General features: G+C 71.6%; 51 protein-coding genes and 3 tRNA genes (2 of these 54 only partly in view). 35 read left to right on the plus strand and 19 right to left on the minus strand.

Annotation, left to right across the window (positions count from 1 at the left end; all coding sequences use genetic code 11):
• From Hbl1158_RS14130 to Hbl1158_RS14150, 5 genes are all read left to right on the plus strand, one after another.
• On the plus strand, positions 1-864 hold the 3' portion of the coding sequence (locus Hbl1158_RS14130; RefSeq protein WP_234297893.1) for an ATP-binding protein. It extends 162 nt beyond the left edge of the window; only the last 864 of its 1026 coding nucleotides appear in the window; the start codon falls outside the window, past its left edge; it ends in the stop codon at positions 862-864.
• A gap of 89 nt (positions 865-953) precedes the next feature.
• Positions 954-1403 carry a cupin domain-containing protein gene (locus tag Hbl1158_RS14135; protein WP_234297894.1) on the plus strand — a complete coding sequence of 150 codons (450 nt, stop codon included), beginning with the start codon at positions 954-956 and terminating at the stop codon, positions 1401-1403.
• 47 nt (positions 1404-1450) lie between these two features.
• Positions 1451-2107 (plus strand): VOC family protein, encoded by a 657-nt coding sequence (locus Hbl1158_RS14140; protein ID WP_234297895.1) that lies wholly within the window; start codon positions 1451-1453, stop codon positions 2105-2107.
• Positions 2108-2276: 169 nt separating this feature from the next.
• The gene (locus Hbl1158_RS14145; RefSeq protein ID WP_234297896.1) at positions 2277-3233 is read left to right on the plus strand and encodes a UbiA family prenyltransferase; all 957 of its coding nucleotides are present in this window, start codon (positions 2277-2279) and stop codon (positions 3231-3233) included.
• 178 nt (positions 3234-3411) lie between these two features.
• Positions 3412-5277 (plus strand): histidine kinase N-terminal 7TM domain-containing protein, encoded by a 1866-nt coding sequence (locus tag Hbl1158_RS14150; RefSeq protein WP_234297897.1) that lies wholly within the window; start codon positions 3412-3414, stop codon positions 5275-5277.
• Positions 5278-5304: 27 nt separating this feature from the next.
• On the opposite strand, the gene Hbl1158_RS14155 is transcribed toward Hbl1158_RS14150, so the two are convergent.
• Entirely contained in the window at positions 5305-5586 is a 282-nt protein-coding gene (locus Hbl1158_RS14155; RefSeq protein ID WP_234297898.1) for a hypothetical protein, read from the minus strand.
• A gap of 179 nt (positions 5587-5765) precedes the next feature.
• Between Hbl1158_RS14155 and Hbl1158_RS14160 the strand changes: the two genes are divergently transcribed.
• A complete protein-coding gene (locus tag Hbl1158_RS14160; RefSeq protein ID WP_234297899.1) occupies positions 5766-6182 on the plus strand; it encodes a dual specificity protein phosphatase in 417 nt (138 codons plus the stop codon).
• Positions 6183-6256: 74 nt separating this feature from the next.
• On the opposite strand, the gene Hbl1158_RS14165 is transcribed toward Hbl1158_RS14160, so the two are convergent.
• Positions 6257-6328 (minus strand) — tRNA-Thr (locus Hbl1158_RS14165).
• 107 nt (positions 6329-6435) lie between these two features.
• Positions 6436-7098 carry a hypothetical protein gene (locus Hbl1158_RS14170; RefSeq protein WP_234297900.1) on the minus strand — a complete coding sequence of 221 codons (663 nt, stop codon included), beginning with the start codon at positions 7096-7098 and terminating at the stop codon, positions 6436-6438.
• A gap of 61 nt (positions 7099-7159) precedes the next feature.
• Between Hbl1158_RS14170 and Hbl1158_RS14175 the strand changes: the two genes are divergently transcribed.
• Together Hbl1158_RS14175 and Hbl1158_RS14180 are read left to right on the plus strand one after the other, a co-directional pair.
• Positions 7160-7864 carry an enoyl-CoA hydratase/isomerase family protein gene (locus Hbl1158_RS14175; protein WP_234297901.1) on the plus strand — a complete coding sequence of 235 codons (705 nt, stop codon included), beginning with the start codon at positions 7160-7162 and terminating at the stop codon, positions 7862-7864.
• A 48-nt stretch (positions 7865-7912) separates the two neighbouring features.
• A complete protein-coding gene (locus Hbl1158_RS14180) occupies positions 7913-8506 on the plus strand; it encodes a DUF3105 domain-containing protein (RefSeq protein ID WP_234297902.1) in 594 nt (197 codons plus the stop codon).
• A 29-nt stretch (positions 8507-8535) separates the two neighbouring features.
• Here the strand turns inward: Hbl1158_RS14180 and Hbl1158_RS14185 are convergent, their stop codons facing one another.
• Complete coding sequence (locus Hbl1158_RS14185) at positions 8536-9369, minus strand: NAD+ synthase (protein WP_234297903.1); 834 nt, start codon at positions 9367-9369, stop codon at positions 8536-8538.
• A 202-nt stretch (positions 9370-9571) separates the two neighbouring features.
• Here Hbl1158_RS14185 and Hbl1158_RS14190 point away from each other — a divergent pair.
• Positions 9572-9642 (plus strand) — tRNA-Gly (locus tag Hbl1158_RS14190).
• Positions 9643-9963: 321 nt separating this feature from the next.
• Here the strand turns inward: Hbl1158_RS14190 and Hbl1158_RS14195 are convergent.
• On the minus strand, positions 9964-10719 hold the full coding sequence (locus tag Hbl1158_RS14195) for a hypothetical protein (protein ID WP_234297904.1): 756 nt from the start codon (positions 10717-10719) through the stop codon (positions 9964-9966).
• Between the two features lie 122 nt (positions 10720-10841).
• The gene (locus Hbl1158_RS14200; protein WP_234297905.1) at positions 10842-11495 is read right to left on the minus strand and encodes a non-canonical purine NTP pyrophosphatase; all 654 of its coding nucleotides are present in this window, start codon (positions 11493-11495) and stop codon (positions 10842-10844) included.
• A gap of 143 nt (positions 11496-11638) precedes the next feature.
• On the opposite strand from Hbl1158_RS14200, the gene Hbl1158_RS14205 reads away from it, so the two are divergent.
• On the plus strand, positions 11639-12421 hold the full coding sequence (locus tag Hbl1158_RS14205; RefSeq protein WP_234297906.1) for a hypothetical protein: 783 nt from the start codon (positions 11639-11641) through the stop codon (positions 12419-12421).
• Between the two features lie 69 nt (positions 12422-12490).
• A tRNA-Lys gene (locus Hbl1158_RS14210) sits at positions 12491-12564 on the plus strand.
• A 214-nt stretch (positions 12565-12778) separates the two neighbouring features.
• On the opposite strand, the gene Hbl1158_RS14215 is transcribed toward Hbl1158_RS14210, so the two are convergent.
• Complete coding sequence (locus tag Hbl1158_RS14215; RefSeq protein WP_234297907.1) at positions 12779-14635, minus strand: PAS domain-containing sensor histidine kinase; 1857 nt, start codon at positions 14633-14635, stop codon at positions 12779-12781.
• 160 nt (positions 14636-14795) lie between these two features.
• A complete protein-coding gene (locus Hbl1158_RS14220; protein WP_234297908.1) occupies positions 14796-15254 on the minus strand; it encodes a deoxyuridine 5'-triphosphate nucleotidohydrolase in 459 nt (152 codons plus the stop codon).
• A gap of 229 nt (positions 15255-15483) precedes the next feature.
• Between Hbl1158_RS14220 and Hbl1158_RS14225 the strand changes: the two genes are divergently transcribed.
• The 7 genes from Hbl1158_RS14225 to Hbl1158_RS14255 all read left to right on the plus strand — a co-directional run bounded on the left by Hbl1158_RS14225 (position 15484) and on the right by Hbl1158_RS14255 (position 21277).
• Positions 15484-17469, plus strand: coding sequence for an aconitate hydratase (locus tag Hbl1158_RS14225; RefSeq protein ID WP_234297909.1), 1986 nt, complete (start codon positions 15484-15486; stop codon positions 17467-17469).
• A gap of 486 nt (positions 17470-17955) precedes the next feature.
• A complete protein-coding gene (rimI, locus tag Hbl1158_RS14230; protein WP_234297910.1) occupies positions 17956-18528 on the plus strand; it encodes a ribosomal protein S18-alanine N-acetyltransferase in 573 nt (190 codons plus the stop codon).
• A 71-nt stretch (positions 18529-18599) separates the two neighbouring features.
• Positions 18600-19148: a DUF5810 domain-containing protein gene (locus Hbl1158_RS14235; RefSeq protein WP_234297911.1), complete on the plus strand. Its 549-nt coding sequence runs from the start codon at positions 18600-18602 to the stop codon at positions 19146-19148.
• A gap of 86 nt (positions 19149-19234) precedes the next feature.
• The gene (locus Hbl1158_RS14240) at positions 19235-19738 is read left to right on the plus strand and encodes a DUF5809 family protein (protein ID WP_234297912.1); all 504 of its coding nucleotides are present in this window, start codon (positions 19235-19237) and stop codon (positions 19736-19738) included.
• A 31-nt stretch (positions 19739-19769) separates the two neighbouring features.
• Complete coding sequence (locus Hbl1158_RS14245; RefSeq protein ID WP_234297913.1) at positions 19770-20171, plus strand: hypothetical protein; 402 nt, start codon at positions 19770-19772, stop codon at positions 20169-20171.
• Positions 20172-20290: 119 nt separating this feature from the next.
• Positions 20291-20803: an NUDIX hydrolase gene (locus Hbl1158_RS14250; protein ID WP_234299543.1), complete on the plus strand. Its 513-nt coding sequence runs from the start codon at positions 20291-20293 to the stop codon at positions 20801-20803.
• A gap of 108 nt (positions 20804-20911) precedes the next feature.
• A complete protein-coding gene (locus Hbl1158_RS14255; RefSeq protein WP_234297914.1) occupies positions 20912-21277 on the plus strand; it encodes a rhodanese-like domain-containing protein in 366 nt (121 codons plus the stop codon).
• Between the two features lie 75 nt (positions 21278-21352).
• Here Hbl1158_RS14255 and Hbl1158_RS14260 read toward each other — a convergent pair whose 3' ends face one another.
• The 5 genes from Hbl1158_RS14260 to Hbl1158_RS14280 form a co-directional block, all read right to left on the minus strand.
• Positions 21353-23569, minus strand: a complete 2217-nt coding sequence (locus tag Hbl1158_RS14260) for a CARDB domain-containing protein (protein WP_234297915.1) — start codon at positions 23567-23569, stop codon at positions 21353-21355.
• 237 nt (positions 23570-23806) lie between these two features.
• Complete coding sequence (gene yciH, locus Hbl1158_RS14265) at positions 23807-24100, minus strand: stress response translation initiation inhibitor YciH (RefSeq protein ID WP_234297916.1); 294 nt, start codon at positions 24098-24100, stop codon at positions 23807-23809.
• Positions 24101-24202: 102 nt separating this feature from the next.
• Positions 24203-26572, minus strand: coding sequence for a transglutaminaseTgpA domain-containing protein (locus tag Hbl1158_RS14270; RefSeq protein WP_234297917.1), 2370 nt, complete (start codon positions 26570-26572; stop codon positions 24203-24205).
• Positions 26569-27699, minus strand: coding sequence for a DUF58 domain-containing protein (locus Hbl1158_RS14275; RefSeq protein ID WP_234297918.1), 1131 nt, complete (start codon positions 27697-27699; stop codon positions 26569-26571). Before Hbl1158_RS14275 ends, Hbl1158_RS14270 begins: the two co-directional genes overlap by 4 nt.
• Positions 27700-27701: 2 nt before the next feature.
• A complete protein-coding gene (locus tag Hbl1158_RS14280) occupies positions 27702-28703 on the minus strand; it encodes an AAA family ATPase (protein ID WP_234297919.1) in 1002 nt (333 codons plus the stop codon).
• 342 nt (positions 28704-29045) lie between these two features.
• Between Hbl1158_RS14280 and Hbl1158_RS14285 the strand changes: the two genes are divergently transcribed.
• From Hbl1158_RS14285 to Hbl1158_RS14295, 3 genes are all read left to right on the plus strand, one after another.
• Positions 29046-31292, plus strand: a complete 2247-nt coding sequence (locus Hbl1158_RS14285; protein WP_234297920.1) for a hypothetical protein — start codon at positions 29046-29048, stop codon at positions 31290-31292.
• A gap of 80 nt (positions 31293-31372) precedes the next feature.
• Positions 31373-34171 (plus strand): DNA mismatch repair protein MutS, encoded by a 2799-nt coding sequence (gene mutS / locus Hbl1158_RS14290; RefSeq protein ID WP_234297921.1) that lies wholly within the window; start codon positions 31373-31375, stop codon positions 34169-34171.
• On the plus strand, positions 34168-35997 hold the full coding sequence (locus Hbl1158_RS14295) for an ATP-binding protein (protein WP_234297922.1): 1830 nt from the start codon (positions 34168-34170) through the stop codon (positions 35995-35997). Before mutS ends, Hbl1158_RS14295 begins: the two co-directional genes overlap by 4 nt.
• A 34-nt stretch (positions 35998-36031) precedes the next feature.
• Here the strand turns inward: Hbl1158_RS14295 and Hbl1158_RS14300 are convergent, their stop codons facing one another.
• The gene (locus Hbl1158_RS14300; protein WP_234297923.1) at positions 36032-36298 is read right to left on the minus strand and encodes a hypothetical protein; all 267 of its coding nucleotides are present in this window, start codon (positions 36296-36298) and stop codon (positions 36032-36034) included.
• A 127-nt stretch (positions 36299-36425) separates the two neighbouring features.
• On the opposite strand from Hbl1158_RS14300, the gene Hbl1158_RS14305 reads away from it, so the two are divergent.
• Positions 36426-36671, plus strand: coding sequence for a hypothetical protein (locus Hbl1158_RS14305; protein ID WP_234297924.1), 246 nt, complete (start codon positions 36426-36428; stop codon positions 36669-36671).
• Positions 36672-36710: 39 nt separating this feature from the next.
• Here Hbl1158_RS14305 and serS read toward each other — a convergent pair whose 3' ends face one another.
• Entirely contained in the window at positions 36711-38090 is a 1380-nt protein-coding gene (gene serS, locus Hbl1158_RS14310) for a serine--tRNA ligase (RefSeq protein WP_234297925.1), read from the minus strand.
• 517 nt (positions 38091-38607) lie between these two features.
• Entirely contained in the window at positions 38608-39741 is a 1134-nt protein-coding gene (locus tag Hbl1158_RS14315) for a thiolase family protein (RefSeq protein WP_234297926.1), read from the minus strand.
• 253 nt (positions 39742-39994) lie between these two features.
• On the opposite strand from Hbl1158_RS14315, the gene Hbl1158_RS14320 reads away from it, so the two are divergent.
• The 9 genes from Hbl1158_RS14320 to Hbl1158_RS14360 all read left to right on the plus strand — a co-directional run bounded on the left by Hbl1158_RS14320 (position 39995) and on the right by Hbl1158_RS14360 (position 50588).
• Positions 39995-41371, plus strand: a complete 1377-nt coding sequence (locus Hbl1158_RS14320; protein ID WP_234297927.1) for an ATP-binding protein — start codon at positions 39995-39997, stop codon at positions 41369-41371.
• 651 nt (positions 41372-42022) lie between these two features.
• The gene (locus Hbl1158_RS14325; RefSeq protein ID WP_234297928.1) at positions 42023-42343 is read left to right on the plus strand and encodes a helix-turn-helix domain-containing protein; all 321 of its coding nucleotides are present in this window, start codon (positions 42023-42025) and stop codon (positions 42341-42343) included.
• Entirely contained in the window at positions 42340-42675 is a 336-nt protein-coding gene (locus tag Hbl1158_RS14330; protein ID WP_234297929.1) for a hypothetical protein, read from the plus strand. The genes Hbl1158_RS14325 and Hbl1158_RS14330 overlap by 4 nt, the downstream gene beginning before the upstream one ends.
• Positions 42676-42899: 224 nt before the next feature.
• Positions 42900-43724, plus strand: a complete 825-nt coding sequence (locus Hbl1158_RS14335) for an MBL fold metallo-hydrolase (RefSeq protein WP_234297930.1) — start codon at positions 42900-42902, stop codon at positions 43722-43724.
• 71 nt (positions 43725-43795) lie between these two features.
• A complete protein-coding gene (locus Hbl1158_RS14340) occupies positions 43796-45403 on the plus strand; it encodes a CARDB domain-containing protein (RefSeq protein ID WP_234297931.1) in 1608 nt (535 codons plus the stop codon).
• A gap of 260 nt (positions 45404-45663) precedes the next feature.
• Positions 45664-46317 (plus strand): ABC transporter ATP-binding protein, encoded by a 654-nt coding sequence (locus tag Hbl1158_RS14345; RefSeq protein WP_234299544.1) that lies wholly within the window; start codon positions 45664-45666, stop codon positions 46315-46317.
• Positions 46310-47593 (plus strand): ABC transporter permease, encoded by a 1284-nt coding sequence (locus Hbl1158_RS14350; RefSeq protein ID WP_234297932.1) that lies wholly within the window; start codon positions 46310-46312, stop codon positions 47591-47593. Before Hbl1158_RS14345 ends, Hbl1158_RS14350 begins: the two co-directional genes overlap by 8 nt.
• 128 nt (positions 47594-47721) lie before the next feature.
• Complete coding sequence (locus Hbl1158_RS14355; protein WP_234297933.1) at positions 47722-49125, plus strand: PQQ-dependent sugar dehydrogenase; 1404 nt, start codon at positions 47722-47724, stop codon at positions 49123-49125.
• Entirely contained in the window at positions 49122-50588 is a 1467-nt protein-coding gene (locus tag Hbl1158_RS14360) for an aryl-sulfate sulfotransferase (RefSeq protein ID WP_234297934.1), read from the plus strand. Before Hbl1158_RS14355 ends, Hbl1158_RS14360 begins: the two co-directional genes overlap by 4 nt.
• Before the next feature lie 84 nt (positions 50589-50672).
• Here Hbl1158_RS14360 and Hbl1158_RS14365 read toward each other — a convergent pair whose 3' ends face one another.
• Positions 50673-51494 (minus strand): TrmB family transcriptional regulator, encoded by an 822-nt coding sequence (locus Hbl1158_RS14365; RefSeq protein ID WP_234297935.1) that lies wholly within the window; start codon positions 51492-51494, stop codon positions 50673-50675.
• A gap of 506 nt (positions 51495-52000) precedes the next feature.
• Between Hbl1158_RS14365 and Hbl1158_RS14370 the strand changes: the two genes are divergently transcribed.
• Complete coding sequence (locus Hbl1158_RS14370; protein ID WP_234297936.1) at positions 52001-52249, plus strand: HalOD1 output domain-containing protein; 249 nt, start codon at positions 52001-52003, stop codon at positions 52247-52249.
• Positions 52250-52285: 36 nt separating this feature from the next.
• Here Hbl1158_RS14370 and Hbl1158_RS14375 read toward each other — a convergent pair whose 3' ends face one another.
• Complete coding sequence (locus Hbl1158_RS14375; RefSeq protein WP_234297937.1) at positions 52286-52630, minus strand: hypothetical protein; 345 nt, start codon at positions 52628-52630, stop codon at positions 52286-52288.
• A gap of 188 nt (positions 52631-52818) precedes the next feature.
• Between Hbl1158_RS14375 and Hbl1158_RS14380 the strand changes: the two genes are divergently transcribed.
• Positions 52819-53661, plus strand: coding sequence for an ABC transporter permease (locus Hbl1158_RS14380; protein ID WP_234297938.1), 843 nt, complete (start codon positions 52819-52821; stop codon positions 53659-53661).
• 18 nt (positions 53662-53679) lie between these two features.
• On the opposite strand, the gene Hbl1158_RS14385 is transcribed toward Hbl1158_RS14380, so the two are convergent.
• Complete coding sequence (locus Hbl1158_RS14385) at positions 53680-54699, minus strand: DUF5787 family protein (RefSeq protein WP_234297939.1); 1020 nt, start codon at positions 54697-54699, stop codon at positions 53680-53682.
• A gap of 139 nt (positions 54700-54838) precedes the next feature.
• Between Hbl1158_RS14385 and Hbl1158_RS14390 the strand changes: the two genes are divergently transcribed.
• Together Hbl1158_RS14390 and Hbl1158_RS14395 are read left to right on the plus strand one after the other, a co-directional pair.
• Positions 54839-55606, plus strand: a complete 768-nt coding sequence (locus Hbl1158_RS14390) for a DUF6517 family protein (RefSeq protein ID WP_234297940.1) — start codon at positions 54839-54841, stop codon at positions 55604-55606.
• 68 nt (positions 55607-55674) lie between these two features.
• Positions 55675-56097: the beginning of a threonine synthase gene (locus Hbl1158_RS14395; protein WP_234297941.1), read on the plus strand. Its footprint extends 807 nt past the window's final position; 423 of the gene's 1230 nt are visible here — the first part of the coding sequence; it begins with the start codon at positions 55675-55677; its stop codon lies off the right edge, out of view.

The following is a 56097-nucleotide window of genomic DNA, read 5'->3' on the forward strand; positions in this document are numbered from 1 at the left end:
AACTATCTCGACGTGGGAGAACGGGCGTTCGAGGACCCGTACGCCCGCGAGACCGTCGACGGGCTCCGCGCGCTCCTGGACGGGTCCGAGGAACACCTCGCGATCGAGTACCCGTGTCACTCCCCGACGGAGCAACGCTGGTTCCGACTCGACGCCGCCGGGTTCGCGCTGGACGGCGAGCGATACGCGATGGTCGTCCATCACGACATCACCGTCCAGCGCCTCGCCGAGTTGCGCTCTGCGGCGCGACAGTCGCAGCTCGAAACGCTGCTCGGCGTTCTCACGCACGACATCCGCAACCCGCTGAACGTCATCGAGGGGTACGCCGACCTGGTCGCCGACGAGATCGGCGACACCGCGGAGATCGACACGATCCGACGCGCGGCGGTTCGGATCGCCGAGATCGCCGAGGCGACGCTGGAGTTCACCGAAAGCGGCGCGCTGTCGACGGTGGAGCCGGTCAGGCCGTCCGACCTCGCGCGGGAGGCGTGGGACACCGTGGCGACCCCGGACGCGACCGTGACCGTCCACCGGACGGGGGTCGTCCACGGCGACAGACGACTGCTGTTGCAGTTGCTGGAGAACCTCTTTCGCAACGCCGTCACCCACGCGGGACCCGACTGCGCGGTGACCGTCGGTCCGCTCCCCGACGGCTTCTACGTCGAGGACGACGGGCCGGGCGTTCCGCCGGCGGTCCGCGACCGAGCCGCCGAGGCGGACTTCTCGACGGCCGGAACGGGCGGCCTCGGACTGGCGATCGTCAGGGCGGTCGTCGACGCCCACGGGGGAACGCTGTCGATCACGGACGCCGAGTCCGGCGGGGCGCGCTTCGAGATCACCCACGTCGACGTGGCCCCCGAGTAGCGGACGACCGCCGTCGCGGCACGGCCGGGGCGACGACCGCCGTCGCGGTACTGCCGGGGTTTTTGCTCGTCCGAGACCGAGCCGTCGGCATGGAACCGGTGACGCTCTCGGAGGCGTTCGACTCGTTCGATGAGCCGTGGTCGCCCAGGCTGGCGGCGGAGTTGAACGGGCAGGCGGTGAAGCTCGCGCGCCTCGACGGGTCGTTCGTCTGGCACAGCCACCCCGACGCGGACGAGCTGTTCTGGGTGATCGAGGGGGGACCGCTCGACATCGAGTTCCGCGAGGAGCCGACGGCGACGCTGGAGCCGGGCGAACTGCTCGTCGTCCCCGCGGGCGTCGACCACCGACCGGTCGCCCGCGAGCCGGCGAAGGTGGCGCTGTTCGAGCCGGCCGGCACCGAGAACACCGGCGACGCCGGCGACACCGGCGACGAGCGCACCAGCGACGTGACCGAACTGGCGACGGGCGTGAGTCGCGGCCGCGTCGGCGTCTCCGGCGACGCTGGCGACGATAGCAGCGACCACGATGAACCCCGGTGACACCGATGTCAGCGAGCGGCTAAGTGGCCGGAGCCCGTCGCTCCGATATGGCAACGGACGACCGCGACGACGGCGACGTGCCCCCGGCGGACCGCTCTGACATTCCCGTGACGGCCGAGACGCCCGACAGCGCGCTCTCGGTGACGGGCACCGACCACATCACCCTGATCGGGAGCAACGAGGAGGACACCGTCGAGTTCTACCGCGACGTGCTCGGCATGCCGCTTGTGATGCGCCAGCCGAACCTCGACGCGCCCGAGGTCACCCACCTGTTCTTCGACAGCGGCGACGGCCGCATCATCACGTTCTTCGTCGAGGAGAGCCGCGAGTCGGCCGCGGGGCAGCGTCCCGGCATCGGCGCGGTCCACCACCTCGCGTTCTCCATCGAGGCCGAGGAGTTGCCCGATATCAAGGAGGCGCTCTCGGAGCACGGTCACCGATTCAGCGAGTTCGACCGCGGCGCGTTCCACTCGCTGTACACCCGCGATCACAACGGTCTCACCATCGAGCTGGTCGTCGACAAGTACGAACTGCCCGACGACCGCCGCGGCGAGGTGATGGCGCTGGCGCAGTCGAAGCGCGTCGCCGCCGGCGACGACTACGTCGACGACGAGCACATGGAGGCCGCCATCGACGAACTCGGCCTCGACGTGGTGCGAAACGAGGTGCCCGACGCCGCGACCGGAACCGGCTACACCGAGTAGTCGGCCGACGGTACGCCGGCGTTCATATAGCTCGCGTATCAGAGGCGATTTCTATTCGGGCGTTTTACTCCTCGATTCAGCTAATTGTCGAATAGAATTTTATACCGTGGAGCCGGAACACCGACGACGGTGCGATCGACGCCGATCCGTCGCACGCCGTCGACGACACATGCCACACGAGCAGAACCACACCGCCGAGGGGTACGATCGAAGCGACATCGGTGATCGGGTACGCGAACCAGGGGCCCACGTCGTCGAGCGAGTGACCGACATCGGCGAGCGAGCCGGGAACGCGCTGGTGTACAGTTCCGCGTATCTGGCGGTCGTCGCGATGGCGGAGGTGGCGATCGCGATGACGCTGTTGTCGCTGCCGCCGAGTCCGGCCCCGCTGGTCGTGGGGCTGGTGACGTTCGCGGTGTACACCCACGATCGGGTCGCCGACGCCGACACCGACGCCGTCTCCGACCCCGAGCGTTCGGCGTTCGTCCGCCGGCATCGGAACGCGTTGTACCTGCTGGGATCGGTGTCGTACGGGCTGGCGCTCGCGCTCGCCGTGCTGGGCGGCCCCGTCGCGCTGGCGGCGACGCTGATCCCCGGGGCGTTCTGGCTCGCGTACGCGGCCGACGTGATGCCCGCGTTCGGCTCGCGACTGCGCCGCCTGAAGGAGGTGTTCCTCGTCAACTCCCTGATCGTCGCGCTGGCGTGGGCGACGACGCTGACGGCGCTGCCGGTGGCGTTCACCGACGCCGCCGTGACGCCGACGACGCTTGTCGTGTTCGGATACTTCCTGTTGCGGTCGTTCGTCGACACCGAGATCCCCAACGTGGGCGACGTGGTCGCCGACCGCGCGATCGGGGTGTCGACGCTGCCGACGGTCCTCGGCGTGTCGGCGACCCGGCGGGCGCTGGTCGCGGTCGACCTCTGTACCGTCGGCGTCGTCGCGGCCGCGGTCGCGACGGGGGCGCTGTCGGCGGCTCCCGCGGTCGCCCTCGGCGTCGGCGTGGCGTACTCCGTCGGAGTGATCGCCATGCTCGACCGCGTCGACGCCGACGCGGTCGCGCTGGCGGCCGAGTGCGAGTACCTCGTCGTCGCCGCGGTGCTGTTCGCGCCGGCGTTGGTCGCGTAGTCCCCCGACTGCTCGGGGATCGGTACGGGATCGGTCCGAGGCTGCTCCGAGATCGCCCCGGGATCGCCGAGTGTCGACCGGGGATCGGCCGGAACTGTCCGCCATCGGCCGTCTCCCCCGGGGATTCACACCGGGAATTCGGAGGGTGTAATTTATTACCTCGCTCCCCGGACACCGGATGCACGTGCTCGCGTCGGGGACGCTGGTCGCTGTGATGCTGGTCACGATCGCGGTCGGGACGACGGCCGCGCTGCTCGCGTGGCGCGAGCGACCCGAACAGGGAGCGGTGCCGCTGGCGGCGATGCTGGCCGGACAGGTGTGGTGGTCGGTGTTCTTCGTGTTCGAGATCCGGGCGTCCACGTACGCCGGGAAGGTGTTCTACTCCGACATCCAGTGGGTCGGCGTGGTGGTCATCCCGGTGGCGTGGTTCCTGTTCGCGATGGAGTACACCGGCCGCGACCAGTACGTCCGCCCGCGGTACGTCGCCCTGCTGCTCGCGATTCCGGCCGTGACGGTCGCGCTCGCGTTCACCCAGAACGCACACGACCTGCTGTACCTCGAGACGACGCTCGTCACCGAGGACGGCGTTCGGCTGTTGCGACGGACCGGCGGGCCGTGGTACTGGATCGTCACCGGGTACACGTACCTGCTCGGCCTGCTGGGGTCGATCCCGCTGCTCGGACTGGTGAACAGCGACGCGGTCCCGTTCCGGGGACAGAGCCTCGGCCTGCTCGTCGGGACGGTCGCCCCGTGGGCGAGCAACGCGCTGTTTCTCCTGGGCGTGATGCCCACTCCCGGGCTCGATCCGACGCCGGTGTTCTTCGCGATCTCGGGAGTCGCGTACCTCGGCGCGCTCACCCGCTTTCGCCTGCTCGGGACGAGCCCCTCGCCGAATCACCGCGCGCGACGGCTCGTGTTCGAACGGATGCGCGAGGGCGCAGTCGTCGTCGACCGCCACGGCTACGTCGTCGACATGAACGAGCAGGCCGCGGACGTCCTCGGTGTCGACCCCGACGACGCGCTCGGGCGACCGGCCGACGGGGTGATCCCGCGGTACGACCGACTGCCCGCGGAGGGCCACTCGACGCGACACCTCACGGTCGACGCCGGCACCGCGAGCCGCCAGTACGACGCGACCGTCACCGCGATCGAGGACTTCCACGACCGTCCGCTGGGTCGAGTTATCTCGTTTCACGACGTGAGCGACCACCTCCGCCAGCAGCAACGGCTGGAGGTGTTGAACCGCGTCCTCCGGCACAACATCCGGACGGAGACGAACCTCATCTACGGCCACGCGGACCTCATGTCCGCCGCCGACGACCGCGTGGACGCGGTGAAGGAGGGGGCGCTTCGCATCGAGGAGATCAGCGACAAGGCCCGCGACGTGATCGACATCTTCGAGCGCGGCCGTCGGCAGGGAGAGTCTGTGCCGCTGGAACCGGTGTTGCGGGAGTGCGCCGAGCGCGTCCACGAGCGCTTCCCCGCGGTCGACGCCGAGGTGACCGTCGACGCCGGCGACGCCGCCGTCTCCCCGGTGGTGACGGCCGTCTTCGAGAACCTCGTCGAGAATGCCGCCGAGCACAACACCGCCGACGACCCGCGGGTTCGCGTGCGGGCGACCCGCGTCTCCGTCGACGGGGGACGCGACGACGGCGACCGACCGGAGGGATCGGCTCCGGATCGCTCCCGCGGCGACCCACGCGGCGTCGCCGACGGCGAGAGGGTCCGCGTGCGCGTCGTCGACAACGGCCCCGGAATCGACGACCACGAGCGGGCCGTGCTCGACCGCGGCAACGAGACCGCCCTGGAGCACGGGAGCGGCCTCGGCCTGTGGCTGGTCGTCTGGGGCACCGACATGGCCGGCGGCGAGGTCCGCTTCGAGGACCGCGAGGGGGGCGGCACGGCCGTCACCGTCGAGGTGCCCGTGGTCGACGAGGGCGACGGAGGCGGCGGGGGCGACGGGGCGGACTCGAGCGGTGACGGAGGCGGATCGGTCGACCGGGAGCGTCACGGGGGCGGGGACCGTCGAGACCACGAGGCGTGATCGAACCCCTCCCGCCGGCGTGGCCGACTACTCGCCGGTCACCTGCTCCACGTCGTGTCCCGTGTTGCGTTCGTGTCTATCGATTCCGACGGGGCGATAGAAGATCGACTTACACTCGCGACACCGATACATCGGAACCCGTTCGTCGTTCCGGTACAGCAGGTACAACAGCGCCGCGAACACGCCGAACACCAGCGTCGCGAGGCCCCACAGCCACGAGTTTCCCCGCCTCGCGGCGTCGTCCGTGATCGCGACGGTGATGACCAGCCAACCGAGCGCGACCACGCCGAAGGCCCACGTGAGTTCCACGCTCACCCGAACACAGCCGCCGGGATATGTGTACTGGTCCGGTCAGCGATGAGTGGGGTCGAGTGGTGAAATCGGATTCGACGCGTTGCTCTCGGAGAGTATCTAACCACCGCGGGTAGTAGACGGGCAGAACTTAACCGAATAGTGTCTGTAGCTACCTCTCACCAGGGCGATTTTGGATGGACGAAGTATTCAAAAGTATCTACGTAGGGACAGAATCCGACGCCAACGACGAGTCACTTCTACGGAACCACGGTGTCGACGTCGTCATCTCGTTGACCCACAGCAACCCGGAGACAGGAGACATCGCCCTTGTAGATGTACCAATGGTAGACGGCCCTCAGAACAGTTACCAGGCATTCGCTGAAGCCGTAGAAACGGTCGTGGGACACCGTGAAAACGATCGGTGCGTCCTGGTTCACTGTTCGGCCGGATCCTCTCGAAGCCCGTCAGTCGCCGCAGCGGCGATACCGAGACTGTCGGATACCACGCTCGACGAGGCTTTCGAGCAGATACTCGAACGGAGGCCGGAAACCGATCCACACGACGCACTGGTTCGTCAGGCCGTCAAAATCACTCGTGAGGGAAGTGGTTGAATCAAGAAATTCTTGCTCACCGACTCTGTACCAGGGTGATAACCCGGTGACTGCCGGGCACAACAGAGATAGGAAGCCTAGGCCGGGATTTGAACCCGGGCTCTCGTCCTTACCAAGGACGCGCTTTACCGCTAAGCTACCCAGGCGCGAGTAGGGATAGCCGGGAGTCGTCTTTAGGCGTTACGATTGGACCCCGCCAGCGACACGAGGTATCACGATACGACGCCGGGACGATCGCGGTCGATCCGGCCGTTCAGGTGTCGGCCGACGACGCCACGCGGTCGTCGTCGGCCAGCGAGGCGATCCGGTCGCCGGCGGACTCGGGCAGCGACCCGACGGCGGGCATGCGGTCGTCGTCGCCGGCGAGGTCGGCGGCGTAGGAGAGCAGTTCGGCGGGTGCAGAGCCGCCGACGGCGGCGGTTCCGGCGACGACCGCGAGCTCGAACACGTCCGCCTCCAAGTCGCGATCGAGGGCGGCCGCCTCCGCGGGGTCGGCGTCGCGACGGCGGGTCTGGTCGCGGCCGAAGGCCCGGACCGTCTCGACGGCCTTGTCCGCGGCGGCCGTGCGCGCGAGGAGGTAGAAGCCGCGCGAGACCGACACGTCGGCCGCGAGCACGTCCAGGTCGGCGTCGATGTCGCCCTCCGCGTCGAGGTCGACCTCGGCCCACGGCTCCGTCTGTGCGAGTTCGCGGGTGAGTCGGAGGCCCTCGTAAATGAGTTGGACGCCGGCGGCGTGCTCCTCGATACCCGAGGCGTCGACGCCGGGATCGAGCGCCCGGGCGGACAGGAGGGTGAGCGTCCCGGGGGTCATCCCGGCCTCGGCGAAGCGGTCCGTCAGGGCGGCGCGAAGCGCCGGCGGCTCGACATCGGCGACCGCCCGCTCCGCGGCGGCACGGACCCGCGCGGCGTCGTCCATCGAAGCGAGATACGCCGGGGACACGCAAAGACCTTTGGAAACGGGGGGCCATCCCGTCGGCGTGATCCGAGCCGAACGGGCCGCCGACGGCGACTACCGAATCGTGACGCTGGACCGTCCGGCGGCCCGCAACGCCCTCACGCCGGCCGACCTCGACGCGCTGGCGGCAGCCGTCGCCGAAGCCGACGAGCCGGTCGTGCTCCTCCGAGGTGCCGGATCGGCCTTCTGTGCGGGCGCGGACCTCGACGTGGTGGCCGACCTCGACGACCCGGCGGCGTTCGCCGCACACGGCCAGCGCGTCGCGTCGACCATCGAGTCGGCCGATCCGGTCGTCCTCGCCGGCGTCGACGGCGCGGCTCGCGGCGGCGGCGTGGAACTCGCGCTGGCGTGTGACCTCCGGGTGGCGACGCCGGCGGCGACGTTCGCGGAGACGGGGGTGGCGCTGGGGCTGTTCGGCGCGTGGGGCGGCACCGCCCGGCTCCCCCGGGTCGTCGGCGAGGGCGCGGCGCTGGACATCGCCTGCTCGGCGCGGATCCTCGACGCCGAGACGGCGCTGAATCTGGGGCTCGTCTCCCGGGTGGTCGCCGATCCCGAGACGGTCGCTCGTGAGGTCGCCGACAACGATCACGACGCTGTGGCCGCGGTGAGACGACTCGTCCGAGCGGGGAGTCGCGGCGAGTCGGCCGAGGCGACCGAGCGGGCCGAGCGCGAGGCGTTCGCCCGACTCCACGCCGAGCAGTTCGGCGACGGGGATCGCGGGCGGTAGCTCCCGGCGACCGGAAGGGTTGAATCCTCGCAGTCACGAGGGCATGACATGACGGACGAACACGTCCCCGCGGACCGGACATCGCCCTCGCTCTCCAGACGCCGCGTCCTCGGCGTCGCCGGGGCCGGTGCGGTCGGGGCGCTCGCGGGCTGTCTCGGCGGTGGCGGTGGTGGCGGAGCCGGGTCGCTTCCCGAGAACGGCGACCCGGAGCTGCTGTCCGACGTGGAGTCGTTCCCGTCGGAGGGCGTCGAGCACGTCGAGCGCGGGACCGACATCGAGTACGACACGCGCCCCCCGACCTCGGGCCCCCACTACAGCGGCGTCGTGAACGCCGGCTTCTACGAGGAGCCGCAGGCGATGGGCGACGTGGTCCACACGCTGGAACACGGCGCTGTGGTCGCCTACTACGCCCCCGACGCGCTGACCGAGGAGGCGGAGTCGAGCCTCACGGAGTGGGCGAACACCTACACCGACACCTGGCAGAGCTTCGTCGCGATGCCGTACCCCTACGACGACCCCGAGGCATCCTACGCGCTCACCGCCTGGCGACACCGCCTCCGGATGGACGAGTACGACGAGGACGTCGTCCGGGCGTTCGCCGCCGAGTACATCGGACGCGGGCCGGAGAACGCGGTCCGGTAGCGCCCCGGGCATCGCCCGGGCGTTCGGCGCTACAGCGAGAGGTCCTCGGGCGCGGGGGGCATCGCGCGCTTGTGTTTCGACGACTCGTACAGCTCCTCGACGCGGGCGACGTCCTCGGCGGTCACGTCCAGCGCGCGGACGGTCGCACTCGTCGACAGGGGGCCGTCGATGTGGAGCGCGAGGACGGCATCGAGCGTGTCGTAGTTCAGCCCCAACTCCTCCTCGTCGGTCTGGCCGGTCCACATCTCCGCGGACGGGGTCTTCATCACCAGGTCGTGAGGAACGCCGACGTGGGCGGCGAGCTGGCGCACCTGCTGTTTGTACAGGGTGCCGATCGGATTGCAGTCGACCGCCTGATCACCGTACTTCGTGAAGTAGCCGGTGAGCGCCTCGCTTCGGTTGCCGGTGCCGAGCACGAGTCGGTCGTCGGCGTTCGCCGCGAGGTAGTTGAGCACCGCCCGCACCCGGACGCGGACGTTGCTCTCGGCCATTCGGTCGTCAGCGGCCGCGGGGAGCGCGTCGTAGAACGCCTCGGCGATGGGTTCGATCTCGACCACGTCGTACTCGATGCCGAGGTCCTCGGCGACGCGCTCGGCGTCGCTCATGTTCGCTGCGGTGTTGACCGACCCGGGCATCACCAGTCCGCGCAGGCCGTCCGCGCCGAGCGCGTCGACCGCGAGGTGCGCGACCGTCGTCGAGTCGATCCCGCCCGAGAGGCCGAGCACCGCGCCGGACGCGCCCGCGGCGTCGACCCGGTCGGCGATGAAGTCTGTGACGTGCTCGTGCACCCGGTCGAGTTCCGCCTCCGAGAGCCGGAGGTCGAGGGGCGTCGATTCCTCGTCCAACAGGACGGATTCGCTCATCGATCCCGGATACGGCGTCGCGGGACAAATAGTCCCCCTTCGTCCGTCGGGCGGTGGACGCACGTCCAGTTTCGGCGTCGACGTGTGCGACCGATTGGTTGAAGTGCGGCGATCGAATACGTCGAGGTACACACGAGCGCCGTCGGCGAGCGATCCCGGAGGAATCGCGAGCCTCGGGGCGCGAGTGGGTGAAACGAAGCGAGCGCCGTTGGTCCAGTGGTAGGACATTAGCTTCCCAAGCTAATAGCCCGGGTTCAATTCCCGGACGGCGCATTTCTGCCGAACGAAGTGAGGCGAAATTGCCGACGGGAATTGAAGTAGACCAGTCGCGCGCAGCGAAGCGAGCACGTCTGGGCGTGGTTCAATTCCCGGACGGCGCATTCTTCGAACGGAGTGAGAACCGCGGCCGTTGACCGGCGGAAGCGCCGGGTTCTCGTCCGATCCCCGAGCACCGCGGGCGGCGGTCACCCTCCGGATCGAACCGACACTCGGCCCGGGCGCTCCGGTCGCGACGGGGGCCCGTTCGCGTCGGCGCGGCCCCGCTCGTCGCCGGCGTCGCCGCGGTCACGCGAGCGCCGACGGAGAAAGCGGCAGTCACTCGGCGTCGCGACGGATCCACGCGGCGGGGTCGTCGTCGAGGCGGCCCCGGAGGTCGGCGGTCGCGTCGGCGTCGTACCGGAGGACGCGCCGCCACCAGGGACCCTTCCCGGAATCGCTCGACAGCTCGGTGACCAGTCGGTTCGCCGTCGCGCCGGCGTCGGGGGACGACAGCGGGACCGCGCGGTCGAACAGCCGCGATCCGTCGGGGTCGCCCCGGACGAGCACGGACGCGTCGAACGACTCGCGGCGGACGTGTGCGTTCGAGGCGAACCGCTCCCGGGTCGCCGCGTCGGCCTCGCGGTACTCGTCGCCGCCGAGCACCTCGGCGACGCGGAACTCGCCGATCAGGAAGCAGCCCCACTCCGGAGGGAGCCAATCGACGGGGTCGCCGTCGCTGTCGCCGTCGCCGTCACCGTCGGCGGCGACGGTCAGCGTCGCGTAGAACAACAGCGAGTCGCCGGGGTCGAGTTCGGCGATCGGGCCGGCCTTCACGCCGTGCGGGTCGCCGTAGGTGTGCGACTCCCGGCCGAGGACGCCCGCGAACTCCGGGTCGAGGTGGACCGGCAGGTCCGCGGCCTCGGGTGGGACGAACCGAGTCAGGCCCAGGTCGGCGTAGGTGGGCACCGGCTCGGCGGTCGGCTCGCGCTCGGGGATCGGGACGTAGACGAACGAGCCGTCCGGGTACACAGGCCCGCGGCGACCCGGGAGGTTCGTGTTGGCGGCGACGTTGATGGCGACCGCGCGGGGCATGCGACGGCGTTGCGTCGGCGACGGCTTAGCGTCGGCGACCGTCCCGAGCGAGCCCAACGGCTTCTCACTAGCGTTCGGCGAACCACGCCGAGACCCTCGCTCCGCTCGGGCCTCGTCTACTATCAGTCGCTACGCTCCTGATACCACTCCCCGAACTTCTCCAGCGCCCGCCCGCGGTGGGAGATCGCGTTCTTCTCACCGGGACCCATCTCGGCGAACGTCGAGCCGTCGTACTCGAAGATCGGGTCGTAGCCGAAGCCGCCGTCGCCGCGGGCCTCGACGACCTCGCCGCGGACGACGCCGGCGAACAGCTTCACCGGGAGGGACTCCGTTCCCTCCCCGTCGGCGTCGCTCGCGGGGTCGCTGTCGGCTCCCGCGGCCGCGGCGGCGACGCGGTCACCGCGGTCGACCGGGTCCGGCGAGGCGTCGAACGGCTCGCCGTCGCAGTAGGCGAGGACGCAGCGGAACTCGGCGCGGCGGTCGTCGAGTTCGCGGTGGACGAGCCGCCGGACGGCCTCGACGCCGAGGGTGTCCTCGGCGTACGCGGAGTAGGGGCCGGGGAAGCCGTCGAGGCCGCGGACGAACAGCCCGGCGTCGTCGACGATCACCGGCTCGCCCGCGTGGCGGTACGCCTCCCTGGCACCGCGGGCGGCGATCGGTTCGAGGTCGTGCGCCTGGACCTCCGCGTAGTCGAACTCGAGTTGGGCGACCGCGTCGCCGAGGTACTCCTCGGCCTCGCGGACCTTGCCCGGGTTGGTCGTGACGTACCGAAGCATACCGGCGCTGGGGTCGGCCCCGGCAAAGCCGCGTCGATGTCCGGTTCCGAACGTGCGGGAGGAGACCCAACCGGCGTCAGAGCAGTCGGCGAGAACGGCCACCCCCGGGAGCCTTTTGCTTCGTCGGGTCCGACTCACGCTCGATGAGTGACGAGCGCCCCGACGGCGGCGACCGCGGCGGTCGCGCCGGCGATGACGATCGCGACGATCGCCGCGGTCGCGGGGATCGCAGCGATCGCGGCGGCCGCCGCGGGGATGTCGATCACCGCGACGGCGACTCGGGGCTTCGGCCCGCGGACCGGCGAGCCGAGGTCGGCGAGCCGGTCGTTCGCGGCGACCCGGCGGTCGCCGGCGAACGCGCCGAGCGGGCCGCGCGCTTCGACCCCGACGACGACGAGAGCCTCGCCGAGGCCGCCGAGACCGTCCGTCAGTTCGCCGGCGACGCCGTCGGCGGCGACGACAACGTCGTGATGCTGCGCGGGGCGGCCGCCTGCGCGGCGCTCGTGCGCGGCCACGGTTCGTACAAGGCGGCCGCCGAGGCCGCCGGCGACGGCGTGCAGGTGTCGTTCATCCGGAAGTGGGCGCGGGTGCACGACCTCCCCGAGTCCGTCCGGCGACACGTCGCCCGCGGCGACATCGCCCCGACGGCGGCGAAGCACGTCGCCCGCGTCGCCGGCGACGCGCGCTTCCGGGTGGCGTGGGCGATCCTCGACGCCGATCTCACGGTCCGAGAGGTCCGCCGGATCGCCTCGGCGATCAACGACGGCACCGACCCCGAGATCGCCCTGCGCGAGGAGGGCGTCACCCCCGGCAGACTTCGGGTCGACCTCCCGCCGGCGGTGTACCGACGGCTCAGGGACCGCGCCTCCCTGGAGAACCGCGAGCCCGGCGACGTGATCGCCGACGCGCTCGAGACCTACCGCTGATCGGGGGCGGTCGTCGCGTCGGCGACGCTTCGTAAACGCTTATGCGGGCACGACGGTAAGTCCGGCCCAGGGCTGGTAGCTCAGTTAGGGAGAGCGTCCGGCTTTTAACCGGACGGTCGGGGGTTCGAATCCCTCCCAGCCCGCTCCCGTGTGCCGCACGTGACGAACAAAGTGAGGAGCCGCGGCGCACGGACGGTGTCCGAGGGATCCGAAGTAGACGGCGGCGAGCGAAGCGAGCCGACGGCGTGGTTCGAATCCCTCCCAGCCCGCTGTTCTCACGAGCGAAGCGAGTGTGAACAGCGCTCGCTGGAGGGGTTCGAACTACGGCACGAGTGAGCAAAGCAGGTCGGCGAGTCGCTACCGGAGTTCCCGTTCGAGGAACGTCACGGCGTCGTCGACGGCCGCCCCGTCGTCCGCGGCTCGGGGGAGCAGCAGGCGATAGGTCGTGCCGCCGGCGTCGAGCACCACGGCGTCGCGCTCGCGGGCGACCGCCGTCAGCGACCGGTACGGCACGACGAGTCGCCCCCCGTCGTCGCCGTCGACCACGACGACCGCGGCGGTGTCGGTGAACGCGACGGCGGCGGCCCCCCGCAGGGACGAGCCGCAGGAGCCGCCGACCGGGTCGCCCGCGCGGAGGCGCAGGAGGTGATGCGGCTGTTCGTGCTCGGAGAGCGCGTCCGACACCGGCGGGAAGCCGCGGGCGTCGCCGGCGAGGCGGTCGGCCGTCACCGAGTCGCCGACGGCCGCCGCGACGGTCTCGGTCGTCTCCCGGGTGGAGTCCCGTCGGTCGGCTGACGCGGAGGTGTTCTCGCGGTCCGTCGAGTCGGCCTCGGCGGCGTGCGAATCCGAGGGGTCGACGGAGTTCGCGTCGGGAAGGCCGGTCGGGGGCGAATCGAGCGACGGAGCGGGGTCTGTCCCGGGGTCGGGATCGGGACTCGCGTCGGGGAGTGAACGGTCGGCGGCCGTCGCCTGCTCGGGCCGATCACTCGGGGGGCGCGCGGGGCGGGAGCCGACGCCGTCCGTCGGGGGGAGGATCCCGGTCGACGGGTCCACATCCGCGGGGGTCGAGGCGGGACCCGACCCGTCCGCGATGCTCTCGGCGGTGTGGGCCGGTGCGTCCGGGTCGTCGTGGGACGCGTCCGGGTCGGTGCGGGACCCGTCCGATCCCTCCCGGGACAGAGCCGACTCGTCGCCGCGGCGGAAGCCGAGCGTGAAGACGGTTCCGTCGGGGTCGTTCGCGCGGATGTCGACTTCGCCTCCGTACACCTCCATGAGTCGGTCGACGAAGAACAGGCTCAGCCCCTCGCCGTGTTCGACCTGGGTGTGCTCGCCGTAGCCGAATATCTCGTCGTGGCGGGACGGGTCGATCCCGGGACCGTTGTCGGCGATCGAGAGGACGACCCGATCGTCCTCCTCTCGGGCCGAGAGGTGGAGTCGCGGGTGAGCGGCGTCGTTGTGTTCGATCGCGTTCTCGACGACGGCGTACAGCGCCGACGGCAGCATCTCGTCGGCCAGCACCGGCAGCGGGCCGGACACCTCGTCGGTCACGGAGACGTCGGCGGTCGGGGCGTCGGCGACCGCTTCCTCGAGGGCCGCCGCCAGATCGATCGGCCGAAGCGTGCCGGTGTCGCCCGCGAGGACGCCGCTGAAGCGACGGGTCGTGCGTGCGCGTTCGAGCATGTCGTCGACGCGGTCGGCGGCGGTGTCGAGCGAGTCCAGCAGCGACGCGACGCCCGGACCGTCGACGCGCTCTGCGACCTCGTCGGCGACGCGCTCGACGTGGCCCAACACCACGTTCGCGTCGTTCCGGAGGTTGTGTCTGAGGACGCGATTGAGGATGCGAAGCGACTCCTCGTAGCGTCGGCGACGCGTCATGTCCGAGAACACGAGGGCGTACCCGCGCGTGTCGCCGTCGATCACCAGCGGAGAGGCGCAGCCGTGACCGTAGACGAGGCCCCCGTCTCGGGTCGTGAACTCGAACTCGTCCGCCCAGCGCTCGCCCTCGCGGACCGTCTCCTCGATGTCGGCGTACACCGCCTCGTCGCTGACGAACGTCGCCGGCGTCGATCCGATCAGTTCCTCTCGGTCGTATCCGGTGAACTCCCGCGCCGCGTCGTTGACATCGGTGATGACGAGATCGGTGTCGGTGATGACGGCCGGATCGACCGTCTCCCGAAACGCCTCGCGGTACACGACCGGATCGTTCGTCGACATGTGTTGATACGGCCCGACGCCGAAGTACGTGCCAGTCTTTCACGACATACAAACAGTCTTTCGTCAGACGCCTGTCGGCTGTTGACCGGGAACACCCGGTTCGGGTCGGGAGCGGACAGGCGAGAGACGGGCGGAGACGGAGGAACGTCGCCCTCCGCGGTCAGGACTCGCCGTGGTAGGTGCCGTCGTATCGTCCCTCGTGGTCGGCGGCCGCGATGACGAACTGTGCCACGCGCGCGCCGGGTTCGATCTCGATCGAGTGGCCCACCTGGAGGAGTCCCTCGCCGCGACCCTCGTAGCCGGCGTCCCACACGGCGGTGTTGAGCATGCACGAGTTACGCAGGAGCGTCGACCGCGGGTAGACGAAGCCGACGTGATCGTCGGGGACGGTGATCCGCTCGCCGTACTTCAGGACGTACGCGCCGGGGTCGAGGCGGTACGAACCGTCCTCGGGGGCGACCTCGGCGCGCTCGCCGACCGACTTCTCGTCGCGGCCGATCCGACCGGGCTCGACCTGTTCGTACACCGCGTCGACGGTGAGATCGACGCCGTTGGGCTGGATCTGCTCGTCCGCGACGGGGTCGAGGTGCCGTGCGACGGTCGGGCCGGATTCGAACATACCCGAGGGAGATACAGGCCGACCAAAAAGCACGCCGGTCGCCAACCGTCGAGGACCCGTCCGAGGTGACCGTCTACCGAACCGACCGATCGGAAAACGTTCGGTCGGATTCGCGCCGGTCGGACGAATCGATCACGCAATAATTACCGGACGGAATGGCGGTCTATCACGAACGTCGAGGTCATAACTCGCCGGATTTATATCCGCCGGGCGACGATACGCGGACGATATGGGACAGACGATTACAGAGCAGATTCTCGACGACCACCTCGTCGAGGGTGAGCTGACACCCGGCGAGGAGATCGGAATCGAGATCGACCAGGTCCTCACGCAGGACACGACGGGGACGATGGTGTGGCTGCAGTTCGAGGCGCTTGACCTCGACGAGGTCCAGACGGAACTGGCCGCGCAGTACTGCGACCACCAGACGTACCAGTTCGACTTCAAGAACACCGACGACCACCGCTTCCTGCGTTCGGCCGCGGGCACCTTCGGCGCGTACTTCTCCCGTCCGGGCAACGGCATCTGCCACCAGGTCCACAAGGAGAACTTCGCCGCGCCCGGGAAGACGCTCCTCGGCTCGGACTCCCACACGCCGACCCCCGGCGGGCTCGGCCAGCTTGCGATCGGCGCGGGCGGCCTCGACATCGCCGTCGCGATGGGCGGCGGCCCCTACTACGTCGAGATGCCCGAGGTCGTGAACGTCCAACTCGAGGGCGAGCTTCCCGACTGGGCGACGGCGAAGGACATCGCGCTACACCTGCTGGGCGAGCTGACCGTCAAGGGCGGCGTCGGCAAGGTGCTGGAGTACACCGGTTCCGGCGTCGAGGACCTCACGATCCCCGAGCGGACGACGATCACGAACCTCGGCACGGAGCTCGGTGCCACCTCCTCGATCTTCGGCACCGACGAGAAGACGAAAGACTGGCTGGCGCGCCAGGACCGCGAGGAGGAGTACGTCGACCTCTCGCCCGACGAGGACGCCGAGTACGCCGAGACCATCGAGGTCGACCTCTCGGATCTGGAGCCGCTCATCGCCACGCCGTCGATGCCCGACAACGTCGTGCCCGTCAGCGAGGTGGCCGGCGAGGACGTCGAGCAGGTCATCATCGGCTCCTGTACGAACGGTGCCTACGAGGACATCCTCCCCGGCGCGAAGATGCTGGAGGGCCGCGAGGTCGCCAAGAAGACCGAGATGATCGTCGCGCCCGGCTCCAAGCAGGCCTCCGAGATGCTCGCCCGCGAGGGCTGGACGGCCGAGATGATGGCCGCCGGCGTGAACTTCTCGGAGGCGACGTGCGGTGCCTGCATCGGCATCGGCCACGTGCCCGCCTCCGACTCCGTCTCGCTGCGCACGTTCAACCGCAACTTCGAGGGCCGCTCGGGCATCGAGGACGACTCGGTGTACCTGTGCTCGCCCGAGGTCGCCACGGCGGCGGCCATCGCCGGCGAGATCGTCGACCCGCGTGACCTGGCCGACGAACTCGGCGACCTCGAGGCGCCCGGTCTCGAGATGGGCACGAAGTACGGTCCCGGGATGGGCGAGTCCGACCCGGACATCATCAGCCCCGACGAGGCCGTCGACGACGGGCTCATCAAGGGTCCGAACATCGGCGACGTCCCCCTGAAGGACGGGATCGCCTCCGACATCCGCGGCGAGGCGCTCCTGAAGATGGAGGACAACATCACGACCGACCACATCATCCCGGCGACGGCGGACATCCTCAAGTTCCGCTCGAACATCGAGAAGCTCTCGGAGTTCACGCTCTCGCGCGTCGACGACACGTTCGCCCAGCGCGCGCTGGACGCCGACGGCGGCTTCCTCGTCGCCGGCGAGAACTACGGACAGGGGTCCTCGCGTGAGCACGCGGCCCTGTGCCCGATGTTCCTCGGGATCGAGGGCGTGCTCGCGCAGAGCTTCGCCCGCATCCACAAGGCGAACCTGTTCAACTTCGGCCTCGTCCCGCTCACCATCGACGAGGAGACGTACGAGAACATCGAGCAGGGCGACGACGTTGAGATCGTCGACGACGTGGACGAGGGCGTCCGCAACGGCCAGACCGAGTTCACCGTCCGCGTGAACGACGACTGGGAGGCCACGGCGCACCTCGACGCCTCCGAGCGCGAGCGCAAGATCCTCGCGGCCGGCGGCAAGCTCTCGTGGACGAAACAGCAGCACCAGTCCGGCAGCGGCGCAGCGCCCGCTGACGACTAGAGCGAGGTCGAGCGGAGCGAGACCTCGGTAAAGCGGCGGAGCGGTCTTTTGTGCCGCTCCGCCCATAGGAAGAGCGAGCCGACGAAGTCGGCTCGGTGAAACGGCGTTCACGAGACGCTGCGCGTCTCGTGAGCTCACGAGAGCTTCGCTCTCGTGAACGGCGAGGTGTCCGCGGCCGACCGCAGGGAGGCCGCATGGCCCGAGCCGCCCACCAAGAACCTCTTTTCGCCTCGGGTTTCCTCGCGCTCGCCGGAGGCGAGCGCTGCGGGAACCACTCGGCGAAAACCCGTTCATGTCGTCGGATTCCTCCGGAATCCGACTGCTGACGGGAAATCGAAGAGTTTCCGTAATGCCGAAAGGCCGCTCGCTCGGCCTCCGGCCTCGCTCGCGGTATGATACGTTAACCGCACCGCAACCATCTACTGCTCTCCTGGCGAACGTTCATCCGCCAGTTCACTTATGCGTACAACCTCCAAAGAGCGGGGCGTGACCACCTCGCGCGACTCCGCCGCCGGCGACAGCACGCGCGGCGACGCCCGGATCCGGCCGGTCGAGCGCGCGGACCTTCTGGGGGTGTTCCGCATCGAGAAGGCCGTGTTCGCCCAGCCGTGGCCGTACGCCGCCTTCGAGCGTCTGCTCGACGCGCCGGCGTTCCTCGTCGCCGAGGGCGGCGATCCCGAGGACGCCCCCGACCGCATCGATTCGGGGACGGTCCTCGGGTACGTCGTCGGCGACGTGACGCCGAATCACGGACGCGATATCGGCCACGTCAAGGACATCGCCGTCCGTCCCGACGCCCAGGGGCGCGGGCTCGGCCGGCGACTCCTCCGGACGGCGCTGACGGAGCTGGCGGCCGCCGGCGCGAGCGTCGTGAAGCTGGAGGTGCGCGAGAGCAACCACCGGGCGCAGGAACTGTACGTCGACGAGGGGTTCGAGCCGAGCCGTCGGGTCCCGAGCTACTACGGCGACGGGGAGGCGGCGTTCGTGATGCGACTGGACGTGGGCGCGTGGGTCCGCCGCCGCAACGCCGCCGGCGACGCGGACGACGGCGCACGCTGACATCCTCCTCGCGTCCCGTTGCTCACGGCGGACGGCGGGTGTTTTTGCACGCCGAGCCCCGAGTCGGGCGCATGGGATACGCCTGTCCGGTGTGTGAGACGCCCCAGCGCGACGGCGAGCACCTGGCGAACCACCTCGCGTTCACGGCGATGCTCCACGGCGACGACCACGAGGAGTGGCTGGACGAGCACGTCGACGGCTGGGGCGACCGGACGCCCGCCGACCTCGCGTCGGTCGTCACCGACCACGCGAGCGAGACCGAGTACGACGAGGTGTTCGAGGACACGACGGGGGCGGCCGGGGGGAGCCCCCGAGGCGAGCACGACGGTCACGGCGACCCGGGCCGACCCGACGCTGCCGACGACGCGATGGGCGACGCCGTGGGCGGCGCGGCGGAGGCCGTCGTCGACGAGGCGGTCGAGTCCGTGCTCGCGGAGGCGCAGGAACTCACCGAGGAGATGTACGGGATGGACGACTCGAACGACGAGCACGAGGGCGAGGACACGGCCGGAGACGACGGAACGGCGGACGATGAGGCCACGGCCGGAGGCGACGGAACGACGGACGACGAGGACACGGAGGAGAGCGACGCGACGGCCGGCGAGGCGGACGAGCGGTAGCGGATCGATCGCGGGACGGCCGACGAGGGGCAGATCGGTCGGCGGGAAGGGAACCACTCTTGGCTCGCACGCCCGCAGCGTCGGGTATGGACACCGAAGGGACGCTCGCGCCGGCGACGCCCGCCGAGGCGCGCGAGGAGTACGAGGCGCTCGTGCCCGCCGCGAAAGTCGCCGTCCGCGAGGCGACGCGGGCGATGGAGTTCGACCGCGAGGAGTACGCCGAGCGCGTCACCGGCGAGGTGATCGAGACGGTCAGGGACGCGCTGTTCGCGTCGCTGCTGCGCGTCCACGTCGGGACGCGCGAGGAGTACGAGGCGTGGCTCGACGACCACCCCGAGTACGAGTCGGACATGGCCGGCAGCGACACCGTCGACAACGTCGTCTGGCACCCCGTCGCGTTCGCGCCCGACGGCGAGGGCCCCAAGCCCGTGGTCGCGGCGACGTGGCAGGCCGAGCGCGAGGCCGCGCTCGGAACGCTCCGCCGGCGCGCGTTCGGCCGAGCGTACCGTCCGGTCGTCGACGGCGACCGCGACGCGGCCGACGGCGACCGCGGGGGCGACGCAGACCCCGATTCCGAGCCGGAGCCGTAACCGGTTTTCGCGGGCGGGCCCAACCGCCCCCATGCGATCGGTCACCCGAAAGACGCTCGTGGGCCTCGGCGTCGTAGTCCTCCTCCTGCTCGCGCTCGGGGCCCTCCCGTCGTACCTCGGGTCGGGCGACCCGTACTACCTGGAGGCGACCCCCGCCGACGACGCCGAGGGACCGGCCTACGAGCTGAACGCGACCGAAGACGGCATCGCCGAACAGCGCTTCCAGTACTTCTTCGCGGCCGTCGAGGCCGACGACGGCCGGTCGGAGGGGTACCAACGCGGTGCCTACGGACTGAAAGAGGAGTTCGCCCATTCCCCGTTCGACGAGGTGGCGACGTTCCGGGAGTTCGCGCCCGCCGGGGCCGTCGAGGGGGACGCCGTCTTCGTCCGATACAACGATACCCGCTACCGCGTAACGGTGACGCAACCGTGAGTGACGAGCGATCCGACGGCGACCGCGACGGCGGCGAGCACGAGGCGGCGTGGACGAGCGACGCCCCCGAGTTCGACGACGGGAGGCGACACGACTGGCCCGGCGAGCCGGACTGGCCGGTGGTGGAGACGGCCGTCGAGTACGAGACCGGCTGGGTGACCGCCGGCTACGACCTGGTCGAGCACCCCGACGGCTCGACGAAGCGCTACTACTGGGCGGAGCTGGCGACGGCGGTCGTCGTCCTCGCTCGCGCCGGCGACGACCTCCTGGTGGTCGAGCAGTACCGCCCGACGGTCCGCAACACCCAACTGGAACTCCCCGCGGGCATCGTCGAGGCCGGCGAGTCGTACACCGCCGCGGGCCGCCGCGAACTCCGCGAGGAGACCGGCTTCGACGCCGACTCGCTCTCGCTGCTCGGGGAGGTGCAGTGCACGACCGGCCTGCTGCGTCACACGCGGGGGTTCGTCTTCGCGGAGGGGCTGGAGGCGGTCGGACAGGAGCTGGACGACAACGAGTACCTGGTCCCTCGAACCGTCCCCGTCGACGAGGCCGCCGCCGTGGCGCGCACGCCCCCGACGAACGACGCGACGCTGGAGGGCGTGCTGCTGGCTCGCGAGGAGGGGCTGCTGTAGGGCGGCCGGACGCGAGCGCGTGACGGCGGGGCGCACGTCGGGCACGCCGCGCGTGGTCGCGTCGCCGGCGGCGGAGCGCTTTTCACCGGGCGACGGCACCCCACGTGCATGGACGGCGAGATATCACCCGAGGAGGTCGAGCGACTCCTCGACGAGGGCGCGGACGTCCGCGTCGTCGACATCCGCTCGCCGGGGGCGTACGCGCGCGGCCACATCCCCGGCTCCGAGAACGTCCCGTTCCAGCAACTGCCCGACCGCGTCGCCTCGCTGACGGGCAGCGAGCGCGTCGTGACCGTCTGCCCGCACGGGAAAGCCAGCGTGCAGGCGGCGAACCTCATCGCGTCGTTCGAGGGCACGGCCGACGCGCGCGTCGAGAGCATGGCCGGCGGGCTGGAGGCGTGGACCGGCGACCTCGAGGCCGGCGGCGACGACGCCGAGGCGGAGACCGACGAGGGGCCCCAGTCGCCGTTCTGACCGGGCGGATCAGACCGAGAGAGACCGGACCGACCGAGACCCGATCGACAGAGATCGATCGGAGCCGCGAGCCGCCTACGTCTGCCCGTCCCGGTTCCGACCGAGCGCCGCGAGTACGACCGACAGCGCCAGCGCCGCCAGCGCGCCGCCCGCGCCGAGGCCCGGGAGCGACGTGTCGGTGCCGTTCCGGTCGTCGTCGATCGGGTCGACGGTGGCGCTCGTCGACTGCTCGCCTCCGGTCGTCCGGTCGTCCGCGTCGGTCGTCGTCGCGTCCGCGGTCACGGTTATCGTCACGCGCTCGTCGCCGACGGCGACCGTGTGCTCGCCGGGCCCGTCGAACGAGACCGGGATCCGGACCGTTCGCGTCTCGCCGGGGGCGACCGAGACCGACTCGGTCCCGACGCGCTCGCCGTCCACCCGGACCGCGAGGTCGCCGACCGTGGGCACGGAGTTCCCGGCGACGACGGTCGCCTCGAGGGTCACGGATTCGCCGACGGCGACGGTCGATCGATCGACCGACAGCGACGACACCGCGGGCGGGTCCGGCTCCGACACCCGCACCTCGTAGGTCCGTCCGGGGACGCCCACCCGGTAGGTCCCCGTCGCGTTCGGCGTCCACGACAGGCGGCGAGTCTCGGCGGCGTTCGCGCTCAGGGTGCCGGTCGCGTTCGCGACGGGGGCACCGTCGACCGTGAGCGTGACCCGGTAGTCGCCGGACTCGCCGCCGACGTTCTCCACCTCGACCGGGACGGACACCGTCTCGCCGACGGCGACCGTGGGCGTCGGGCCGACCGTCGCGTTCCGGGAGGAGCCGTTCACCCGAAGCTCCGTCCCCGAGGAGATCCGTATCTGTGCGGCGAGGCGACCGAACGCCGCCTCGTGCTCCTCGGCCGACCACGCCTCGGGCGTCGCCTCCGTGCGGGTGAACCGCCGCGCGTCGTCGGCGACGGCGTCGTCGGCCACGTCAGCGACGACGTCGAGGAGGCGGTCCTCGGAGATCGGCTGGGCGTTCGGGTCCGACGCGTCGGACTCGGCGTTCAGTCGCCGCAGCACGGTTCCGAGCGTCGCGCCGCCGTCGCTGGCCAGCCGGATCCGACGGTCGAGGTCGCCGGCGACGAGCGCGCCCTTGCGGTACTGCGCGTCGGCGGTCCACGTGTCGGGGTCGGCGAGCACGGCGTCGGCGTACGCGTCGCGCTCGCCGCGCGCGAGGGCGTCGGCGAACGTCCGGAAGTCGATCCGGTCCTGGCGGAGCGCGAGCGCCGCGGCGTAGTAGGTGGCCGACCCCTCGATCGTCCAGCGGGTCTCGGGCGTCGTGCGGTACGCCTGTCTGGTGTGGACGTACTCGTGGAGCCACGCGTTTCGAGCCGCGTCGAGGGGTTCGTCGGCTCGCACCCACGCGTCCGCGTCGCCGGTCTGGAGGCCGGCCACGCCCCAGTCGACCCCGGTCGGGGCGGCCACGAGGAACACCGACTCGTCGCGGTCGCCGACGCGCATGGAGTCGGACGCCGACGCGAGCGAGTCGAATACGGCCGCGGGCTCGACGCGCATCGAGTCGGACGCCGCCGCCGGGACGACCAGCCGGAACGTCTGCCCGTGGGCCGTGTGCTCGTGGACCTCGTGCTCGCCGAGGAACGCGATCCGCTCGCCGACCGCGCCGGGACCGTTGACGGTCGGGTCGCGGACCACGCGGGGCTGGGTGTCGCCGTAGTAGCGGAACGACACCGAGACCGTCGGCGTCGAGACGAGCGCCCACGGACCGGTATCGACGAATCGGTACCCACCGTCGTCGCCGACGGAGGCGGCGTCACCGGCGAGGTCCGCGGGCGAGACCGCGCCGGCCCCGCCGCCGCGGTCCTCCCGGGCGAGCCGCGACGACCGGACGGTCTGGTTGGCGGGGAGCCGGTAGCTGATCGTCGGCGACGCGGTGTCGCCGTCCCACTCGTAGGTCCCGTCGCCGGCGGCGGCGAAGCCGTCGGTCTCGACGCCGGTCGCGCGGGCGTCGACCGTCGGCGAGAGCTCGCTCACCCGGTCGGGCACGTCGAACCGAAGGGTGACGTCGACCTCGCCGGGGCGCTCGGGCGTGAGCGACAGCGTCGTCCGCACGTGGATGGTGTCCTCGTCCGCGGCGGTCACGGCGGTCCCGGCGGCCGCGTCGCCGGCGGCGACGTCGGCGGTCGCCGACGCCGGCGACGGCGTCGGCGCGGTCGAGTGAGCGACTGCGGACGCGGGCGCGGCAGAAACGAGCACGAGCACGAGCGCTAATCCGACGACCGCACGGGTCCCCCGAGGCATCTGGTCGGGCTACACCCGGAGCGCGTAAAACCGTTGGCTCCGGCGTCAGCGACGGGCGAGACCCGACCGAGGGCGGGGTGACCGCCGCCGACGGGACGCGGGACGACGACCGGGAACCGACTGGACGGGGACCGACGACGACGGGGGAACCGCCGGTCGACGCCGTGGCTGGCGAGCGGGAAAACGGGAGAACGGACGGCGGTCGTGCTCGACGGCGGTGTCAGGTCGGCCCGGAGGTCACGCGACGTTGAACCCCTTGTCGCGGAGGAAGTCCTCCACGCGACCGCTGTGGTTCCCCTGCAGCTCGATGGACCCGTCCTCGACGGTGCCGCCGCAGGCGAACTTCGACTTCAGGTCGCTGGACAGCGAGTCCATGTCGACGTCCTTGGGGTCGAACCCTTCGATGACCGTTACCTCCTTGCCGTACCTGCGCTCGTCGATGCGGATCGAGATCTCCTGAGACTCCTTGGCGACGTCCTCGCAGACGCAGAGTTCCTCAGGCAGTCCGCACGTCGAGCATACCTCGGACATTTCCGCTCGGGACTACAGGACCGCTATATTAAATCCTGTCGGGTGTTCGAACGGGAAATGCACCACCGCGGGGCGGGGGCCGGCGATCCCGTCCGTTCGAGGTCACGACCCGGCACCGCCGCCGCCGAGGCGACGCAGCACCGGCGCGTGTCGCCGCACCAGGTCGTCGACGGCGTCGACGGCGTCCGCGGCGGCCTCCTCGTCGATCTCGCCGGCGTAGCGCGCCCGCTCGTAGGCGTCGGCGACCTCGCGGGCGGCGTCGCCGAAGCGGTCGCGCGCCAGCGCCGCCGCGAACTGCCGGGGCGTCTCGCCCGCCCGGCGGGGGCGGTGGACGACCGCCGCGAGGAACTCCAGCCGGCGGAACGCCCGCTCGGCGTCGGTCGCGGGGTCGACGCGCGACTGTCGGAGGAGCCAGACGCCCCGCCGGAGACGGCCGACCACGCCGAACCGGCGCGCGCCGGCGACGACTCCCACGAGCGCGGCGAGTCCGACGGCGGCGTCCTCGCCGGTCGGCGTCCAGCCGTCGCCGCCCTCGCCGTCCCCGTCGCCGGCGGCTCCGGCGGTCGCCTCGCCGGTCCCGCCGACGCCGGCTGTGATCCCGCCGCCGATAGTGGCGTTGCCGAACTGGTCCTCGCCGGGGTCGACCGCGGTGAACTCCCGAACGGGGTCGTCGCCGGGAGCGGCCGTTTCGTTGTCGGGCGTCTCCGTGGGCGGCTCGTAGGTGCCGTCCTCGGAGCCGGCGGCGTCGACGTTCTCGGCCCCCTCGTCGCGGGCCTCCTCGACGCGCGACTGCTCTGCGGACTCCCGGGGCGACGCCGGCGTCGGGTCGAACCGGACCCAGCCGTGGTCGGGGAAGTACACCTCGACCCACGCGTGCGAGTCCAGCCCGCGGACGACATACTCGTCCTCCGAGACCTGCTGCCCGCTGGTGTAGCCGGTGACGAACCGGGCGGGGACGCCCTGCGTGCGAAGCATCGCGACCATGGTCGTCGCGTAGTAGACGCAGTAGCCCGCGTCCATCTCGAACAGGAAGCTGTCTGCTGTGTTCCCCTGCGGGTTCGGCACGTCGAGCGAGTACTCCTTCGTCCGTTCGAGGTAGCGCTCGATCGCGACGGCGGCGTCGTAGGGGTTCGACGCGTCCGCCTGGTCGAGCACCTCGGCGGTGCGCTCGCCCACGCGGTCCGGGGTGCTGTCGGGCAGTTGCGTGTACCGCGAGCGAACGTCGCTCGGGTAGTCGGTGCCCGCGCGGCGCAACTCGGCGGCGGAGGCCGTCGGGCGCTCGCTGACCACGGTGTAGGAGTCGTTCTCGAGGAGCGCCGTTCCCGGCCGGAGGCCGTCGTGGTCGGTCACCTGCGCGGTGTCACCGGCCCGGCCGCGCACCTCGACGGGCTTCCAGGCGGCCGGCAGCGCGTCGAGTTGGCTACGGGCGGTCACCCGCTGGACGAGCCGATCGGTCTCGCCGGGCGGACCGCCGAGCGATCCCTCGCCCTCGTAGGGTCGCGTGTCGCCGGTCCTGACCCAGCGTCCGCCGGTGTAGCGGTCGTAGGAGCCGACGCGCCAGTAGTCGGCGTCCTCGGACTCGACGACGAACCGGACCTCCGGCGACAGCCGGATGCTCCCGAGCACGCCCACGGAGTCGGTGTTCGAGACGAGACTCGCCTCGACCGACGGCGAGTCGCCGCCCGGGACCACCGGGTTCGCCGCGCTCCCCGGGAGGACCGTGACGACGGAGGTGAGCACGACCATCGCGGCCACGATCACGGCGAGGGTGTCCCAGTTGGCGAGCACCCCCCGACGCCCGGCGGCCGCGAGCCCGGAGAACCCGACCGCGAGCGTCACGCCGACGGCGGCCGCGAGGCCGACCGCGGGCGACGCGTCGCCGGTCAGCAGGAAGAAGCCGGTCGTCGCGGCCGCGACGGTCGCCGCGGCGGCGTCGCGCCGGCGGACCAGCAGGTACGCCGTCAGGAACGTCGGCACCGGCGCGAGAAACAGCGCCCACGCGCCGACGTTGAGCAGGCGCAGCACCGACAGCCCGGTGAGCAGCGCGAGCAGGTCGCCGGCGACCCGGCCGACCGTGAACAGCGCGCGCGTCGACGGCGGGATCGACAGGAAGTACCCCGCAAGCGCCAGCGCGAAGCCGACGGCGGCGAGCCCGACGGCGGTTCGCTCGCGGAGGAACGCCCCGAGCCACGCGGCGACCCCCGCGACCGCGGCGACCTCCATGACCAGCAGCGTCGCCCCGCCGACCACGTCGACGATGTGGTAGAACACCGCGAGGAACGACGCCGCCGCGAGGGCGACGCCGAGCGCGGCCGGGCGGCGGAGCGCGGCGACGAGCGAGGAATCGGCGTCGTTCCCCGCGGCCGGGCCGTCGGTCGCCTCCCCGTCGGCGGCGGCGGAATCGGAGCGGTCGTCGGTCCCGGTCCGCCCCGACCCCATCCCGCCGAAGCGGTCGCCGACGGGGGTGCTCACGCGACCACCCCGTCGTCGCGGCGGCCGCCGCGGTCGCCCCGGTCGTCCGGACCGTACCCGTCCCTCGCTCGGCCGGTCACGCCGTCGCCGTGGGGGCCGCCTCGAGCGACCGCGTACGTCGCCGGGCGGCCGTCGCGGAACTCCTCGAAGTCGTGGTCGTCGCCGGCGACGGTGATGCGCACGCGGTCGGACTCGCCGTAGACGGTCACGTCGGCGTCCTCGTCGGCGATCCGGCCGGGACCGATCACGGCGAGTCGCTCGAGCAGGCGGACCTGACTGCCGCGCTCGCCGGTGACCGTGAGCGTCCCGTCGGGGAGTCGCACGTCGACGGGGACGCCGTCGGCGACGAGCGCGAGCGCGAGGCTGGCGGTCGCCTCGGCCATGCCGTCGGCCGCGCCGGGGTCGGCGGCCGCGCCCGCCGAGACGGAGACGGCCTCCGTCTCCGCCTCCGCGGTGAACTCCTTGACGATGAGGTCGTCGCGCTTGGCCGTCGACTTCCAGTGCACGTCGCGGAGGGGGTCGCCCCGGTCGTACTCCCGGAGGCGGTCGAACTCGCGGCGCTCCTCGTGGACGCCCGTCTCGTGGAGCGCCCGGAGGTCGCGACGGGCCCACCCGGCGATCGCGTGGACCTCGGGGTACACCAGCAGTTCGTCGGTGCGGGTCGTCGAGAGGTCGACCTCGGCGAGGCCGAGCACGTCGCGGGCGGTCACCTCGGCCGGGCCGAGGCGGTGGCGGCCCCGCTCGGCGTAGCCGAGGTCGTACTCGACGGGCGTCGCGCCGACGACCGTCTCGAAGACCAGCCGGTCGGCGTCGAGTCCGTCGCCGACCCGCTCGCGGACGACGCCCGCGAACGGGCGGTCCATCCCGTCGCCCGCGGCGGTCGGCGGCGCGTCGGGGTCGCGGAACGACAGCGAGACCGCGTGCGTCCGTCCGGCGTGGTCGTCGGGGGGAACGTCGCGGACGGCGACCGGCGGCGCGGCCCGCCTGAGCTGGAGGTACGCGGCCGAGAGCGCGACGATCGCCGGGACGACGACGGCGTTGAGCGATCGCGGACCGAACGCGAGCCCGGAGGCGACGGCGACGACCGCGCAGGCGACGACCGCCTTCCCGCGTCGGGTGAGTCGCATGGCTACTCGACGGTCACCGTGGAGAGGGCGTCCTCGACCACGTCGAGGCCGGACTCGCCGCCGGTCCGGGGCCGGACGCGGTGGGCGAACACCGACCGGACCTCCGTCTGCACGTCGTCGGGGACGACGTAGTCGCGGCCGTCGATGACGGCCCGGGCCTGGGAGGCGCGCACCAGCGCGATGCTGCCGCGGGGGCTCGCGCCCAACTGGGCGTGCTCGCGAGTGTACGTCGCCAGGTCTGTGACGTACGACCGGACGGGCTCGGAGACCTCGACCTCGCCGACGGCGTCGCGGGCGCGGCGCAGTTGGTCGGTGGTCGCGACCGAGTCCAGCGACTCGATGGGGTGGCGGCCCGCTGTGCGGTCGAGCATCTCCGTCTCGTCGGCCGGATCGGGGTAGCCGAGGCGCAGTTTCTTCATGAACCGGTCGACCTCCGCCATCGGCAGCTCGTAGGTGCGGCCGGGCTCCACGTCGTTCTGGGTCGCGATGACCGTGAAGGGGTCGGGAAGCTCCCGGGTGACGCCGTCGACGGTCACCTGTTGCTCCTCCATCGCCTCGAGCAGCGCCGACTGCGTCTTCGGCGGTGCGCGGTTGATCTCGTCGCCGAGGACGATGTTGGCGAACACCGGGCCGGGCTGGAACTCGAACTCGCCGGACTTCTGGTTGTAGACGTTGATGCCGGTCACGTCGGAGGGGAGGAGGTCGGGCGTGAACTGGACGCGCTTGAACTCGCAGTCGACCGACCGCGCCAGCGACCGCGCGAGCATCGTCTTGCCGACGCCCGGCACGTCCTCGAGCAGGAGGTGGCCGCGCGCGAGCACGGTGACGAGGACGTGCTCGACGGCGGTCTTGTTGCCGACGATGACGCGGCCGACGTTGTCGGCGACGCGGTCGACGAGTTCCGACGCCTCCGAGACCGGGAGCGGGGAGCGTTCGCGCGCCGCGGCGTCGCCGTCGCGCTCGACCTCGGCGTCGACGTCCGCGTCCGCTTCGGCGTCGCTCACGCGCGACACACCCCGAATGCGGGGGAGTACACCCGGTATCGGGCTGTCTGGGTGTCGTGCACAAGCCGGGTCACGGCCCGGACGGACCTAACTCTGCCGCATGTGGACGCGCCGCACGCCGAGCCGGTCGGCCCGACGAGACCCGTCGGCTCGCGGATCCGCACGTCCGAAGGCTCCGGAGCGCTCGGGAGGGCTCCCCCGTGCTCACGGGCGGACCCGATGGTTTCGGGTGGAGCATCCGACTCCGCCGAGAGAAGCGCCCATCTCGACCGAGCGAAGCGACCGACTGAGAAAGGGTTAGGTGGGTTCGCGGGGGAGGGAAAGCCGGTTCGGGATCGAACGATGTCAGGAGGGTCACGCGGTGCGTACGGGGAGGGGTTCGTGGAGCGCGCGGTCGAGGCGCTCGACCGGGCGACCGCCAGCGTCGACGACCGCGTCCGCGACGGCGACCGCGACGCCGGCAGCGACCGCGTCCGCAACGCTGACAGCGACCGCGACGCCGAAGCGGTCGCGCGGGCGCTGTCGGAGACGCTCGCGGCGGACGCGCTCGGCTACGGCGAGCACGCCCGCGAGCGCGACGGCCGGGTGGTCCGCCTGCGCGACGGCGACGGCGTCGTCGCCGCGGTGCTGGCGGCCGTCGGGCCCGACGGGGACGCGGCCGACGCCGTCGAGACGGCGTTCGCCGCCGCGGAGGGGGAGCCGTCCGTCAGGTACGTCGTCGCCGCCGGCCTCGACCGCCTGCTCGCCTTCGAGCGCGTCGACGACGACGAGGACGGACCCGCGGGCGACGACGCCGTGACCGTCGCCGGCGTGACCGCGAGCCGACACACGGACGTTCCCGTCGACTCGGTCGTCGCGGCCGGCCGGCGCGGCCCGCTCTCGCAGACGCTTCCGCCCGGTCGGCAGCTCGCGGTCGCGAAGCTCGCAGAGCTTCGGCGAGAGGCGCTTTCGGCGGGCGACCGCGCCGGCGACCTCGACGCGACGGGGTCGCACTCGATCGCCGACGACGGCGGGCTGGAGACGCTCGTCGGGACGCTCCGGGACTGCCTCGACGACCTGCTCGCGCCCGCCGTCGCCGAGGCGGGATCGGCGCTCTCGGGGGAGACCGTCGCGTTCGACGGGCGCGCCGCCGACCTCCGCGAGGCGGCGAGGGCGGCCTCGCGGGGCGACGGCGACGAGACGGCCGCGGGACCGGCGCGACGGCGACTGCTCGCGCTCGAACGCGAGCACGCCGACGCCCGCGCGCTGCGTGCCGCCTACGGCACCTGGGTTCGCGGGGCGGGGCGAACCGGATACACGCCCTCGGAGAACCGCCGGGCGTTCGCCCGCGTCGCCGCCTTCCAACTGATCGAGGAGGCGTTGCTGGCGCGGTCGCTGGCGGGGGTCGGCGTGCTGGCCGAGACCGTCGACGGCGACGCCGTCGACCGGCTGGAGTCGTTCGCCGAGGCGGCCGGCCTCGACCGCGACGCCGGCGACCTGTTCCGGCTGTCGCGCGAGCGTCGCCGCGAGGTCATCGACCGCCGCGCGCCCAACCTCGCCGGGTGGGCGCTGGCCGACGACGGGGTCGCCGAGGCGCTCTCGCGGACCGTCTGGTACCTCGATCACTTCTCGTTCGACGCCGCGCCCGTCCGCGTCGCCGAGGCGTACGACCGCCTGCTGTCGGTCGCGGACCTCCCCGGAGACTGGGCGAGGCCGGCGTCGGGAGGCACGCCCGGCTCCGCGGACGCCGACCCGCTCCCCGCGGCGGCGCTGGATGCGGCGGGGTACGACCCCGCGGTCGCCGGCGGCGACGACGCTCCGGATCTGCTGGACCCGGCCGTCGGCGACGGCCGGTACCTGCTGGCGGCCGCAGACCGGATCCGCGCGGGGCTCGACGACGCGGAGCCGACAGAGCGGCTTCGAGCCGTCGCCGAGCGCCTGACGGGCGCGAGCGCGGATCCCCTCGCGTGTCGAGTGACCGAGACGCGGTTGGTGCTGTCCCTGCTGGACGACTGGCGCGATGTGCGCCGCCGGGACGGGGCGGTCGCGCTCGATCCGCCGCCGGTGTACTGCACCGACCCGCTGATCCGCGACGAGTTCGAGCCGGCGGCGCTGGCTCGGGAGGACTACGACTACGTGGTCGGATCGCCGCCGGCGACGCTGCGGCGCGACGTGGCCGCCGGACCGGTCGCGGACGCGTACGCCGGCTACGAGACGGCCCACTACACCTACGACACGTCGGCGCTGTACGTCGAGCGCGCGGCCGACTGGCTCGGGGAGAACGGCACGCTCGCCGTCCGGATCGCCGGGCGCTTCCGCGACACCCGCTTCGGCGAGAAGCTCCGCGAGCGCCTGCCTCAGTGGTTCCGGCTGGAGGCGCTTCGGGAGGTGGCGGGCGAGGCGGCCGGCGGGACGCCCGTCCTGCTGGTCGCGCGGCGCTTCCGGCGCAACGAGTCGTTCGTCGACCCCGACGACTACGAGCCGCCGACGTACGGCTTCACGTACGCCGAGGGGCTCGACGCGCCGGGGATCGAACGGTCGTCCGCCCGGCTGACGGCCGGGGCGTGGGACTGGGACGCCGACGGCGACGACGACGCGGTCGGGCTGTAGGCGGTCGACGGACGCCCCGGTCGACCCCGCGTCGGTGCGAAACGCTTTCGCCGCTCGCCCGCCCCCCATCCGACCAAGCAATGGTCACGGGAGCGCCGGCGACGATGCGCGAGCGCCGCGAGGAGCTCACGCCGATGCTCGCCCAGTACGTCGACGTGGCCGAGCGGTACGACGACTGCGTCGTCCTCTTCCGCGTCGGCGACTTCTACAAGGCCTTCTGCGAGGCCGCCGACGAGGTCGCGCGCGTCTGTGAGCTCACCCGGATCGAGCGCGAGGACTCCACGGGCACCTACACCGCCTGCGGCGTCCCCGTCGACAACGCCCCGAAGTACCTCCGACGGCTGCTCGATGCGGAGTACCGGGTCGCCGTCGCCGACCAGGTCGAGGACGCCGAGGAGGCGTCCGGGCTGGTCGACCGGGCGGTCACGCAGGTCCTGACGCCCGGTACCGTCGTCGAGGAGGAACTGCTGTCAGAGGGGTCGAACACCTACGTCGGCTGCGTCGCGACCGCCGTGGGCGACACGGGGGACGGCTCCGGAGGCGGGACCGACGGCGACGACGCGGCGTACGGCGTCGCGTACGTCGACGTGTCCACCGGCGAGTGCGCCGTCACCGCCGGCGACGCCGCCGCGGTCGACGAGGAGCTCGCGCGGATCGCCCCGGCGGAGCTGCTCGTCGGCCCGGCCGTGCCATCGGAGGTCGTCGACGCCGCCGACTGCATGCGGACCGAGCGCGACCCCGAGGAGTTCGCCCCCGACGCCGCCGCCGACACGCTCGCCGCCTACGCAGACCCCGAGCGCTTCGCCGCCGCCGAGCGCGTCGCCTGCGGCGCGCTGCTCGCGTACGCCGAGTACACCCAGGGCGACGACGGCCCGCTGGAGTACGTCCGTCGCGTCCGGCGGTACGACCCGCGGCGCTCGCTCCGGCTGGACGCGACCGCGCTGCGCGGGCTGGAGCTGTTCGAGAACCCCGTCGGCTCCGGCCGGACGCTGTTCGACACAATCGACGAGACGCGGTCCGCCCTCGGCCGTCGACGGCTGCGCGCGTGGCTCCGCCGGCCGCTGGTCGACGCCGACCGGATCCGGGAGCGACACGACGCCGTCGCGGCGTTCGCCGAGCGCACGCTCGTCCGCGAGGACGTGCGCGAGGCGCTCTCGGCCGCCTACGACCTCGAGCGACTCGTCGGCCGGGTCTCGCGGGGGCGGGCGACCGCCCGCGACCTCCGGTCGCTCCACGACACGCTGGCGGCCGTGCCCGAGGTCCGCGCGGCGCTCGAGGGGATCGACGCCCTGGCGGACCTCCGAGGAGCGCTGGACCCCCTCGACGACGTGCGCGAGCGGATCGACGAGGCCGTCGTCCCGGACCCGCCCCAGGAGATCACCGACGGCGGCGTGATCCGCGCGGGCTACGACGCCGACCTCGACGAGGTCCGATCGACCGCCCGCGAGGGGCGCGAGTGGATCGCCGAGCTGGAGGCGCGCGAGCGCGAGCGCACCGGCATCGAGAATCTGGAGGTGGGGTACACTCAGGTCCACGGCTACTACATCGAGGTGACGAACGGGCAACTCGAGAAGGTGCCCGACGACTACACCCGGCGACAGACGCTGAAGAACAGCGAGCGCTTCTACACGCCGGAGCTGAAGCGCCGCGAGGACGAGATCCTCGGAGCCGACGAGCGCGCCGACGCGCTGGAGTACGAGCTGTTCGCCGGGCTCAGGGACGAGGTCGCCGACGAGTCCGACCGGATCGGCGAACTCGCGGGGGCGATCGCCCGCGTCGACGCGCTGGCGGCCCTGGCGACCGTCGCCGTCGAACGCGACTACGTCCGCCCGGAGATGGTCGACCGCGACGGTGGCCGCGACCGCGACAGCGACGACCTCCACCTGAAGCGTTCCCGGCACCCGGTGGTCGAGGAGACCGAGTCGGAGTTCGTCCCCAACGACGCCGCCCTCCCGCGCGGGACGGTCGCGGTGATCACGGGGCCGAACATGAGCGGGAAGTCGACGTACATGCGACAGGTCGCGCTGTGCGTCGTGCTCGCGCAGGCCGGCTCGTTCGTCCCCGCCGACTCGGCCCGCCTGCCCGTCGTCGACCGGGTGTTCACCCGGGTCGGCGCGAGCGACGACATCGCCGGCGGCGAGTCGACGTTCATGCGCGAGATGCGCGAGCTGACCGACGTGCTCCACGACGCGACCGGCGACTCGCTGGTCCTGCTCGACGAGGTCGGCCGGGGGACCGCGACCACGGACGGTCGCGCCATCGCCCGCGCGGCCGTCGAGTTCCTCCACGACGAGGTCGGCGCGACCACGCTCTTTGCGACCCACTACCACGAACTCACCGACCTCGCCGACGAGTACGACCGCGTCGTGAACCGCCACTTCGCGGCGACCGAACGCGAGGGGGACGTGACGTTCCTCCACCGGGTCCGTGAGGGGGCCGCCTCCTCGTCGTACGGCGTCGAGGTCGCCGACCTCGCGGGCGTCCCCGAGTCCGTCGTCGCTCGCGCGCACGACCTCGTCGCCGCCGAGCGCGACGGGGACCGCTCGGCCGACGACGCCGGCGGCAGGGACGGGGACGACGACGGCGACGACGACGGCGACACGACCGAAGCGATCCCCCAGCGAACCCTCGAGGAAGTCGCGGAAAACGGCCACAGCGAGCCGTCGGCGGCGGGTCGCGATCGACGGGAGGCCAGCCCCGACCCGTCGCAGGCGACGCCCGGTCCGGAACCGGAGGAGGCGGTCGCGGCCGTCCTCGCCGAGTTACGCGACCTTTCGCTGGCGGAGACGACGCCGTTGGAGGCGTTGAACCGACTGCACGACCTCCAGCGACGGGCCGAGGCCGTCGAGGAGGGATCCCCGGGCGGTGAGGAGCCGTGAGCGAGGTCCGCGAGCTGTCGACGGCGACCGTCGAACGGATCGCCGCCGGCGAGGTGATCACCCGGCCCGCCCGCGTCGTCGCGGAGCTCGTCGAGAACGCCCTCGACGCCGGTGCCGACCGCGTCGACGTGACCGTCGACGGCGACGGCACAGAGCGGATCCGGGTCGCCGACGACGGCCGCGGCATGGACCGGGCGGACGCCGTCCGCGCGGTCGATCCCCACACGACCAGCAAGATCCGCGGGGCCGACGACCTCGAGAGCGCTCGAACGCTCGGCTTCCGCGGGGAGGCGCTCGCGGCCATTGCCGACGCCGGTCGCCTGGAACTGGTGACGAACGACGGTGACGGGGGCGGAGACGGCGACGGCGACGACGGCGACGCCGACCCGGGGACCCGCGTCGTCGTCGACCGCGCGCCGGGCGGGACCGCGATGCACGACGACCGGGACGGCGGTCACACCGGCGACGACGATCACACCGGCGACGGCGACCGCGAGGCGGCCAAGACCGTCGATGACGCCGGGCGCGCCCGGGGGACGACCGTCGTCGTCACGGACCTCTTCGCCGACCGGCCCGCCCGCCGGGAGTCGCTGGCGTCGCCGGCGCGGGAGTTCGGTCGGATCTCGGCGCTCACCACGGCGTACGCGCTGGCCCGTCCCGAGGTGTCGTTCTCGCTCACGCACGACGGCCGCGAGACGGTCTCGACGACGGGGATGGGGACGCGGGACGCGCTCGTCGCGCTGTACGGGCGCGAGACGGCCGGCGAGTCGACGGCGCTCACCCACCGCGTCGGCGTCGACCTCGCGGGGCGCGCGGCGGATCTGACCGTCGAGGGTCGGCTCTGTTACCCCTCGACGACGCGCGCGAGCCGTGACCACGTCCACGTCGCCGTGAACGGTCGGCCCGTCCGCGACGACGGCCTCCGCCGAGCGGTCTCGCGGGGGTACGGGAGCCTCCTGCCGAGCGACCGCGAGCCTGTGGCCGCGGTCCGGATCGACCTCCCGGCGTGGGCGGTCGACGCGAACATCCACCCGGCGAAAGAGCGCGTCGCGATCCGCGGCGGCGACCGGGTCGCCGAGGCGGTCGAGTCGGGCGTTCGCGAGGCGCTGACGACCGCCGACCTCCGGCGCAGCGGCGAGGTGGCGATGGACCTCGAGTCGTCGCTCGCGCCCGTCGAGGGGGCCGACTCGGCGTTCGCGGACGCGACCGTCCTCGGTGTGGCACGCGACCTGTACGTCGTCTGCGAGTCGCCCGAGGGCCTGCTCGTCGTCGACCAGCACGCGGCCCACGAGCGGATCAACTTCGAGCGACTCCGGGCGGCGCTGGCCGACGAGTCGGTGCCGTCGGCGGAGCTGAGCCCCGCGGCGACGGTGACGCTCGACCCGCCGACGGCCGCCGCCGTCGAGACGCACCGCGAGGCGGTCGAGCGCCTCGGCTTCGCGGTCGAGCCGTTCGGCGGCACCACCTACCGGGTGCGGGCGGTGCCCGCGCCGCTGGGACGGGTCGCCGACGCCGAGGCGCTCCGGGAGGTCGCGGAGGCGCTTCGCGACGCCGGCGGCTCGGGATCAGCGAGCGGCGCGGGCGGCGCGAACGCTTCGGGCGGAACGAACGGCACGGGCGGCGCGTCGGCCGTCCGCGAGGAGCTGCTGGCGGACCTCGCGTGTCACCCGTCGCTGAAGGCGGGCGACGACCTCGACCGCGAGACGGCCGCCGGACTGGTCGAGCGCCTCGGCGAGTGCGAGCGCCCGTACGCCTGTCCGCACGGGCGACCGACCGTCCTGTCGCTGGGGGAGTCGACCCTCGCGACCGGGTTCGAGCGGGAGTGACCCGACGGTCGATCGTCGCCGGGGCGTCGGTGGCTCACCACGACTTGCAGTCGGCACAGACGTAATCGCCGTCGTCGCGCCAGCGCCGCGTCACCGTTGTCCCGCAAGCCGCGCAGGCGACTCCGTCGGGCGAGACGTCGAGCGTCGGAGAGACGGGATCGGCGTCGTCGACGACGGGAGCGTCCGAGTCGCCGTGGGCGTCCGAACCGTCGTCGCCGCGTCCAGCGTCGTCGCCGCGTCCAACGTCGTCGCCGTCGGCGGTCTCGGCCGCGAACTCGTCGAGCGAGCGGTCCTCGGGCACACCCCGAGGAAGCGGCGGCGCGGACATAACTCCGGCGAGGGCGGCCGCCGATCGGGCCGACCGGTCGGCCGTCGCCGTCCCGGCCGACACATCAACGCTCAAGTCCCCGCGGCGACGAGGTGTGCGTATGGTTACCGTCACCGACTTCGTCGTCAGGCTGGTCACCAGCGTCCTCGACCTCGTCGTCATCTTCGTGACGGACGTGGCGCTTCGGGACCCGCTGTCGTTCGTCTCGTTCCTGTTCGGCGCGCTGTTCGTCGGCGGGGCGTCGCTCGTCCTCGGCTACCTCGCGCTCGGGGCGCTCGGCTACGAGTTCGGTATCGGCGACCCCGCAAGCGAGTCGCGCTACGACCGCGCGCAGCGCTCGCGCTGACCGGAGCGCGACCGCCTCCCGACAGTTCGACTCCGTCGTTCAGTCCTTCTCGCCCGCGCCGACCGCGCTCTCGCCGAGCTTTTCGCTCCCCTCGATGACCTCGCGACCGCCCATGTACGGCTGCAGGGGCGCTGGCACGTCGACCGTGCCGTCGTCGTTCTGGTAGTACTCCAGGATGGCGACGACGACGCGCGGGACGGCCACGCCCGAGCCGTTGAGGGTGTGGAGGTACTCGGCCGACTCGTGGCGTTCGGGGCGGAATCGCAGGCCTGCACGGCGGGCCTGGAAGTCGCGGAAGTTCGACACCGACGAGACCTCGAGCCAGCGACCGCCCTGGTCGGGGCCGTCGTCCATGTCGTCGCCGGGGGCCCACACCTCGATGTCGTACTTCTTCGCCTGCGTGAAGCCGAGGTCCCCCGTGCACATCTCCAAGATGCGGTACGGGAGATCGAGGCGCTTCAGGACCTCCTCGGCCTCCTCGACGAGGCGGTCGAAGCGCTCGTCGCTGTTCTCGGGGCGCACGAAGTTCACCAGCTCCACCTTGTTGAACTGGTGGACGCGGACGATCCCGCGCGTCTCTGTGCCGTGTTCGCCCGCCTCGCGGCGGAAGTTCGGCGAGTACGCCTGGTGTTTGACCGGGAGGTCGTCGTCCAGCAGGATCTCGTCGCGGTACATGTTCGTCACGGGAACTTCGGCCGTCGGGAGGAGCCAGAGGTCGTCGTCGTCGATCTCGTCGGCGTTCTCGTCGCCGACGCGGTAGGCGTCCTCGACGAACTTCGGGAACTGACCGGTCCCCTCCATCGAGCGCGAGTTCACCGGGATCGGCGGGAACACGTCGGTGTACCCCTGCTCGCGGTGGACCTCCAGGAAGAACTGGATGAGCGCGTGCTCCAGCATCGCGCCCTCGCCCTTCGCGAAGTAGAAGCCCCCGCCCGACACCTTCGCGCCGCGGTCGAAGTCGAGGATGTCCAGATCCTCGCCGAGGTCGTAGTGCGGGGTCACCTCCGGCGGGAGACTCCGGAGGTCGTCGAACCCCTCGCGCCGCCGTTCGACGTTCTCCGACTCGTCCTCGCCGACGGGCACGTCGTCGTCGGGGATCTGCGGCAGGTGGAGCATCGCCTCGTGGAGCTCCTCCTCCAGTTCGTCGGCGCGCTCTTCGATCTCTTGGAGCTCCGACTTGAGGTCCTGGCTCCTGTCGATCGCCTCTTGAGCTTCCTCCTCCTTGCCCTCCTGTTTGAGCTGGCCGATCTTCGACGAGACCTCGTTGCGCTCGTGTCGGAGCGTGTCGCCGCGACCCTTCAGGTCGCGCCACTCCTCGTCGAGTTCGAGGATCCGGTCGAGGTCCACGTCGACCCCCTTGTTCTCGATGCCCTCGCGGACCGCCTCGGGGTGCTCGCGGAGGAACTGCCTCGAAATCATTTGGTGGGGATTCCGGTGGTCGCGCCTAAACCGTGTCGGGTCTGTGTGATCGATTGGCTGTCGTGGTTTCCGGAAGCGACGACGACTGATCCACAGATCCAGTTGCGGTGAGGGTACAGTTTCCGAAAGCCCCCGGGCGTCTCGTGGGCTGCGACTCGCTGCGCTCCTTGGCCTTCGGCCTGCGGTGCTTGCTTCGTCTCGCCTCACGAGACGCCCGGCCCCTTTCAGTCCCACCCGTGGTTCGAGCAGGCCGGACGTTGATGCCTCTCGAACGGTGCGCACGAACCGCGGCCGCGGTGGCGCGCGTCGGCGGGCCTCCGTGCCCGCCGACCGCGCGAGGGGCGAGGAGCACAGCGAGGCCGGAGGCCGAGCGAGCACCGCAGGCGGCTGGGGAGGGTGAGGTCGCGGGTGGGACTGAAAGGGGCCTTTCGGGAACCGTGTCTCCGCGGTGTCGTCCGACTCCGACGGCTGCTCGTACCCACCCCGGCGGACGAAACCGGCCGATCCGAACCGCGACTTATCGACTGAATTCGATCGCCGCGCCCTGCCCGAAGCCGACGCACAGCGACGCCAGTCCGCGGTCCGCGTCGCGCTTGATCATCTCGTGGATGAGCGTCACCGGCAGCCGCGCGCCCGAGGCCCCCAGCGGGTGTCCAAGGGCGATCGCGCCGCCGTTGACGTTGTAGATGTCCTCGTCGATCCCCAGTTCCCGACGGGCGTACTCACACTGGGAGGCGAACGCCTCGTTCACCTCCACGAGGTCGTAGTCGTCGATGTCGCGGCCCGCGCGCTCCAACAGCCCTCGCGTCGCGGGGACCGGGCCGATGCCCATCACCGTCGGGTCGACGCCCGCGACGTTGTTCGTGCCGACCTCCGCGAGCACGTCGAGTCCGTGCTCGTCGGCGAACTCCCTCGAGCACACGAGCGTCGCCGCCGCGCCGTCGGTGATCTGCGAGGAGTTCCCCGCCGTCACGGAGCCGTCGCCGGTGAACGCCGGCGAGAGCCCGCCGAGCGTCTCCATGTCCGTGTCCGGGCGGATGCCCTCGTCCTCGGTGACGACGCCGTCGTCGGTTTCGATCGGAACGATCTCGTCGTCGAAGCGGCCCGACTCCGTCGCCTCGGCGGCGCGGTGGTGCGACCGGACGGCGAACTCGTCTTGGGCCTCGCGGGAGACCTCGTACTCCTCGGCGACCTTCTCGGCGGTCATCCCCATCTGAAGCTGGAAGACGTTATACATCTCCGACAGTTCGGGGTGGAGGTGCTGGTAGGAGTCGCCGTCCATCGGCACCCGACTCATGCTCTCGACGCCGCCGGCGACGATGCACTCGCGGTTCCCGGCGGCGACCGCGTCGCCGGCGGAGATGATCGCCTGCATCGAGGAGGCGCACCAGCGGTTGATGCTCGTCGCGGGCGTCCCCTCGCCCAGTTCCGACAGCAGCGCGATGACGCGGGCGACGTTGTTGTCCTGCTCGCCGCGCTGCTGGGCGACCCCCCACATGAGGTCGTCCACGTCGTCGGCGTCCAGGTCGTGCTCCGCGAAGATGTGGTCGATGAGCGCCACGGAGAGGTCCTCGCTTCGCGTGTCCGCGAAGACGCCGTCCTGCCTGCCGAACGGGGTGCGATACGCGGCCGCGATGACGGGTGTTGCCATGGCCGATACTGCGCGGTCGATCCTGATAAATCCGGGAGAACCCCGGATCCGTTTCGCCGCGTTGCAGCGCCGACCGTCGCCTGCGCGGGCGTCGCACCGACCGTCGTTTCCTCTGCGGGCGTCACACCGACCGTCACCGGATCGTCAGCCGTCGCATTCCGGCACTCTCGGAAGCCGGCGCGTGCGATCGCCTCACACGCCGGTTTCCGGCGCTTCGACGCGCTTAACAGCCTCCGGCGGCAAGTCCTGGGGGATGAGTGACCCGGCAGAGGACGTGGTCGAACTTCTCGTGACCGTCCACCGCTACAACGAGGACCGCGACCTCGACGCCGACGACCTACCGCCGCGGTACCGCCAGGTCTTCTGGAGCGAATCGCCCGAGGAGGAGGACGGACCGGGCGGCGTGGAGCGCCCGCTTCACGTGACCGAGTCGACTGCGAAGACCGCCACCGGCGTCGAGCGCCCGTGGGAGGCGATCTCCGATCTCCTGTTCACCCAGCGGAAGGACTTCTCCGGGGAGGTGTCGCTGTCGCAGCCCGAGATGGCCGTCGAGTGGCTGCTGGACCGCGTCGACGACGACGACCTCCTGAGCAACCCCGTGCTCGCGGCGATCGCCGACGACCCGGACGTCGAGCACGACGCCGAGTTCTCCGTCGACCACGCCGAGGCCCGCGACGAGAACCGCCCCGTGCGCGCCGACCGGGTGTGGATCGACGCGCTGCTGGGCGAGTACTTCGACGAGGAGGAGGACGCCGAGATGCTCGATCTCGTCACGGTGAAGGCACCCGAGGAGATCGAGATGACGCTGAAGGACCTCGTGCTCACGACCGACCAGGAGGGCGAGATCCGCAAGCTGATGAAGGCGATCGAGCACCGCCAGTACCTCGCCGACATCGGCCTGCGCGAGATCGGCAAGCTCCTGTTCGTGGGGCCGCCCGGCACCGGCAAGACGACCGCCGCCCGCGCGCTCGCCCACGAACTCGGCCTCCCGTTCGTCGAGGTGAAGCTCTCGATGGTGACCAGCCAGTACCTCGGCGAGACCGCCAAGAACGTCGAGAAGACGTTCGAGGTCGCGAAGCGGCTCGCGCCGTGCATCCTCTTCATCGACGAGTTCGACTCCGTCGCCAAGACCCGCAAGTCCGACGAGCACGCCGCACTCAAGCGCGCGGTCAACACCCTGCTCAAGAGCATCGACGAGGTGTCGCTGGTCCGCGACGAGGTGCTTCTCATCTCGGCGACGAACCACCCCGACCAGCTCGACGCCGCCGCCTGGCGGCGCTTCGACGAGATCGTCAACTTCCCCAAGCCCGACCGGCAGATGCGCTCGGACATCCTCCGGGTCATCACCCGCGAGATGGAGATCGCCAAGTTCGACCCCGACGAGGTCGCCGACCGCACCGAGGGGCTCACCGGGAGCGACCTCCGGCTCGTGCTCCGGGAGGCCGTCTTGGAGGCGCTCACCGACGACCGCATGGAGATCACCCAGGAGGACATCATGGACGCCGTCCAGGACTTCGAGGAGCGCGATAACCTCAAGAATATGAACATGATCGACGGCGAGGGCGCGGAGGTCGTCGGCGACGGCGGGGACGGTCACGACCACGACCACGATCACAGTCACGACGACTGAGGCCGAACGACACGCTATTTCACTACTCTACTCGAGATCCGTTTCGGATAGCGCGGACTGACGATAGCCGGTTTATGTCCCAGCGGGCTTCTCAATATGAGGTATACGTATGATGCCGTCGGAATATGAGGCATAAGCCAGAATACGAATGTGGACGAGGAAAACGGAACGAGGATCCGTGTTTCAGTTCCGTCCGGTGCCGCGGCCCGTACGCCTCCTCGGCGACGGAAGAGATCCTGTTGTTCCTCATACTGTCGGACGTAACTTCGTGAAAATATTCGCCACCCCCGGTGTGGCGAAATTCTTGAAATGCTTACCTCCGACAGTATCAGCCGCCACCGATTCGAACGGTTCTCACGGCGGGAACTCGCCGAACGCATCGACGTTTCGGAGGCGACGGTCCGACGAACGGTTCGGATACTCGCCGCAGCCGATCTCGTCGGTATTCGGTCCGAGGCCGGTGCCAAACACGTCGAGATCAACCGGGATCGTCCTCTCGGGGGTCACCATCCGGGGAAGCGAGGAGTTCCGAACGCTCCGAAACGCATTGGCCCACGGTGAGTTCGATGAGGATCCGTCGGACGTTGTCGACGGTTCCCTCTCGCGAGTGGCTCCCTCAGACTTATTACAGATCGTTACATTCTATTACACATGCCAATTAGCATCGACCACTTCGACGAGGGGCCCGCGGATATTCTCGACCTCCAGGAGGGGACGCAACCGTATCGTATCATCCAATTCCTCGCCGAGAACAGCGAACAGGCGTTCACGCAGACGGAAATTCACGAAGCGACAGACATCAAGCGCGGGAGCGTTGGAGCTGCGCTGTCGCGCTTGGAGGACCGCGGCCTCGTCCGCCACCGCGGGCGGTACTGGGCCATCGCAGCGGATGACCGCCTCGCATCGTACGCGGCGCAGGTGAACGCCAGCTCTGCCTCGACGACGGACGACTACTACGGGGATGAGGAATGAGCGAGGGCTACGAGCGAGGTGCGGTCGTGAAAGGCCCCGATCTCCTCGTGGGCCACGAGTACCGCCCGTACGTCTGTTTGAACGATGACTCACACCCGTTCCACGACGAGGAAGCGCTCTACGCGGCAAGCACGACGACGCGACGCGCAGTCGCCATCCCACTCACCGACGACGACTTCGTTTCGGGCGGCCTGCCCCGAGAGAGCTACGTGAACCCGTGGACAGTCGTCACGGTTCGACACGCCGACATGGATCACGTAGAGGGGCGTCTCATCGAGGCGACGACCGAGAAGATCACCCGAGAGGTCGCCGGCTACATCGGCGTTCGGTAGCCCTGCATTCGGGTGGCGATTAGAGTTCCGCGACGAGATTCTGACCGGAGCACTGCTTCGGGTGAAGGTGCCTATCCGACTCCCCGTTCGCATCGAAGTCTCGCTGCGCTCGACCTCGCTCCCGCTCACGGGTCGCTGCGCTCCCCGTTCGCGTTTCGTGGCCTCGCTTCGCTCGGCCACGCTCCCGACACGGCTTAGTCGCCCCCTCCCACACCATCGGGTAGATGCGCGTCACCCTCCTCGGCACGGGCGACACCACGGGAACTCCGACCGTCGGCTGCGACTGCGACACCTGTGAGGCCGCCCGCGAGCGCGGGATCGAGCGCTCCCGATTCTCCGTCCACGTCGAGAACGACCGCACCGGCGAGAGCCTCCTGATCGACTTCTCGCCGGACTTTCGCCAGCAGTTTCTCACCCACGACGTTCCGCTGCCGGACGCCGGGGTCGTCTCGCACGTCCACTTCGACCACCTCGACGGCCTCGGCAACGTCTACCGCCTGGTCGACGACCTCCCCGTGTACGCCGCGAGCGAGGTCGACCCCGTCACCGGCGAGTCGGTCGCCGACACGGTCCGCTCGAAGTACGACTACCTCGACCGCGTCACCGTCGAGGACGCCTCCCCGTTCGATCCGGTCCGCATGTGCGGCCTCGATGTGACGCTCGTCCCGGTCGATCACCCGCCGCTCGTCTGTTACGGGCTCTCGGTCGAGGACCCCGAGACGGGCGCGAAGCTATCGCTGTCGGGCGACACGAGCTACGACGTGTCCGGCGACTCGCGGGCGGCGCTCGCGGACCCGGACCTCCTGCTGGCCGACGGCATCGTCCCCGCGCGCTTCTGTGAGTACCACCCGATGGGCGGCACGGACGAGGGGCCCGACGGCACGCCGTACACCTTCGGCACGAAGCACATGACTCGGGAGGGCGCGCTCGCGTTCGCCGACGACCTGAACGCGGAGACGACGCGGCTGGTCCACCTCGCGCACTACTACCCGCCCGAGGAGGCGTTCGCCGAGCCGCTGGCCGTCGACGGCGAGACGTACGATCTGTAGACGGCCCCCGCGCTTCTCGGCCGTCCGTCCCGGCGAAGGTATTTGCCGCTCGGACCCGTAACCGGTCTAACTTGAACGTCCGTTCGACCCCGGCGGCGACGGTGGCCGTCGCCGCCCTCCTCGCGGCCTCGGTGCTCGTCCCGTTCGTCGGCGTCGCCGGCGCGGTCCCCGACGCCCGCGTCGCGGTGACCGACGCGACCGTCTCGCCCGCCACGCCGACCGCCGGCGCGCCGATCACCGTCGAGGCGACCGTGCGACTCTCGGCAGGCAGCGACTCCCCGGCCGACCTCGACCGTCTCGCCGTCGTCGACGCCGACGGTGAGACGGTGGGCGAGGCGACCGGACTCGGATCCCTGTCGCCCGGCGAGACGCTGACGGTGCCCGTGAGCGTCACCCTCGACGAGGTCGGCGAGCACGACCTGACCGTCGTCGCCGAGTTCTCCGACGACGACGACGAGACGGCGACGGCGCGGAGGCCGCTCTCGCTGGTCGTCGAGCGGGGCGGGCCGCTGGTCGAACTCGACGCGTCCGAGGCCGTCGCCGGCGCGGACTCGACCGTCGGCGTCACCGTCTCGAACCCGACGACTGCAGCGTTGCGCGACCTGGTCGTGACCGTCGAGAGCCCGAGCGACGGCGAGCGGACCCGCCGGACCGTCGCGACGCTCGCGGCCGGGGCGAGCCAGCAGCTCAACTTCTCCGTGCGGCCCGACGAGGCCGGCGAGCGACCGTTCCGCGTCGCCGTCGAGTACACGACCGCCGCGGGGACGCGCGCGGAGACGGCCCACGAGCGCGCCGTCGTCGTCGACGCCCGGTCGACCGACGTGGGCGTCCGGGTCGACCCCGCCGGCGACGGCGGCGACGGCGCGGGCGGCGGCGTCGGCGCGGCCGGGCTCGCTGGCGTCATCGGCGGGGGCGGCGGAGGCGGTGCGCTCCAGCCGTCCGGCGGCGGCGACGGCGGGTCCGAGGACGGCACGGCCGTCGACGTGACGGTGACGAACTTCGGCAACGCCGCCGTCGAGCGCGTCGTGCTCGTGCCCCGCGGCGACAACGGTACCGTCGTCGAGTCGATCGGCCGCGTCGCCGTCGCCGACGCGCTCGCGCCGGGAGAGGCCGCGACGGCCACGGTCGACCTCTCGGACGTCGAGACCGCCGGAACGATCCGGTTCGTCGCCGAGTTCGTCGCCGCCGGAGAGCGGGGCGAGGCGGCCGTCGGCTACGACGTGCGTCCCGAGCGCGGGGCCGTCGACCTGACCGGTATGAACGTCAGCGTCGGGGAGGGCGGTCGAGTCACCCTGGAGGGCAACCTCGGTAACGTCGGCGACGGCGAGGTCTCGGGCGTCGTCGTCGGCGTCGCAGACGGGGAGTTCGCCCGGGCCGCCTACCCGCAGCGCGACTACTTCGTCGGCTCGGTCGGCGCGAGCGAGTTCGCCCCCTTCCGGGTGACCGCACGGGTTGACGTCGCGAACGCGTCGACCGTGCCGGTCGCCGTGTCGTACACGACCGGCGACGACCGGATCCGCGAGGTGATCGAGGTACCGCTGCCGACGGGCGCGGGCGACGCGAGCGACGCCGGATCGACGGCCGCGATCGGCGGCTTCGGGGCCGTCGGCGGCGGACTCCTCGTCGTCGGCGTCGCCGTGCCCGCGGCCGTCGCCGTGCTCGCGCGCCGGTACCGATGAGCCGCGGCGACTCGGGGGCCGCCCCCGAATCGATCGACGGTGAGCAGGCCGCTGGCGGACCGATCGCCGACGACGTCGATGCGGACCGCGACGGCGACGGCGACAGCGACGCGGACCGCGACGCCGCCCGCGACCGCGACGCGGACCGCGACGCCGCCCGCGACCGCGACGCCGATTCACACCGCGACGCCGGCCCCGACACCGATGCCGACGGCAACCGCGACCGCGACTGCGACGGCGACCGCGACGCCGCGCCGCCGCTGCGGCTCGTCGACGTGGTCAAGCGCTACGAGGGCGGCGGCGGCACGGTCACGGCGCTGTCGGACGTCGAGTTCGCGGTCGCGGCCGGCGAGGTCGTCGCCGTCGTGGGCCCCTCCGGCTCGGGGAAGTCGACGATGCTCAACCTGCTCGGACTGCTCGACGACCCGACAGAGGGGCGGGTCGAGCTTCACGGCTCGCCGGTGGCCGGACGGACGGCCCGCGAGCGCACGGACGTGCGCCGGGAGACGATCGGCTTCGTCTTCCAGGACTTCCATCTCGTCCCCACGCTCTCGGCCCTGGAGAACGTCCGCCTGCCGACAGCATTCCTGCCCGAGGACCGCACGGACCGCGCCCGCGACCTGCTCGGCAGGGTCGGCCTCGGGGACCGGCTGGACCACACGCCCGACGAGCTGTCGGGCGGACAGAAACAGCGCGTCGCCATCGCGCGCTCGCTGATCAACGAGCCGGACGTGCTGCTCGCGGACGAGCCGACGGGGAACCTCGACCGCGACACCGGCGTCTCGGTGCTCGAGGAGGTCCGCGAGATCGCCGCCGGCGGCGTCGGCGTCGTCGCCGTCACCCACGACGACCTGGTGACCGACTACGCCGACCGCACCGTCAGGCTCGTCGACGGGGTGCTCCGGGATGCGTGACCGCCTCCGAGCCGGCCTCCGTCGGCTCGTCGGCGCGCTCCGTCGGGGCGGTGCACGGATCGGGGGCGTCGCCGGCGCGGGGGCGACCCGCGCACTCGAGGCCGTCCCCGAGCCGGTCGCCGACCGTGCGCGTCGCGCCGCCGCGCGGGTCGGTCGGCGGTTCCCGGCGGCGTCGCTGGCGGTTCGCAACCTCTCGCGACAGCGCCTCCGCGCGGGGCTGGCGGCGCTGGGGATCGTCATCGGCGTGTTCGCGGTGGTGTCGCTGGGGATGCTCGGAACCGCGCTCCAGACGGCCGCGACCGACGAACTCGGGGGGCTCGGAAATCAGGTGATCGTGAGTCCCGCCCCCGAGACCGACGCCGAGACGCTGAACGCCCGCGACCTGCAGGCGATCGAACGCGCCGCCGCGGGCCGCGGAGCGGTCGTCCCGCTGAAGTCCGCTGGCGCGACCGTCAGCGCCGGGAGCGGACGGACCGTCGCGCAACTGTACGGGACGACGAATCCCGGGGCGTTGTTCGGCGACGCGCCGGGCGTCCCCGCGTACCACCGCCAGGGGGCGATCGTGGGGGCGGACGTCGCCGGCGCGCTCGACCTCCGGGTGGGCTCAACCCTGACGGTCGAGTCGAACAGCTACCGGGTGGTCGCGGTGTTGCCCGAACAGGCGTCCGTCTCCCCGCTGCAGGCGGACTCAGCGGTCGTGTTGCCGCCCGGCGAGTTCGCCGCCGACGGCTACTCGCAGGTGGTCGTGCGCGCCGACTCCGGCGGCGACGCCGAGGCGGTCGCCGGCGAGGTGCGCGACCGGCTGAACGCCCGCGAGCGCCGCGTGTCGGTGTTCTCGCTGACGAGCATCCTCTCGCAGATCCGGGAGTTCTTCGCGCTGCTCAACGGCTTCCTGCTGGCGGTCGCGGGCGTGTCGCTGGTCGTCGCCGGCGTCTCCATCTTCAACGTCATGCTGATGACAGTCTCCGAGCGCCGGGGCGAGATCGGCGTGCTCCGGGCGGTGGGGATCCACCGCGATCAGGTGTTGCGGACGCTGCTGGTGGAGGCGACCCTCCTCGGTGTCGTCGGCGGCGCGGTCGGGGTGGCGCTCGGGACCGTCGGCGTGGTCCTCGTCGCGCTCAACACCGACCTCCCGCTGGATGCTGTGCTCGTCCCGACGAACGCCCTCGTCGCCGTCGGCGCGTTCGCCTTCGGCGCGACCGTCGCGCTCGTCGGCGGGCTCTACCCGGCCTACCGCGCCGCCTGGGAGCCGCCCGTGGAGTCGCTTCGCGGGTAGGGTCAAGCGCCGGTCGCGTCGCGACGGGCGGGAGGGCCGAGTGGATCGGCGGGACGGCCGAATGGACCGACGAACGCGGGCGCGGGGAGACCCGAAGACACTTGCGGCCGTGTTCGTATCCCCGTCACATGTCGAACGACTGGTCCCGGCGGCGGGCGCTCGCGGTCGCGGGGGGAGCGCTGCTCGCCGGCTGCAGCGGCGCGCCCTCCACGGACGGCACCGCCGACGGGGACGATCCCGGCGACGACGGGCCCGGCGACGGTGACCCCGACGGCACGCCGACGCCAGAGCCGACGCCGGTTCCCGAGCCCGAAACGGAGTTCACGCCCGAGGAGTGGACCGCGCCGACCGACGCCCCCGCGACCGAGGTCGAGCGGACCGTACTCGTGGAGAACCTGGAGGTGCCGTGGGACCTGTCGGTCGCGAGCAACGGCGACGTGTTCGTCACCGAGCGGGTCGGCCGCGTCAGCCGCTTCGCCGGCGGCGACGTGGACGCCGTGTTCACGCCCGCCGACGCCATCGACGCCGGCTCCGTGCCGGCCGACCAGGACGAACAGCAGTGGTGGGTCGACGGCGGCGAGGGCGGCACCCTCGGCGTCGCGGTCCACCCCGACTACCCCGACGTGGAGGTGCTGTACGTCTACTACACCGCGAACGCCGAGGACGGCGGCGGAGGCGATCGGGTGAACCGCGTCTCGCGGTTCGACCTCTCGGCCGACGACCCCGCGGCGACCGAGGAGGTCGTCGTCGGGTCGATCCCGGCGAACCAGTACCACAACGGCGGACGGATCGCGTTCGGCCCCCGCGGGTACCTCTGGATCACGACCGGCGACGCCGGCGAGAAGCCGATGGCCGCCGATCCCGGCGCGCTCCCCGGGTCGGTGCTGCGGGTCACCGTGAACGGGGAGGGCGCGCCCGACAACCCCGAGGTCGACGGCGGCGACCCCCGGGTGTTCAGCTACGGCCACCGCAACCCGCAGGGGATCGTCTGGCTGCCCGACGGAACGCCGATCGCCAACGAGCACGGCCCCTCCGGGCGAGACGAGGTGAACCGACTCGTCGCCGGCGGCGACTACGGCTGGCCGGAGGTCCGCACCGCCGATGAGTACCGGGGGCTCGAGACGGACAGCGCCGTGCGCCGCCCGCTGGTCAACACGCAGAAGTCGACGTGGGCACCCACCGGGTCGCTGTTCTACACGGGCGATGGCCTCCCCTCGTGGTCGAACCGGATGGTGATCGGCGGCCTGCGAAGCCAGCAGGTGATCGTCGCGACGCTGTCGCCGCCGGACGCGGAGCGTCCGCCCCTGGGCGATCGGGGGCGGCGCTTCGACGCCGGCTGGCTCGACGACGCCTACACCGTCACCGCCCACCCGCGCTTGACCGACGTGCTCGGCCGGGTCCGCCACGTCGAGCAGGGGGTCGACGGCGAGCTGTACGCGATCACGTCGAACCGGGACGGTCGGTCGGCCAGCGACGACGGCTTCCCGCGCTCGAACGACGACGTCCTCGTCCGGCTGGAGGGGGCACGATGAGTCGGCTCCCGGAGGCGCTCGCCCCCTCGACGACGCCGCTCGCGCTCGCGGCGGTGCTGGCGCTGGTGGTGGCGGGCGTTGCGCCCGCGGTGGCGACGACCGGCGCGAACGCCGGCGGCGCGACCGGGCCGTTCGCGCAGTCGGACGGGCTCAATCCCTGCGTCGGAACCGTCGAGGAGGAGCCCGACGCCTCGACGCTCGTGAGCATCCAGGGCGCGCGCGGCGGGGGGAAGACCGTCGCGATGCTGGTCGGGGTCGGCCCCGACGGCTCGATCCACGGCGTCCACAACGACACCGCCGACGGGCGCTGGTGGTCCTACGACGTGGACCCGCTGCCGAACGGCGAACTGCTGATGGCGACGACCGAGCCCGGCATCTCCGTGATCGAGCGGATCGACCCGGCGACCGGTGAGACCACCGAGACGATCCGCCTGGAAAACGTCGAGGACGCCCACGACGTGGACTACCTCGGCGACGGCGAGTTCGTCACCGTCGACAAGGGCGACGAGCGCAACCGGGTCGTGGTGTTCGACGACTCGGGCGAGATCGTCTGGCAGTGGCGCTTCGACGAGCACACCGACCGCTTCCCGCGCGACGGCGGCGGCCCTTACGGCGACGACTGGACCCACGTGAACGACGTTGACCCGATCGGCAACGACACCTTCCTCGTGTCGGTGCGGAACTTCGATCAGGTGATCGCCGTCGACCGCGACACGAAGGAGGTGAAGTGGACGCTCGGCGAGGACGACGAGTACGACGTGCTGAACGAGCAGCACAACCCCGACTACATCGAGGGCGAGAACGGCACCGCCACCGTGCTCGTCGCCGACTCCGAGAACGACCGCGTCGCCGAGTACGCCCGCACCGACGACGGCGGCTGGGAGCGCACCTGGACGCTCTCGGGCGGCGGCCTCCACGAGCCGCGCGACGCCGACCGACTCCCCAACGGCAACACGCTCGTCACCGACCGCCGGGGCCACCGCGTCGTCGAGGTGACGCCGCGCGGCGAGGTCGTCTGGGAGTTCTACACGCCGTGGCAGCCGTACGACGCCGAGCGCGTCGGCACCGACCCCGGCTCCGAGGGGCCGACGATGCGGCAGGTGGGCGCGACCGGCGACCAGTCGATGACCGGCAGCGCCGGCTACGACACCGCTCGCATCGAGGAGTGTTACGCCCACCTCACCGGCGTCGACCGCACGCGACTCGTCCCCGACGACGAGCTGTGGGGCTCCGGCGGCGACCTGGGCGACGCCGACACGACGACCGCCGGCGACGGCGACGGCGACGCGAACGGCGGCGGCAACGACGCGAACGGCGCAGGCGACGGCACCGCGGACCGCGAGTGGACGACCGTCCCCGACGACGCGTCGATCGTCGACACGCCCGGCTTCGGCGTCCCCGTCGCGCTCGCGGCGCTTGTCGCGTCGCTGGCGGCCGCGCTGACGGCGCGACGGCGCGGGTAGCCGATCCCGGGAGTGCGGTGCAGTCCGATCCCGGCCGGTTCGATCCGCGATGACCTGTCCGCCGATCGACGACGCGGCGGGAGGCTACTCGCCCCGTGTCGCGTCCCCGCTGAAGCCGTGTCCGGTCGACATGAGTCGGCGGACGATCGCGACCAGGCCGTTGTCGAACCCGCGGCCGAAGACGCCGAGTTCGTGATCGCGGCCGTCCGGGCCGGCGGTGAACGAGCTCACGAGGATCGCCTCGCGGTCGGTCAGCACCAAGCGACTGATCTCGGTCGTGTCGTCGGTTCCCTCGGCCCCGCTGAGCCAGTCGAGCCCCGAGACGAACACCTCGATCCCGGGGAGCGACTCGCGGATGCTCGCCGCCAGTTCCGGGGAGGCGGCACCGACGAGCAGGTCGACGCCGCGGTCGTGGGCGGCCTCGAGGCGCTCCAGGAGCTCCGGCGTGACGACGCTCTCGTGGCCGATCACGATGACGACCTCCCGATCGGCCCCGTCGACGAGCTGTCGCGTCCGGCTCGTGATGCCCTGCCCGCCCGACAGCGCCCACACCTCGTGGGTGACCTCGGTCCCCTCGTCGTCGGGCGGTTCGAGCTCGTCCAGCGCGTCGCGAAGCGACTCGGTCCGCTGTTCGTACTCCGCCTGGAGGGTCGTGATCGCCTCGTCGATCGGAACGGCCCGGAACACCTGGGGGTTCGAGTGTTGCGTCTCGACGAGCCCTTTCGCCTCCAGCACGCGGACCGCGTCGTAGACGCGCGTTCGAGGCACCTCAGAGGTGTCGCTGATCTCCTTGGCCGTCGCCTCCCGTCGTCGCGCGAGCGCGACGAACGACCGCGCCTCGTACTCCTTGAGTCCGAGTTCCTGAAGCAGTTCGACCGCCTGTTGACGATGTGTACTGTCGTTCATAGGTCCCAACCTCGTACGACACGCTCAGTTCTCGCTCCGGGGATATAGTAGGCCCGCGACGGGATCACCCCCGCAGATCGCGGATCGCCACTCGACGCCCAGCTGTCACTCGTCGAGTGACATACAGATCGACTCGTTCACGCGGGATCGTGGCATCGCTGTCGGTGTATCAGACGTTCACCCAATTAATCACAGTAAAACTAAATGCGCCGAACCACTCGTCCTCGGTGGTGCGGGGCCGCAGTTTTGGTCCCAACCTCGCTGCTGTCCCGCACCGATACCTCCTCCCGCGGACGGGAGTCGGTCCGCCCGCCGTCGTCGCCCCCTCCGAGGCGGGTTCCGTCGCCCGTCCGGTTCCGCTTGACACCCGACTGGACGCCGAAGCGACTCTGTCACTCGAATCGTCACAACAGCGCTATCCCTCCGGGCCCGGTACGATAGGACAGTAATGCCCCGCACCACCGATATCCGCGGTTCCGAGTCGCGACACGGTCCCGGAGACAGCGATGAGTGAGACCGCGTGGGCGGGAAGCGAGGACCCGTGCGTCGCGATCGTCGAAGCGGTGTCGGACGCCACGGGCCGCTCGACGACGGAGCTCCCCCCGCTGCACCGATCAGTTGACATCGACGCCCTCGGTCCGTTCGTGGCCGAAACGGGCTCGTCGTGCCTCCGAGTCGAGTTCGACTACGCCGGCGTCCGCGTCAGCGTCGATCGGAACGGCGTCCTCGCGACCGCGCTAGATCGGTCCCGCTAACGGGTCCGTCGCGTCGATTCCCCGAAACCGGCCGGGCTACCTGTCCTCGGCCAGCGGCGTCTCGGACGCGCGTTCCAGGTGGCTCGAGAGGGCCTGAAGCAGCGAGGCGACCGGCTCGAACTCCGGGCCGCGTCTGACCGTCCGCTCGTCGGCATCGTAGTCGATCACTCCCGCGTCGTGTAGTTTCGGGAGGTGAGAGTGAAGCAGTCGGATCCGGACGGCGTCGGCTGTGGTCGACTCGGTGACGAGCGCCGCCGTCAGCGACTCCACCGAGACCGGCTCGTCGGCGTCAGCCAGTCGACGGAGCACCCCGCGTCGCTGGTGATCTGAGAGAAGCCGGAGTACCGCATCGGCCGCGATCGAATGGGTGTGCTGATTCATTAGGTTCTCAACTATGTTCGATCGGCAGATCGGCCGTCGTGAACGCGTACATATTGATTTACGAGAATAATAAAAACAGCGGCTGTCACTCCGATCCTCACGGTCGCGGTCGGTGACGGGTCGATCGACCGGTCACCGGTCCGGGCGGCCCGAAACGACGAACTATCGTCGCGTCGAACGATGCGGGCATGCCCCTCCGAGCGGTCGTTCGAAAGGACTTCACCGACGCGATTCGGTCGTTCTCGCTGCAGTTCACGACGCTTTTGTTCGTCGCGTTCGCGGCCGGACTGGCGGCGATTCAGTGGATCCCGGAGACCCAGTACGGCGGCCCGGCCGTCGACCCGAGCACGCTGGCGCTGTTGAACAGCATGCGTCAGCCGACGGTGTTCATGATCCCGCTGATCGGGCTGGTCCTCGCGTACGACGCGCTCGCCGGCGAGCGGACCAGCGGGACCCTCAGGCTGCTTATCGGACTGCCGAACTCGCGGCTGGAGGCCGTCGCCGGGAAGTTCCTCGGACGGACGGCGGTGATCGCCGTCGCGATCGCGGTCGGCTACGCCGTCGCCGGGGGGATCGCGCTGGCGACGTACGAGTCGTTCGACGCCCGCGTGTTCGGGCTGTACACCCTCCTCACGATCGGCTACGGCGCGGTGTACGTCGGGATCGCGACCGGGTTCTCGGCGGCGATGGCGTCGCGCCGCGACGCGTTCGCCGGCGCGGGCGGCCTGTACGCGCTGTTCATCCTCGGGTGGGACGTGCTGCTGTTGGTGCTCCAGCTCGCGATCTACGGCGAGGAGATCCCGGAGGCGGGGCTCCCCGACTGGTTCAAGTTCCTCGGGATGGTCAACCCCTCGACGGCGTTCATGCACGCCGTGCGGAGCGTCGTTCCCGAGTACGAGACGCTCACGTTCTACCCCGAGGGGAGCGCCGCGTACCTCCAGGACTGGGTCGGGTTCGTGATCCTCGCCGGCTGGTGTGTGCTCCCGCTCGCGTTCGGCTACCTGCGGTTCGAGCGCGCCGATATTCACTGATCGGGCGAGCGCGCCGACCTACCCGAACCGGTCCAGTCCGGCCTGCCGTCGCGCCACGCCCGGGGGGTCGCGCACCCACGGCGTCCGCTCGTCGCGCAGGGCCGCGGGGTCGACGGCGTCGCCTGCGTCGCCTGCGTCGACGGCGTCGCCAGTTGCGTCAGCCTCCCCGACATCGTCGCCCGCATCTCCGGGAGTCCAGCCCGGACACGACTCCCCGCAGTCGCTCGCGGGGTCGACGACGCGGTCGAAGTGGGCGCACCGGGGGCGGCCGTCGGCGGTCGCCTCGCAGTTCCCACACCCCGGGAAGTCGTAGGTGCGCCAGCCCTTGCCGTAGGCGCGCTCGGCGATCCGCCGCCGCTTGCGCGCCTTCTCGGCGGCGCTCACGAGCGCCACGTCCGCGCGGCCGGGGTGCTCGGCGAGCAGTTCCACGCCGGGGTCGTCGACCGCGAGCGGGTCGGCCTCCCGGATCACCTCTCGCTCGCCCGTCTCGGGGCGGAACCGCCAGACACCGACGGCGTCGGGGAGGCGGTTCAGGTGCGCGCCGGTGACGTGGCTCTCGGTCGCGAGGACGACTCGGTCGAACAGCGCGAGGCTGGCGTCGACGCGGAGCTGTCGCCGGAGGTCGCCCGGGCGGCCGAGGTCGGGCTTGTTCTCGATCGCGATCAGGTCGCCGAACCAGTCGTCCGGGTAGCGAGTCGTCTTCCGGACGCACCGCTTCCCGCCGCGGCGCTCCTCGGCGAGGAAGCCGCGGTCGACGGCGGCGTCGGCGACGGCGCGGGCGCGGTCCGGGCGGGCGTCGATCGCATCGAGGACGGGGACGGCCGCGGCGACGCCCGCGTCGCTCTCGATCGCCGGCCCGGGGATCGCGCGGTCGGTGATCCGGGCGCGGTCGTCGAATCCGGGTCCGGGAACCAGCCCCACCACGTCGACGACGCGGCTCCCCGGCGCGGCGACGGCCCCGCCGAGTTGGCGCGCGAGCACCCAGTCGGTCGCCCGTTCGAGGTGGGAACACAGCGCCAACTCGAACGCGAACTCCATACCGGAACGGGGGACCGGACGGGCAAAAACGCTCGCACGCGCGGGTCGACGACGACGCGGACCGCACGAGGAATCGACCGGTATCGGGGGTGATACCCGCGGCGACGGCCTTTTGTCCCGCAGACGCCGTCCGCCGAGTATGGATAGACGACAATTCCTCGCCGGCGCGGTCGCCGCCGGCGTCGCCGGACTGGCGGGCTGCGGCGCGGCGTCCGGAACCGTCCGGCCCCCGTCGCTCCCGGAGGACCGGCTTGACGAGGGGGGATGGGAACGGACGCGCGCCGACACCGAAGAAGTGCTCTCGCGGAGCGTCGCGGGGACGGACGTGACCGCGACCGCGGTGACGCGCGTGTACGACGACGCGGCGCTGCGCGCCGACGTGCGCGAGAAGACGCTCGGGGCGCTCGACGCGCCGCTGTCGAACGTCTTCGCCAGCCGGGTCGCCTTCTCGCCGAACCTCGCGGACGTCCCGCTGGAGTCGGCCCGCGAGGAGCTGGCGGCCCGAGCCGGCGAGGTGGCCCGCGAGCAGTTCGAGTCGCAGCTCTCGTCGGCCGGGCTCACCGACGTCTCGGCGAGCGACGGCGGAACGCTCACCGTCGAGACGGGCGAGGACGCGACGCTCACCGAGTACAGCGCCGCCTTCGAGTTCGACGCGTTCTCGGCGGAGGTACGCGACGAGACGGTCACCGTCGAGGGCGGCTCCGTCGCCGTCGATGGGCTGCTCGCCTCGTGGGTCCACGACGGCGGGCTCCTGATCGCCGGCGGGGCGTATCCCGCGGAGAACGTCGCACGGACCGCGGAGGAGGAGCTCTCGGAAGCGATCACCGTCTCCATCGACGTGGACCTGGGGCTCACGCCCGACGCGTACCGCGAGGAGGTCCGCGGGATCGTGACGCGCGTCGAGTGAGGACAGTTCTCTTGGCGCGGACCGCCGGATGCACAAGCGGTTAGTCCCGGCCGACCGACCCGGCGCGTGTGCGAACGACCGACGCCTTCGTCGCCCTGCGGTGTATCGACTGCGACGCCAGACACGACCCGAGCGAGGTCACCCACCGCTGCCCGGACTGCGGCGGGATGACCGATCCCGAGTACGACCTCGACGCGGTCGACCTCGCCCGTGAGGACCTCGAGTCGCGCCCGTTCGACTCGCTGTGGCGCTACGAGGAGCTGCTTCCGTTCCCCCGCGAGGCGGCCGTCTCGCTGGGCGAGGGCGCGACGCCGCTGGTCGAGTGTCCGACGCTGGCCGAGCGCATGGGCGTCGACGCCGTGTACATCAAAGACGAGGGCCGCAATCCGACGGGGACGTTCAAGGACCGCGGCCAGACCGGGGCGGTGACGGCCGCCGTCGAACACGGCGCGAGCGGGATCGCCCTCAACAGCGCCGGCAACGCGGGACAG

Origin of the sequence: Halobaculum sp. CBA1158, from assembly GCF_021431925.1 — an archaeon.
Lineage (GTDB): Archaea > Halobacteriota > Halobacteria > Halobacteriales > Haloferacaceae > Halobaculum.

Bases quoted from the DNA above. Each gene is read 5' to 3' on its own strand.
- Hbl1158_RS14135 (WP_234297894.1), top strand. From the start codon at position 954: ATGGAACCGGTGACGCTCTCGGAGGCGTTCGACTCGTTCGATGAGCCG.
- Hbl1158_RS14140 (WP_234297895.1), top strand. From the start codon at position 1,451: ATGGCAACGGACGACCGCGACGACGGCGACGTGCCCCCGGCGGACCGC.
- Hbl1158_RS14145 (WP_234297896.1), top strand. From the start codon at position 2,277: ATGCCACACGAGCAGAACCACACCGCCGAGGGGTACGATCGAAGCGAC.
- Hbl1158_RS14150 (WP_234297897.1), top strand. From the start codon at position 3,412: ATGCACGTGCTCGCGTCGGGGACGCTGGTCGCTGTGATGCTGGTCACG.
- Hbl1158_RS14160 (WP_234297899.1), top strand. From the start codon at position 5,766: ATGGACGAAGTATTCAAAAGTATCTACGTAGGGACAGAATCCGACGCC.
- Hbl1158_RS14170 (WP_234297900.1), bottom strand. From the start codon at position 7,098: ATGGACGACGCCGCGCGGGTCCGTGCCGCCGCGGAGCGGGCGGTCGCC.
- Hbl1158_RS14180 (WP_234297902.1), top strand. From the start codon at position 7,913: ATGACGGACGAACACGTCCCCGCGGACCGGACATCGCCCTCGCTCTCC.
- Hbl1158_RS14185 (WP_234297903.1), bottom strand. From the start codon at position 9,369: ATGAGCGAATCCGTCCTGTTGGACGAGGAATCGACGCCCCTCGACCTC.
- Hbl1158_RS14195 (WP_234297904.1), bottom strand. From the start codon at position 10,719: ATGCCCCGCGCGGTCGCCATCAACGTCGCCGCCAACACGAACCTCCCG.
- Hbl1158_RS14200 (WP_234297905.1), bottom strand. From the start codon at position 11,495: ATGCTTCGGTACGTCACGACCAACCCGGGCAAGGTCCGCGAGGCCGAG.
- Hbl1158_RS14205 (WP_234297906.1), top strand. From the start codon at position 11,639: ATGAGTGACGAGCGCCCCGACGGCGGCGACCGCGGCGGTCGCGCCGGC.
- Hbl1158_RS14215 (WP_234297907.1), bottom strand. From the start codon at position 14,635: ATGTCGACGAACGATCCGGTCGTGTACCGCGAGGCGTTTCGGGAGACG.
- Hbl1158_RS14220 (WP_234297908.1), bottom strand. From the start codon at position 15,254: ATGTTCGAATCCGGCCCGACCGTCGCACGGCACCTCGACCCCGTCGCG.
- Hbl1158_RS14225 (WP_234297909.1), top strand. From the start codon at position 15,484: ATGGGACAGACGATTACAGAGCAGATTCTCGACGACCACCTCGTCGAG.
- Hbl1158_RS14235 (WP_234297911.1), top strand. From the start codon at position 18,600: ATGGGATACGCCTGTCCGGTGTGTGAGACGCCCCAGCGCGACGGCGAG.
- Hbl1158_RS14240 (WP_234297912.1), top strand. From the start codon at position 19,235: ATGGACACCGAAGGGACGCTCGCGCCGGCGACGCCCGCCGAGGCGCGC.
- Hbl1158_RS14245 (WP_234297913.1), top strand. From the start codon at position 19,770: ATGCGATCGGTCACCCGAAAGACGCTCGTGGGCCTCGGCGTCGTAGTC.
- Hbl1158_RS14255 (WP_234297914.1), top strand. From the start codon at position 20,912: ATGGACGGCGAGATATCACCCGAGGAGGTCGAGCGACTCCTCGACGAG.
- Hbl1158_RS14260 (WP_234297915.1), bottom strand. From the start codon at position 23,569: ATGCCTCGGGGGACCCGTGCGGTCGTCGGATTAGCGCTCGTGCTCGTG.
- yciH (WP_234297916.1), bottom strand. From the start codon at position 24,100: ATGTCCGAGGTATGCTCGACGTGCGGACTGCCTGAGGAACTCTGCGTC.
- Hbl1158_RS14275 (WP_234297918.1), bottom strand. From the start codon at position 27,699: ATGCGACTCACCCGACGCGGGAAGGCGGTCGTCGCCTGCGCGGTCGTC.
- Hbl1158_RS14285 (WP_234297920.1), top strand. From the start codon at position 29,046: ATGTCAGGAGGGTCACGCGGTGCGTACGGGGAGGGGTTCGTGGAGCGC.
- mutS (WP_234297921.1), top strand. From the start codon at position 31,373: ATGGTCACGGGAGCGCCGGCGACGATGCGCGAGCGCCGCGAGGAGCTC.
- Hbl1158_RS14305 (WP_234297924.1), top strand. From the start codon at position 36,426: ATGGTTACCGTCACCGACTTCGTCGTCAGGCTGGTCACCAGCGTCCTC.
- serS (WP_234297925.1), bottom strand. From the start codon at position 38,090: ATGATTTCGAGGCAGTTCCTCCGCGAGCACCCCGAGGCGGTCCGCGAG.
- Hbl1158_RS14315 (WP_234297926.1), bottom strand. From the start codon at position 39,741: ATGGCAACACCCGTCATCGCGGCCGCGTATCGCACCCCGTTCGGCAGG.
- Hbl1158_RS14320 (WP_234297927.1), top strand. From the start codon at position 39,995: ATGAGTGACCCGGCAGAGGACGTGGTCGAACTTCTCGTGACCGTCCAC.
- Hbl1158_RS14325 (WP_234297928.1), top strand. From the start codon at position 42,023: ATGCCAATTAGCATCGACCACTTCGACGAGGGGCCCGCGGATATTCTC.
- Hbl1158_RS14330 (WP_234297929.1), top strand. From the start codon at position 42,340: ATGAGCGAGGGCTACGAGCGAGGTGCGGTCGTGAAAGGCCCCGATCTC.
- Hbl1158_RS14335 (WP_234297930.1), top strand. From the start codon at position 42,900: ATGCGCGTCACCCTCCTCGGCACGGGCGACACCACGGGAACTCCGACC.
- Hbl1158_RS14350 (WP_234297932.1), top strand. From the start codon at position 46,310: ATGCGTGACCGCCTCCGAGCCGGCCTCCGTCGGCTCGTCGGCGCGCTC.
- Hbl1158_RS14355 (WP_234297933.1), top strand. From the start codon at position 47,722: ATGTCGAACGACTGGTCCCGGCGGCGGGCGCTCGCGGTCGCGGGGGGA.
- Hbl1158_RS14360 (WP_234297934.1), top strand. From the start codon at position 49,122: ATGAGTCGGCTCCCGGAGGCGCTCGCCCCCTCGACGACGCCGCTCGCG.
- Hbl1158_RS14365 (WP_234297935.1), bottom strand. From the start codon at position 51,494: ATGAACGACAGTACACATCGTCAACAGGCGGTCGAACTGCTTCAGGAA.
- Hbl1158_RS14370 (WP_234297936.1), top strand. From the start codon at position 52,001: ATGAGTGAGACCGCGTGGGCGGGAAGCGAGGACCCGTGCGTCGCGATC.
- Hbl1158_RS14375 (WP_234297937.1), bottom strand. From the start codon at position 52,630: ATGAATCAGCACACCCATTCGATCGCGGCCGATGCGGTACTCCGGCTT.
- Hbl1158_RS14380 (WP_234297938.1), top strand. From the start codon at position 52,819: ATGCCCCTCCGAGCGGTCGTTCGAAAGGACTTCACCGACGCGATTCGG.
- Hbl1158_RS14385 (WP_234297939.1), bottom strand. From the start codon at position 54,699: ATGGAGTTCGCGTTCGAGTTGGCGCTGTGTTCCCACCTCGAACGGGCG.
- Hbl1158_RS14390 (WP_234297940.1), top strand. From the start codon at position 54,839: ATGGATAGACGACAATTCCTCGCCGGCGCGGTCGCCGCCGGCGTCGCC.